We start from the raw sequence: 42,956 nt of genomic DNA, 5'->3' as shown, positions 1-42,956 counted from the left end.
ATGTTTCCAAAAGAAGTCTCGTTTGGTCACTTCGTTTCATTGAAACCTAATTTGAAACCCCTCTTTATTTAGAGAAATTTCTAATTGGATTATCATCAACGAGTGCCCACACAGATTGATAGGTTTATATTGTTAAAGAGCTTTGCTTTTTGAGAACACTTTCTCTCGAAGCGGAGGTGAATTCTAGCGAGATAATTTGAAGAGTCAAACACTTTTTCAAATTTATTTTGTTAGAAGCTTTTCACCTCGCTGACTATTGCTGAAGCCTTGCGGCGTCTGCCCTGTCAGTGGATGCGCATTATAGGCAGTTCCTTTTTTAAGGCAAGCAAAAAGATGCATTTTTTTCATAAAAAAGGGCCAAGTGGACATTAATCACTCAGATCAACATTTACACCCATTTTACCCTCAGGTTAGCCACGAGTTGTTCACAAATCACTGTGGATAACTAGTCATCTGAATCAAAAAAGTATGAAATCCGTGAGCGTGGATTTAGGTACTCCCTTACTTTATCCGGAAGTTTGTTAGGTAAGATTGCATTAACTATCTTTATTTCTCTTTCAGCTAAGTCAATGATTGGCGCTTGAGTTCTGGGTACAGAGGGGTCGTAGATAAGAACATTAGGAAAGAGAATGTTCTTAGAGTTAACAGAGATAACCAAACCGACCATATTATTCGATAGTTGTACGACAGTGCCTGGAGGATAGATCCCCATAAACTTAATCAATAAGCTCAGATTCTCGTTGTTATATAGATGCTTGCAGTTTTTGTAGAGGTATGAGAGCGCAACATAAGGAATTTTTTGGTCAGCGGCGACATTAGTATGACAAAGATTGTCATAGGCATTTGCCACAGCAACAATTTGGGTTAGCTCATCAATCTGATCTTCTTTCAATCCTTCAGGGTAACCGGAACCGTCATTAAGCTCATGATGCTGCGCTATGACTGTCCGAGCACTTTCAGGAAAACTCGCCATATTAGCCGCGATCTCTAACCCATATTTTGTATGCAGTTTTAGATAGTTTTTTTCAGGTTCAGTAAGATGAGTCGGTTTACGCAATATCGCTGTAGGGACTTTCACTTTCCCCATATCATGAAATAAAGAAGCGAAAGCGACTTCCTTTATTTGATCTGCACTCAGCATTTTTGCTTTGGCGATCATCATCGCGACCACGGAAACATTGAGTGAATGAAAGTAAATGTCTTCAAATTCACTCTTACCATTCATCAAGTGCAGCGTAACGTTGTCGTCACTTAGTAGCTTATCAACGATATCATTAACGAGTAGCGCCGCCTCATCAACGGCTTGTTCTGGTCGATTGCGGATCTTATTCATGACCGCTCTCATGCGCGACAACGAGCGCTCAAACTCTTTTTCACAGTTGATGACACGTCGTCGGTAGGCACTAAGTTTTTCAATCCGATCTTGTTTCTCTTTCCAGAGCTTTTGCGCTTCGAGATCGACTTCACTATCAACAGGTTCCTCTACTAAGCTAGATTGACTTGATGAGGGAAGTGGTTGCGTATCACTTTGATTTGGGTTTATGAAGACGTGCTTAATCCCTAAGTGACGAATCATACGAATTTGTTCTTCGTCTTTCACTTTGAAGCTATTGAATAAAAAGGGATGCTCGTTCCATTTAACCGGAAGACGAATATGCAACCCTGGCTGTAGCCTATCTACAGTAATTTTGATGCTCGCCACGATCTATATACAACTTTATTTACTTACTTATTAATGACTAATTTTAGAGTAATGGGAAAACGAAATCATTATCTATGCGCTGGAATGAGAGATATCTTACGTGAAATTCATAGCTTCAATGTATATCAAACTATACAAGGTTGCAGTGTAGCATCCAGCGGACACCAAACTGATCTTCTACTTTACCAAACCGAGCGCCCCAAAATGTGTCTACCAGAGGCATCATGTCGTGACCTCCTTCCGATAACTTGTCAAAGAGCCGACCTTGTTCATCAATGTCTGTCAGAACAACCGACAAAGCAATATTGTTGCCAGAGAGCTCTTTTGCAAATACACCATCAGATAACATCAATTTCATGCCTGATGCTTGAAACTCTGCGTGCATTATCCAATGTGGGTCTGCTCCTTCTATCTCTTGAGGCGCATCTTTAAACAGTTGCTTAGAAACAGTAACGCCTCCGAAGCAGTTCTGATAAAAATCAAGTGCTTCTTGGCAGCGTCCTGCAAAGAATAGATAGGGAGTGAGTTGGTACATTTTCAGCCTCCATCTTGATAATTTAAAGATAGACAACTTTTCCCTAAGCCACAGAAAATTTAAGTAAGCCACTCAAGGCATGCGCAACAGAGCGTAAAACACATCGATAGTACGTAAGGCCACTGATTCTGAATTACCATCCGTCTCTTCATTGGAATAAACCAGTACTGACGTTGTATTTGCCGAGCGTGCTTTAGGCGAGAGAAGGGGCAGAAGGCTCATGGAACGACAGTTACAATGTTCATCTCCCAAAAACGACGAAAGGCCGCTATAAAAGCGACCTTTCTATGTATGTTACTGGCGGGTGACTTGGCTGGGCAGGCACTCCTGACGCCACGCTGGGTTTGAACTCACAAACTCCACATACAACAAAGCCCCGACTTTCGTCGAGGCTTTATCGTTTAAATATGGTACCGGTGGGCGGACTTGAACCGCCACTCCCGAAGGAAACGGATTTTGAATCCGTCGTGTATACCAATTTCACCACACCGGCATCTCTGGGCTATTGCCCTTTGATGTTTGGCATTATACGTATGCCAATGAATCGTGCAAGTGCAAAAGACTGAAATAACTATCGTTTGACGATAAAATAGCCACAAATTGATAAGCTGTGCGCAAGCTCTCTTTTCAGATCAAAACTGAAGCTATATTCTTTCGCCTTATTTTGTTTGGGTAAGTAGGTTTTATGTCAACGATTGACACTTTGCCACCAGCAGGCTTGTTTCGCCGCTTAGGGGCTCTTTTTTACGATGGACTTATTATCATTGCCGTAGAAATGATGGCAGCGGGTATTGTTATCGCTATTTTGCATGCATTGATGGCGATGGGCATCTTTAACGTAGGTGGATTTGAAGACGTGAGTGACTTCCTCACTAACCACCCGATTTGGAGTCCGGTTTATACCGCGTATTTGGCCTTCGTATGGATCTATTTCTTTGTTTTCTTCTGGACCAGAGCCGGTCAAACGTTAGGTATGCGTGCATGGAAACTGCACTTGCGTAGCGTAGACGGAAAACCTGTTTCAGTCACACAGGCACTAATCCGTATTGGTACTTCGGGTTTTGGTCTCGCTAATTTTACGGTTCCATTAGATCCACAAAAACGAGGCTTTCATGATATCTGGGCAAAAACACAAGTTGTGGTGCTGCCGAAAGCAAATTAACGTTTTAAAGATAGTAAAAAGGAAGGCTGTTGCCTTCCTTTTTCATTTCAAACTGTTCAGTCTACTTTGAGCTCTTTAAGCATCGCTTCTGGTAACGCCAACTCATCGTTTTTGTTTACTGAGATACCAGCAGCTAGAATCGCTTCTGCAATCTGTTTCGCCTCATCCAGAGAATGCATCGCCGCAGTACCACACTGATACTCATTGAGTTCAGGGATCTTATTCTGACTTTCAACTTTTAGCACATCTTTCATCGCAGCTAACCACGCGTCGGCAACTTGCTGCTCTTGTGGAGAGCCGATTAGACTCATGTAGAAGCCGGTACGACAACCCATAGGTGAGATATCGATAATCTCGACACTTTCACCGTTAAGATGATTGCGCATAAATCCTGCGTAAAGGTGTTCGAGAGTGTGAATTCCTTTTTCAGATAAGATGTCTTTATTTGGTGCGGTAAAACGCAGGTCGAATACCGTAATGGTGTCACCCTTTGGGGTGGTCATTGTTTTCGCAACACGAACTGCTGGTGCATGCATTCGGGTGTGATCAACGGTAAAACTATCTAATAACGGCATTGTCCTTCTCCATTTCTACTTCTCTGGTACTAAAAGAACCAGCTTCTATTGTTTTCTAATTCCTGTCGGCACTGTTTAAGTTGCCAACCATAATCCTTTGCCTGCTGCTCGACTTTTCGAGCCACGCGAATTAGTGACGGTTTCGACTGATAACTTTTCCGTTTATAGCCGCCGCGACCTTCATGATAGGCTAAATATTGGTTGTAAGCATCCCACTTGGAGATGCCGAGTTGTTTCTGAGTTTCACTCGTGTACCAACCTATAAACATGAGTGAATCTGAGAAGTCTGTCCGAGAGCCGCCATGATCGGTCGACTTTTGGAAATCTTCCCAGGCAGGATCCTGCGCCTGAGCGTAACCATAAGCGCTACTGACTCGTCCCCACGGTATAAAACCAAGCAAATAGTCTTTAGGCGGGCGAGCATCATGACGAAAGCTACTCTCTTGTTTGACAATCGCCATTGAAACTTGAATCGGAGTTCCCCACTCCTTTTGCATATCAATAGCGTCGTCATACCAGCCTGGCTTTTCTCGAAAAATCTCGCAAAGGTTCGACTGATCTTTAGGCGGGGATGTCGCACACCCGCCAACTAAGGACACACTAAGGAGGAGTGAAAGCTTCCTTATCACGATGCGACCTTAAGACTTTAAATAAGAGAAGTACTCTTCAAGATACTGCTCGAAACTCAATTCATCAGATGCTTCAACGTCAAGTTGAGCCTGAACAGAACGAACCACTTCACTTTCCATATCCGCTTCACTGTACGTTCTGTAGCTGCGGTTTAAGTGGTCATTGCGATATTGCTTACCCAACTCACATCCAATTTTACCCAACCCGCCAAAGCGCTTAGTATCTTCGAGTAACTTGCCCGATATGGTGTTCTCAGGGTTATCTATCCACGAAAGTAGCTTGTAGCAAACCGCTTGGTATGCTTCACCACCCATCGCCTCATCCATTTTTTCTGCGATCTGGACTAATTCCACAAATACACGTTTTGCCCAGTCTTGTAATGTAAGGACTTCACCCCTACAGCCAATTTGCAGTTCGAGACCTGGCTTACGACCTTCGATGATGACTCGATTCCAGTTGTCACGCCAGCACGCTTGTTCACAGTAATCCATGGGCTCAGACTCAGTCAGTGCTGCCCACGTTAAGAACATATCTAAGAATCGTACTTGATCCTCATTGATACCGATTGAGCTGTAAGGATTCACATCTAACGATCTGACCTCAATATACTCTACGCCACCACGAGCCAGCGCTTCTGATGGTTTTTCGCCAGACTTAGCGACTCGTTTTGGTCGAATTGGCGCGTACAGCTCATTTTCAATTTGAAGTACATTGCTATTGAGCTGAAGGTACTCGCCATCCACTTTTACCCCGATCTCAGCAAACTCATTCGAAGGAGTGCGAATCGCGGTATTCAAACCATCTAAATACTCTTCGAGGCTATTAAAACCTATTTTTAGAGAGCTTTGAGCACTGTTGGTATAGCCCAAATCACTCATTCTCAGCGAGGTGGAATACGGCAGATAAAGTGACCCACCAATGCTTTCAAACGGTAATTTACTGTCTCTGCCCTGAACAAACGACGAACATAACGCTGGCGATGCACCAAAGAAGTAAGGAATTAACCAGCCAAAACGGTAATAATTGCGAATCAAACCAAAGTAAGCGTCTGACTTACTCGCCTGACGCTGCTCTTCGCTCTGCTCACCTAACAATTGCTGCCAAAAACTCTCAGGGAAAGAGAAGTTGAAATGCACACCTGAGATAATTTGCATCAAGCTGCCATAGCGACGCTTTAAACCTTCGCGGTAAAGCGTTTTCATTTTCCCAGAGTTAGAAACACCATATTGAGCTAGGTTGATATCATCTTCACTACCGACATAACACGGCATAGAAAGCGGCCACATTTTTTCTTCGCCCAGCTTAGTCTGAGTAAAGTGGTGGATGTCCTCTAACTGTGCAATCAGGGTTGATATGTCATTCGATACCGGCGTAATAAATTCCAGCAATGACTCGGAGAAATCGGTGGTGATCCAGCTATTCGCATAAGCGGAACCGAGTCCTTCAGGATGTGGCGTTGTTGCAAGATGACCATCTTGGTGATAGCGCAGCGTTTCACGCTCCACACCACGTCCAAAACTCTTAAATACTTCTGGGTTTTGTGCAACTCGCTCAAGTCGCGCAGCAAATTCAGTCAAAATGAGGTTCGCTTATATCTAAGGTTTGGTAGTTCTACCAAACTGGCTAAACAAATTCATAAAGGGTGACCCATGTCACACTCTAGCTATGCACTATGTTATGTGTACTCTAACGGATGATTTCAAGCTCTTCTATCGGAATCTGCAAACTTTCTAATTGTGGCTTCAGGGTTTTGGCATCACCGACGACAATGATTTGGTAATCATCTGGTGTAAACCACTTCTTCGCCAACTCGTCTAAAGTCTGCTTATCTACCGTTTCAACGATCTCATTGCGTTGCTTGAGGTAGTCTTCATCAAGACTGTACGCAAGAATACTACTAAGCAGTCCGGCTTTCTGTGAAGGCGTTTCATACTTTAGTGCATCTTGTTGACCGACCGCTAAGCGTAAAAATTTCATCTCATCATCAGTCATTCCATTCTGACTGTATGCCTTTAACTCTTTTTCAAGCTCAATGATCGATGGAACAGTTGCGTCAGCACGAACCTGTGTTGAGAACACAATCGCACCCACTTCTCGATTCGATGCAAGATAACCGCTAGCGCCATAGGTGTAACCTTTATCTTCACGGAGATTCTGATTGATTCTACTGTTGAAGTTCCCAGCTAAGTTAAAGTTAGCCAATTGGGTTAGGTACACTTCCCCCGTTGCATCAAACGGTAGACCTTGACGCACCACGCGTACCACACTTTGTGGTGCTCCTGGCTTATCCACTAAATAAAGCTTTTTCTGCTGATTTTCCTGAACAAATTGCGGTCTTAGCAGTGGGGCAACTTCTCCCTGCCAAGAATCAATAAAGGCTAACTGCTGTTTGATCTGTTTCCTATTGATGTCTCCAACAACAACTATTTGTGCTCCCTGCGGAGTGTAATGTTGTTTGTAGAACGCTTTGACGTCATCCAAGGTTAATGCTTCCAGTGACGCTTGCGTACCATCATTGGAGCGCTGATATACCGTCCCGTCAAAAAGTACCTGGCGGGTTGCTTGAGAGGCCAACCAACTTGTTTGTTGGTGCTGGTAGACGATACCTTCTAGCATTTGCTTTTTGATGCGCTCAAAATCTTGCTCACGGAATGCTGGCTTAAACAGTACCTCTTCGACAATTTTAAGTGTCTGAGGTAGGTTTTTCTCTAAACTAGAGACTGAAATACTGGTCGTGTAATTTCCCGCTTCTACGTTAAGCGTACTCCCTAGCTTATCCAACCGCGCCTGTAACTGTTCAAGAGTCGAGTCCAGTGTCGCCTCTTCCATCATAGCCGCAGTTAAGTTCGCCAACCCTTCTTTGCCTTTTTTGACATAACGCTCTCCAGCAGGAAAACTAATTTCTAGCTGTACAGTCGGCGTTTCAGCGCTCACCGTACCCAACAGTTCAGCACCATTGTCAAAATAGAGGCGGTAAAGTTTCGGCATTTGTGCCTTAACACTTTCAGCGACTTGAGGCATCACAGAACGATCAAAGTTGTCCTGTGCACGACGATACGCGAGTTGGTCGTCAGTGACCTTTTGGTATTCAGGCAACGTTCTTTGTGGCGTATTGAACGTTGCAGGCGCAGCAGCAAGTTCCGTCTTACCTTTAGGTACCACACTTAAAGCAACTTTAGGGTGACCGTTAACGTAATTTTTATAGGCGTCCATCACCGACTCTGGGGTGACCGCACGAATTTGCGCTAACTGAGTCTGAATTCGGTCTGGGGTATTGAAGAAAGTTTCATTAGAAGCAAGCTGCGATACTTTGCCTCGCACACTTTGCAATGCGAAAACCGACTGAGACTCAGCCATTCCGGTAATTTGATCTAATCGGTTGTTATCTATCCCTTTCGCTTCAAACTCACCTAGGGTTTGCATCAACTCCTGATACAAAGGTTTCAGAGCGCTGTTTTCCCCCGAAGGTGCCATTGCATAAACGTAAAAATTACAGGCTAACTCTGCGCAATCTTGGAAAGCCCCTGCATCAACGGCTTTCTGAGTTTTAACCAACTTTTGATACAGCAAACTATTCGCACCATTACCCAATACGTTAGCAAGGGCGTTTAAGGAAGCCTGCCCCTCAGCACCATTGTAAGTTGTCGGCCACCCAAGAATGAGCATCGGTTGCTGAATGCGGTCTTCTAACGTGACATAACGATCTTCAGTTAGCTTGGCTGGCTGTTTAGGTGCCTGCTCTACCGCTGGCCCTGATGGAATCGATCCAAAGTACTTACTTACCCACTCTAAGGTTTGATCAACATCGAGATCACCACCAATGGTTAGGACTGCATTGTTGGGGCCATACCATCTCAGGAAAAACGCTTTGAGATCATTAACATCAACACGGTCAAGATCTTCGACATAGCCTATCGTCTGCCAAGAATATGGATGTCCCTCTGGGTACATCGCTTCGCCCATTTTCTCCCACATCAAGCCATACGGACGGTTGTCATAGTTTTGCGCGCGCTCGTTCTTCACTGTATCACGCTGAATTTCAAACTTGTGTTGTGAGACTGCATCAAGCAAAAAACCCATACGGTCAGATTCAAGCCACAACATTTTCTCAAGTTGATTTGAAGGCACCGTTTCAAAATAATTCGTGCGATCCCGATTGGTCGTTCCATTCAGAGAACCGCCCGCCTCGGTGATGATCTTAAAATGTTCTTGATCGCCAACATTCTCACTGCCCTGAAACATCATATGTTCAAAGAAATGAGCAAAACCTGACTTGCCTACCTCCTCACGAGCTGAACCTACGTGGTAGGTAACATCAACATGGACAAGTGGATCTGAATGATCCGGAGACAATATCACTGTCAGCCCATTTTCTAACTGATACTTTGAATATGGGATCATTGCCTTACCTGGCTCAGCATCCACTTCTTCAATAAGAGTGACACCTTCAGGTAAGGAGGAAAAGAAAGGTACAGAAGAAAGGTTGCTAGAACTGCAACCATATAGTGCAACAAGAGAAATAGCACCAAGCCAAATCTTTCTCATGACATCCCCTTAGAAAAAACCGAAAAAAACTGCAGCAAGTAGAATGTAACGGAGTGCTTTACCAATCAATATCAACCAAAAGCAAGGCCAAAAACGCATCCGTAGCCAACCCGCAGCTAAGCACAACGGATCACCAATCACTGGCAACCAGCTAAAAAGAATCGACCAATAGCCGTATTTATTTAGCCATAATAAGGCTTTATGACCATGTTTTTCGTTCTGAGTTCGGTTTGGTAGCCATAATCCAAGCCAAAAATTCGTTAAACCACCAAGAGTATTACCTAACGTAGCAACGGCAATAATATAAAAGGTCGGGTATTGGTTTAAGCTCAAGGTAGCGATCAGCCCGGCCTCTGAACCTCCAGGCAATAAAGTGGCACTGAGGAAACCACTTAGAAAGAGTACCCACAGTGCCGAGTCTGAAAACCAAAGTGCGAAAGATTCGAATGCGCTGTTAAACGCTTCTAACATTGCATATCAAGCAAGACCTTGCCTCTTGTGTGACCGGTTTCAATCTGTTTATGTGCTTCAGCAACCTGTTCGAAGGGATACACCTGATGAATCTCAGTCTTGACTAAACCAACACTCACCATGTAGAGAAGCGCATCAAGTTGCTCTGGGTTTGGATCAACAAGCATTCCCGTTGCTTCAAAGCCTAGAAGTTTCGCTTTCTCACAAATCAACTCTGCAGAAAGAGTGGGAACCGTTACCACTTTCGCACCATCTTTTAAGCATTTAAGTGCATCAAGAGCGACATCACCACCAACCAAATCGATAAGCACATCCGCTTCTTCGACTCGCTCGGAAACAGGAGCAAACTGGTAGTTGATCGCATGAGCACCTAGAGTTGCCATATAATCCAAATTTGCTTCGCTACAAGTAGTAAAGACTTCTGCCTTAGCCGCAACGGCGACCTGAATCGCAATGTGACCCACGCCACCCGCACCAGCGAGAATCAGAACACGCTGGCCTTCTTTCACCCCAGCCTTATCCAAGGCCTGTACCGCTGTTTGGCCTGCCAGTGGAAGAGCAGCTGCCGCTTCAAGCGTGATAGAATTTGGCACAAGACTTAACGCGGTTTCAGGTACACAAACAAATTGGCTATAACCGCCCCCTGCGAGAGGGAAACCAATAAAGCCTGCAACATTGTCGCCAACAGCAAAACGCTCGACACCTTCTCCAAGCGTGATAATTTCACCGGAGATATCATAGCCGGGTACCCAAGGCAGGTTATCTTTATTCTGAGAAGCTGCCCAGCCTAAACCTGCCCGCGTTTTTACATCAATAGGATTAACACCAGAGAAATGGACCTTAACCAGTACTTCACCCGCTTTAGGTTCTGGAATTGGTGAAGTTTGAATAACGAGAACGTCTGGATCACCAAATTGTGAGATTGCGATTTGTTTGTTTTCCATTTCTTCATTTCCCTATCGACATAAAAAAGGGATGCGAAAGCATCCCTTTGAATATATACCATTTATTGCTAGCAAGTTAACCACTTACTCTCAATTTGACCAATTACTAACCGTAATTCACGCTTAGCCAACCAGGGCAAGCAAAATACCGGCAGCTACCGCCGAGCCAAGGACACCAGCTACGTTAGGTCCCATTGCGTGCATTAATAAGAAGTTTTGTGAGTTTGCCTCTAAACCGACCTTGTTTACAACACGCGCTGCCATTGGTACAGCAGAAACACCGGCAGCACCGATCAATGGGTTGATATTTTCTTTAGACAGCTTGTTGAGTAATTTCGCCATCAAGACACCACCCGCAGTACCGATACTAAAAGCCACAGCCCCTAACGCCAGAATGCCAAGCGTTTCAACATTAAGAAACTCTTCGGCTTGCAGCTTAGAACCGACGCCTAGACCCAAGAAGATAGTCACAATATTGATGAGTTCATTTTGTGCAGTCTTAGATAGACGGTCTACAACACCAGCTTCACGCATCAAGTTGCCAAGGCAGAACATACCGACCAGCGGTGTTGCTGATGGTAGGAACAAGATCGTCATTAGCAGAACAGCCAGTGGGAATAGAATCTTCTCACCTTTTCCAACATGGCGAAGTTGAGCCATTTGGATTTTACGCTCTTCCGGTGTCGTCAGCGCCTTCATAATAGGCGGTTGAATGATAGGAACCAATGCCATATAGCTATATGCTGCAACGGCAATCGCACCCAGCAGATCTGGAGAGAGCTGACTTGCTAAGAAAATAGCCGTCGGGCCATCTGCGCCACCAATGATCGCAATCGAAGCAGCATCAGGCATGCTAAATTCCATACCCGGCACATAGTTAAGTAGGATCGCACCAAATAGTGTTGCAAAGATACCAAACTGAGCTGCCGCACCTAACCATAACGTCTTAGGGTTTGCGATAAGAGCACCGAAATCGGTCATCGCGCCAACGCCCATGAAGATAAGTAGTGGGAAAATACCCGACTCTATACCTACATAGTAGACGTAGTAGAGCAGTCCGCCCTCTTCCGTAAACCCTGCGTTAGGGATGTTCGCTAAGATGGCACCAAAGCCTATTGGCAAAAGTAGTAGCGGCTCAAAGCCTTTGCGAATGGCCAAAAACAGCAGTACACACCCGACCAAGATCATGCAGATCTGGCCAAATTCAAAGTGAGCGATCCCTGTTTCTGACCAAAGAGTCATTAATCCTTCCATGAGACTCCCTTACGCCAGACTAAGTAGTGGAGCACCAACAGTCACAGAATCACCTTCTTTGACATGCAGATCTTGGACGATGCCACCACGGGCAGCACGGATTTCTGTCTCCATCTTCATTGCTTCAAGAATCAATAACACATCACCTTCTGCAACCTGAGCACCGCTCTGAACGTTAACCTTGAAGATGTTACCCGCTAGTGGAGCCGGTACTGTTTCTGAATTGCCCGCTGGTGCCGCAGGAGCCACAGCTTGAGTATTAGCACCCGATTGAGCAGGAGTTACTGATGTCAGCTGACCTTGTGGACCAACTTCAACATCATAAACCTGTCCATCAACCTTCACGCTGTAAGTTTCAATACCACCTTGAGCTGGTTGAGCCACAACTGGTGTTGGCTCTTCTTTACCCGGTGCTGGTTCAAACGCTTCTGGGTTGTGACGGTTTTTAAGGAACTTAAGTCCGACTTGTGGGAATAATGCATAAGTCAGAACATCATCGACCGTATCTTCTGCTAGCGAAATACCTTCCGCCTTAGCCTTGGCTAAGAGATCATCGGTCAAAGTTTCCATTTCAGCTTCAAGCAAATCAGCAGGACGACAAGTAATCGCTTCACCACCATCAAGCACTTTCGCCTGAAGCTCTGCATTAAGCTCAGCAGGTGCCGCGCCGTACTCACCTTTTAGGACTCCAGCCGTTTCCTTGGTGATACTCTTGTAACGCTCTCCGGTCAGAACGTTGATCACCGCTTGGGTACCAACGATCTGTGAAGTAGGAGTAACAAGAGGAATGTAGCCAAGATCTTGACGAACACGTGGGATCTCTTCTAACACTTCATCAATACGATCCGCTGCACCTTGCTCTTTGAGCTGGCTTTCCATATTGGTCAGCATGCCGCCTGGAACTTGAGCAATAAGGATACGAGAGTCGACGCCTTTCAGTTGACCTTCGAACTTGGCGTACTTTTTACGTACTTCGCGGAAATACGCCGCGATTGGTTCGATCTGATCAGGCTTAAGGTTAGTGTCACGTTCAGTGCCCTGAAGCATAGCCACAACTGTTTCAGTTGGCGTATGGCCATAAGTACAGCTCATTGACGAAATAGCCGTATCAAGAATATCGATACCAGCTTCGACAGCTTTCACTGCTGTGGCAGTCGAAAGACCCGTGGTCGCGTGGCAATGTAAAGCAAGCGGCACATCACACGATGCTTTGATACGTGTAATAAGATCTTCCGCTTCGTAGGGCTTCAGAAGTCCCGACATATCCTTGATACAAAGCGAATGGCAACCGAGATCTTCTAGACGCTTAGCAAGGTCTACCCAAGTCTCGGTATTGTGGACCGGACTGGTCGTGTAAGAGAGTGTACCCTGTGCATGAGCACCAACATCAACCGTCGCTTTAACGGCTTTTTCAAAGTTTCGCACGTCGTTCATCGCATCAAAAATGCGGAACACATCCATACCATTGGTATGGGCACGCTCAACAAACTTTTCTACTACATCATCAGCGTAGTGACGGTAACCCAATAAGTTTTGGCCACGCAGTAGCATTTGCATTGGTGTGTTAGGCATTGCTTTCTTTAATGCACGTAAACGCTCCCAAGGGTCTTCGCCCAGGAATCGAATGCACGCATCAAACGTAGCACCGCCCCATGTTTCTAGAGACCAATAACCGACCTTATCGAGCTCTTCCGCAATAGGTAACATATCCTCTAGGCGCATACGCGTCGCGAATAGCGACTGATGGGCGTCACGAAGGACCACATCTGTTAAAGCTAGTGGTTTAGACATGCTCATTAACTCCTTTTAATCCTATCAAATGCTATTTAGCCACCGAAGTACGGTACTGATGTACCGCTGCGGAAATTGCCGCAACAACCTTCGGACTCACAGCAGAAGATGGTAATTGAACTTTGTTATTTTGATTTGGTACAGCGATCGGCTCTGGAACTTCTTCTGGCAAAAGTTTAGACATCAACCGAACGAGATAGACAAGAATAGTGAGGAATATAAACACTACAACCATCCCTGTAAGCATTAGGGTTGCAGCGTCTACTAGCAGGCTTCCAATATTATCCATTTTTGCATCCTTTCTTTGTCATCCTGACAACAACATTAGGCCTCTCGAAAATCATCTTCATGACGATAGATAAACACTAACGTATACCGGCATGATGCCAGTGTTCTTGTTGCCAGAACATACAGTAAAATCCTGACAAGAGGCCTAGGATTATCTCGATTGGTTAAACTTTGTCAATTTTGTTTAAGAAGCTATTGACGATAAAGCACAGAACTAGGGAATTATTCGTCACACAAATCACATAAATCTGCAATATTTAGCCAAATGAGCATAAATAACTGTGTGTTTTATAACCTTATGACAAAACATCATATGTTACTGAGATGTGGGCAAAAGAAATGGAAAAATCTCTGTAGAAACAACTAGTTGAATTACTGGCGTTTAAAAAATGCTGCAGAGGTGTTAATAAAAAAGCCCTGCTATTTCTAGCAGGGCTTATAATGTGGCGCGTCCTGGAGGATTCGAACCTCCGACCGCCTGGTTCGTAGCCAGGTACTCTATCCAGCTGAGCTAAGGACGCGCAGTTTCGATATCGATATTTATCGATATCTGGATTTCTTCATTATGGAAGTAACCCTAAAGAGTGGCGCGTCCTGGAGGATTCGAACCTCCGACCGCCTGGTTCGTAGCCAGGTACTCTATCCAGCTGAGCTAAGGACGCGCAATGTTCTCGAAAACGAGAGTTGTGAAGTATATCACACTAGCTCTTTGAAACAACAGGGCTTTAAAACAAAAAATTGGCCATAAGCCAATTAATGGCGGTGAGGGAGGGATTCGAACCCTCGATACGGCTACAAACCGTATACTCCCTTAGCAGGGGAGCGCCTTCAGCCTCTCGGCCACCTCACCGTTTTATTCCCTGGTAAGGAAATTATGGCGCGTCCTGGAGGATTCGAACCTCCGACCGCCTGGTTCGTAGCCAGGTACTCTATCCAGCTGAGCTAAGGACGCGCTATGCTTTCTTGCTAAAGAAAGTTTGTTTTAAAGCTGTTCCGAAGAACAATTCTTCTTAGAAAGAAGAAGCAAGAATGGCGGTGAAGGAGGGATTCGAACCCTCGATACGGCTACAAACCGTATACTCCCTTAGCAGGGGAGCGCCTTCAGCCTCTCGGCCACCTCACCGTCTTGCGGAGGCACATATTACGATTTACCAAAAATATGTCAAACACTTTCTTGGCAAAATTAGCAAAAAAACATCCAACCGTTGGCTATTTAATCAAAGCGGTGCTAATTCGCTCTTTTTACTGTAAATAGGTGCCTTCACATTACAAAAAAGGCTGACAAATCGTCAGCCGATTTGTGTAATTAGTAGTTGCCAGATGCAACGTTACCATTACCTTTTTCTGCCTGAATGCGCATGTAGATTTCTTCACGGTGAACAGACACTTCTTTCGGTGCATTTACGCCGATACGTACTTGGTTACCTTTAACACCCAGTACAGTTACTGTGACTTCATCACCGATCATTAGAGTTTCGCCAACGCGGCGAGTTAAAATTAGCATTCTGTGCTCCTTGAGTAATCTCTGATTTATCTTGCTACAAAGCTATTATCCAACAAAAGTGATATTTTCGTAAACTCTATTGTGGTTCGCATCTAACCTAAAAAGGCATGTTTTTGTTGGCAATCGAGTGCCTGTGAAGACGTAATGTAAGCATCATGCAGTATGTTCGCCGCTTTGTCGACACATTCGGGTTGCAACACTAGCATCAGCGATTGTGGGTTTACCGCATAATGCTCAATATCGATCCCCTGTTCTGAGAGCAAAGCGTATGACCTTTCAACCAGTCCTTCGACATGAAGGCCTACTGCGGTCAATAAGCTTACCGATTCACTATTACGGATTTTGTCGTTGAAAACCAGTTCCAGTTTTGCATAAGCATCGTGTTTTATCACTACACCTACCCATTCTGCATGCTCGATCACATTCCAAATCGTCACACCTATCATCTGGCACTGTGCTTTTAAACCGCAAAGCGCATCTTTCTCAATCTTGATCAGACACATATCACGTTGAATAGCGACGCCACATACCGAGGCCAAACACTGCTCCCCTTTGACTAAGCTGCCGTTGTTAGTGTCAAACGTCGACAGCACTCGCAATGGTACACTGTTACGCCAAGCGTATTGAACCGATGGTAAATGAAGCACTTTTGCGCCTTTACGAGCCATCTCTTCCATCGAAGGAAAATCAATGACATCCAGTTTCTTCGCCGAAGAAACGACTCTAGGATCGCAAGTGTAAATACCATCAACATCGGTAAATATCTGGCACTCATCTGCACTCAACGCACCTGCGAGAGTAACAGCACTGGTATCAGAACCGCCCCTTCCCAGGGTGGTGATATCCCCATTTTCATTGATACCTTGAAAACCTGCCACTATGACAATTTGGTCTTGCGCTAACAGTTCATCTATCGCGCTAGTGTCAATATGTTTAATCGTCGCGTCATTGTGTTGATTGTCCGTCACAATGTTCGCTTGTGCTCCGGTAAGTGAACGAGCGGAATGACCTAATTTATTTAAAGTCATTGCCAGTAGTGCCATGGACACTTGTTCACCAGCAGAGAGCAAAACATCAAGTTCTCGAGCAGTAGGTACACTGTCTACTTGTTTAGCCAAATCCATTAGTCTGTTTGTTTCACCAGACATCGCAGAGACAACTACGACAACTTGATTACCATCATTTTTCGCCTTAATGATGTGTTTGGCTACTGTATGAATTCTTTCTACGGAACCTACAGATGTTCCACCAAACTTTTGCACGATAAGGGGCTTTTTCACCAGTCTTCACCTTCCCAAGACCAAAGTCTCATTCGGACCACATTCAATATGTTGAATATTGTTTGCAGTAGTTATAACAAAAACCAAGTGGCCTATTTAACCGTCTTTTAGACGACTAATTAAACCACTTGGTTAGCTCAAAAAAAATACGCTCAATCAAAGAACTGATTGAGCGTTATCATTTAATATTCGATGTCTATAGGCGTTCTTCTAGCCAAGGCTGAACACTTTCGATCGCTTTTGGTAGCGCAGATACGTCAGTACCGCCCGCTTGAGCCATATCTGGACGACCACCGCCTTTACCACCAACTTGTTCTGCAACCATCTTAACAAGGTCTCCGGCTTTCACTTTGCCGATCAGATCTTTAGTTACGCCCGCAATTAGACCAACCTTGCCATCACTGATGTTTGCAAGCATCACAACACCACTACCCATTTGGTTTTTGATGTCATCAACCATAGTACGTAGGTTCTTGCTATCAGCACCTTCCATTGCAGCAATAAGTACTTTAACGCCATTAATTTCCTGAGCTTTACCCATGATGTTTGCACTTTCTGCTGCAGCCATCTTGTCTTTCAGCTTCTGGATTTCCTTCTCTAGCGTTTTCGCTTTAGAAGCAGATTCAGCCAGTTTCTCTTCATACTTAGCTTGTTGTGCTTCAATTGCGTCAAGTGCTGCTTCACCGGTTACCGCTTCAATACGACGAATACCAGCTGCGATACCACCTTCTGAAATGATCTTGAATAGACCGATATCACCGGTGTTCGATGCGTGGATACCACCACAAAGCTCAGTAGAGAACTCGCCCATCGATAGCACGCGAACTTCATCATCGTACTTCTCGCCGAAGAGTGCCATCGCACCTTTCTGCTTCGCTGATTCGATGTCCATGACATTGGTTTCGATAACGTGGTTGCGACGAACTTGCGCATTGACTAGACGCTCAACTTCTTTAAGTTCAGCCCCCGTTACCCCTTCAAGATGAGAGAAGTCAAAACGTAGGTTTTCAGGCTTAACGAGAGAACCTTTCTGCGTTACGTGCTCGCCAAGAACTTGTCTTAGTGCTGCATGCAGTAAGTGCGTTGCCGAGTGGTTTAGTGAGATCGCTGCACGACGCTCTGCATCGACAACCGCTTCAACTTGGTCACCCTTAGCTAGGACGCCTTCAGCCATGACCCCATGATGAGCAATCGCATTACCGAGTTTTTGTGTGTCTTCAACTTTGAATAGACCCGATTCCGTCTTCACAAGACCAGCATCACCACATTGACCACCTGATTCAGCATAGAACGGAGTCTCACCAAGAACGATGATGGCTTTGTCACCCGCAGACAAAGTTTCAGCCGCTTCGCCTTCAACAAAAATTTCTACTACTGTGCTTTCACCTTGAGTACCAGCGTAGCCACAAAACTCTGTTTCTGCTTCCGTTTTGATGGTTGAGTTGTAGTCTGTACCGAACTGACCGGCTTCGCGAGCACGCTGACGCTGCTCTTCCATCGCTTTCTCGAAGCCTTCTTCATCGATAGCGAAATCACGCTCACGCGCAACGTCGTTTGTCAGGTCAGCAGGGAAACCGTAAGTATCGTAAAGTTTGAATACGGTTTCACCGTCTAGCACTTTGCCTTCTAGGTTATCTAACGCTTCATTCAGAATCGCCATACCACGCTCTAGCGTGCGACCGAAGTTCTCTTCTTCGATACGTAGAACTTTTTCCACAACCGCTTGTTGTTTCTTCAACTCTTCACCAGCACTGCCCATGACTTCAGCAAGAACACCTACCAGTTTGTGGAAGAATACGCCTTTCGCACCAAGTTTGTTACCGTGACGAACTGCACGACGGATGATACGACGCAAGACATAACCACGCCCTTCATTCGAAGGCATGACACCATCAACGATCAAGAATGAACAAGAACGGATATGGTCAGCAATCACGCGTAGAGACTGGTTAGACAAATCTTCATAACCGATGGTTTGAGCGGCTGCTTTGATTAGTTTTTGGAATACGTCGATTTCGTAGTTTGAGTGGACGCCTTGCATGATTGCAGAGATACGCTCGATACCCATGCCCGTGTCTACCGAAGGCTTTGGTAGCGGCTCCATCGTGCCGTCAGCATGACGGTTGAACTGCATAAATACGTTGTTCCAGATCTCGATGAAACGGTCACCATCTTCTTCAGGTGTACCTGGACGGCCACCCCAGATGTGCTCACCATGATCGTAGAAAATTTCAGTACATGGACCACAAGGACCTGTGTCACCCATAGTCCAGAAGTTATCAGACTCGTACTGCTTACCGCCTTCTTTATCGCCGATACGGATAATACGATCAGCGGGAACACCTACTTTCTTGTTCCAAATTTCGAATGCTTCGTCATCTGTTTCGTAAACCGTTACCAGTAGACGATCAGTAGGCAGTTTTAATGTCTCAGTGAGGAATTCCCATGCAAACGCAATCGCATCTTCTTTGAAGTAATCACCAAAGCTGAAGTTACCTAGCATTTCAAAGAAAGTATGGTGACGAGCTGTAAAACCCACATTTTCAAGGTCGTTGTGTTTACCACCCGCACGTACACAACGCTGAGCCGTAGTTGCTCGTGTGTAGGCACGCTTTTCTGCGCCTAAGAAGCAATCTTTGAATTGGTTCATACCTGCGTTTGTGAATAGCAGGGTTGGATCGTTATGTGGAACCAACGATGAACTGTCTACGATTTGGTGTCCTTTGCTTTCAAAGAACTTAAGGAACGCGTTACGAACCTCATCAGTGCTCATGTACATGCAGCTCTTCCTGAAAAATAGTCGAGTGAAATTTTTGCGCTATTGTAGATCATGGTTCACGCTACGACTAGTTTTCTCGCAGAAAAGAGCCTGTTGTTCCTGCAATTAACGACAAATCTCCAGATCAAGCTGCTTATTCTCGATTAATCGTCGCAATCCGAATTGAGTGCATAACTAATTTGTTCAAAACTATAACCACGATATTGCAGGAATCGGACTTGTTTGGCGTACTCTTTTGCGTCTTTGGCTTTAATCCCTTTAAATTTCTTCTCTGCTGCACCTTTTGCCAATTCAAACCAATCTTGAGGCTCTTGCTCCATCGCTTTTTCTATCGTAGCCTCGGCGACACGCTTTTGATTTAACTCTTGGCGAATCCTTCTTTCGCCATGTCCTTTATAAACATGCTGGCGTATCTGACTTTTGGCATAACGCAAATCATCAAGATAATTGTGATCGAGGCAAAAGTTGATGGCCTCTTGAATCGCTTCATCCTCATAGCCTTTTAAGCTCAGTTTTTGATAAAGCTCATACTCACCATGATCACGGCGGCTTAGCAACTGCATAGCCGCTTCTTTACTCGATAATGTGGGTGGTTTTCTTTGAAACATAACTTACTTATTTTCAAATTCTAGATATAACAAAGCCCCGCATTCGCAGGGCTTTGATTTCACTTAAACAGAATTAAAATTCTTCTTGCTCTGGCATCTGGCCTAATTCAGCTTCAACAGGCTGTTCTTCTGCCGGTAAAAGCAGCATTTCACGTAGCTTAGTATCAATTTCTTTCGCGGCTTGAGGGTTTTCACGTAGGAATTTACCTGCGTTTGCCTTACCTTGACCAATCTTGTCGCCATTGTAGCTGTACCAAGCACCCGCTTTTTCAATCAGCTTATGCTTCACACCTAGATCAATTAGCTCACCTTCACGGTTGAAGCCTTGACCGTATAGAATTTGCGTCTCAGCTTGTTTAAATGGTGCAGCAATCTTGTTCTTAACCACTTTAATGCGAGTTTCGTTACCGACAACTTCGTCACCTTCTTTGATTGAACCAGTACGGCGAATATCAAGACGTACAGAAGCGTAGAACTTAAGTGCGTTACCGCCAGTAGTCGTCTCAGGGTTACCAAACATCACACCAATCTTCATGCGGATTTGGTTGATGAAAACACACATACAGTTAGACTGCTTTAGGTTACCTGTTAGCTTACGCATTGCTTGAGAAAGCATACGTGCTTGAAGACCCATGTGGCTGTCACCCATTTCGCCTTCAATTTCAGCTTTAGGTGTTAGTGCTGCAACCGAGTCCACTACCATTACGTCGATAGCACCTGAACGCGCTAGCGCATCACAGATTTCCAGTGCTTGTTCGCCCGTATCAGGCTGAGAAACAAGTAGAGCATCGATATCTACGCCGAGTTTTTTCGCATATACAGGATCGAGCGCATGCTCCGCATCAATAAACGCACAAGTTTTACCTTCACGTTGTGCAGCAGCGATTAGCTCAAGAGTTAGTGTTGTTTTACCAGAAGATTCCGGACCGTAGATTTCTACGATACGACCCATAGGCAGACCACCAGCACCAAGAGCGATATCTAAAGAAAGTGAGCCGGTAGAAATTGTTTCTACGTCCATTGCACGGTTGTCACCAAGGCGCATAATCGAACCTTTACCGAATTGCTTTTCGATTTGACCTAGCGCAGCGGCGAGCGCCTTCTGTTTGTTCTCGTCCATCACTTTCTCCAAATGACTCATCTAATGCTGATGAATATCAATCAAATTCTTCCGCTCAGCTTTTTTGCTAAGCAATCAATGAAAGCCATTATACTGTTGATTCATACAGTGTCCATAGCTATGGGGATTTTTTTTGAAATTTGATGATATCCATCTGATTTTTAATCACTTAAAATTACTCGAGCAATCATTAGCTGTCACTTTTCAACTGTTCGTACAGTACTTTCAAAGCCACTTCGACAGCCTGTTGACGCACTTGAGAACGGTTGCCAGCAAAGTAATAGGTCGCCACTTTCAACCAGCCACTTTTGTCTGCCCAGCCAATACAGACTGTACCGACAGGCTTACCTTCTGTCGCCCCTCCTGGCCCAGCAATACCACTGATCGATACGCCAATGTTGGCATTCGAATTGGCCAACGCACCTTTTACCATTTCTTCAACCGTCTGCTCACTGACAGCGCCATGGGACTCAAGCGTTTGTTCCTTTACCCCAAGCATCTCCATTTTGGCTTCGTTACTATAGGTGATAAAAGCACGGTCAAACCAACCTGAACTTCCGGCTATGTCGGTAATCGCCGCGGAGACAGCTCCACCGGTACAAGATTCTGCTGTCGTGAGAACAAAACCACGTTGGTTAAGTTGCTCACCCAACTTTAGTGACAGAATTTGCTGTGATTCCATGTCTAAATCCCCCTATTGCATCTTTTCGCAGAATGGCTATTCACGTATCCTAAGCCGCAATAGAAATAAACGAAAGACGTTGCCCGTGAAAGCTGAACAAAAACACACACCTATGATGCAGCAATATCTCAAGCTTAAAGCTGAGAACCCAGATATTTTGCTGTTTTATCGAATGGGAGACTTCTATGAACTCTTCTACGATGATGCCAAGCGCGCATCTCAGCTATTAGACATATCGCTGACTAAGCGTGGAGCATCCGCTGGTGAGCCTATTCCTATGGCTGGTGTGCCCTTTCATGCTGTCGAAGGGTACTTAGCAAAACTCGTTCAGCTTGGTGAGTCCGTCGCTATTTGTGAACAGATTGGCGATCCCGCAACAAGCAAAGGTCCCGTCGAACGCGCCGTGGTACGTATTGTCACTCCGGGTACAGTGACTGACGAGGCTCTGCTTTCTGAGCGTTTAGATAATCTAATCGCTGCCATCTACCATCACAACGGTAAATTCGGATACGCAACACTTGACGTTACCTCTGGACGCTTCCAGTTAATGGAGCCAGAAACCGAAGAAGCCATGGCCGCAGAGCTGCAACGTACCGCACCCCGTGAGCTACTATTCCCCGAGAACTTTGAACCTGTTCAGTTGATGAACGGCCGTAATGGTAACCGCCGTCGCCCTGTGTGGGAGTTTGAGCTCGACACGGCAAAGCAACAGCTCAACCAACAGTTTGGTACCAAAGATCTGGTTGGCTTTGGTGTTGAACACGCCAAACTCGGCTTGTGTGCTGCGGGCTGTCTTATCCAGTACGTAAAAGATACCCAACGTACCGCACTGCCACATATCCGCTCTTTAACGTTTGATCGTCAAGATCACTCAGTCATCCTCGATGCAGCGACACGTCGCAATCTAGAGATCACCCATAACCTTGCCGGTGGTACAGACAATACATTGGCGGGAGTGCTCGACCATACCGCGACAGCCATGGGCAGTCGCATGCTCAAGCGCTGGTTACACCAGCCAATGCGAGACATCGAGACACTCAACCAACGTCTCAACGCTATCACGGAGCTCAAAGAGCAGGCTGTCTATTCTGAACTCCATCCTGTTCTCAAACAAATCGGGGATATTGAGCGTATCTTAGGACGACTTGCGTTACGCAGTGCACGACCTCGTGACATGGCTCGTCTCCGATTTGCCATGCAGCAGTTACCAGAGTTAGCAGAAAACATGGGCAGCCTAGCCAACCCTTATTTGGTTAAGCTGGCACAATTTGCCGCACCAATGGACGATGTTTGTGACTTGCTCGAACGTGCAATTAAAGAGAATCCACCCGTTGTTATTCGTGATGGTGGTGTTATTGCGACTGGCTACAACGAGGAACTCGACGAATGGCGAAAACTCGCTGATGGTGCAACCGAGTTTCTTGATCAACTCGAACAAGAGGAACGCGAACGCCACGGCATTGACAGCCTAAAGGTGGGTTACAACAATGTTCATGGTTTCTTCATCCAAGTCAGCCGCGGGCAAAGTCACCTTGTGCCACCCCATTATGTGCGCCGCCAAACGTTAAAGAATGCCGAGCGCTACATCATCCCTGAACTAAAAGAGCATGAAGACAAGGTTTTAAACTCGAAATCAAAAGCACTCGCGGTCGAGAAACAACTTTGGGAAGAGTTATTTGACCTATTGCTACCTCATCTAGAACAGATGCAGAATCTCGCCTCAGCAGTATCGCAAATTGACGTTCTTCAGAACCTTGCCGAACGAGCCGACAGCTTAGATTATTGCCGCCCTAACTTAACAAAAGAAGCGGGCATTCACATTCAGAATGGTCGTCACCCTGTCGTTGAACAAGTAATGGATGAACCTTTCATCGCCAACCCGATTGAGCTCAACTCAAAGCGCAAGATGCTGATTATTACAGGCCCTAACATGGGGGGGAAATCCACGTATATGCGCCAAACCGCTTTGATTGCGTTACTGGCTCATATCGGCTCTTACGTACCGGCTGAATCTGCACAAATTGGCTCAATCGACCGTATTTTTACCCGCATTGGTGCATCTGATGATTTGGCTTCAGGACGATCGACTTTTATGGTTGAAATGACAGAAACCGCCAATATTCTTCACAATGCAACCGCAAACAGCCTAGTGTTGATGGATGAAATTGGCCGAGGCACCAGTACATACGATGGTCTATCTCTGGCTTGGGCCAGTGCAGAGTGGCTGGCAAAACAACTAGGTTCAATGACCTTGTTTGCCACGCACTACTTTGAACTGACCGAGTTGCCGAATCAAATTCCACATCTGGCGAACGTCCACCTTGACGCCGTAGAACACGGTGACAGCATTGCATTTATGCATGCTGTACAAGAAGGGGCAGCAAGTAAGTCATATGGCCTTGCCGTTGCTGGACTTGCTGGCGTACCGAAGAGCGTAATTAAAAATGCTCGCACGAAACTCACTCAGCTCGAACAACTCAGCCTCAACGGTGAAAGACCAAGCCAATCTCCTGCCGTCGACACCGCCAATCAACTGAGCTTGATTCCAGAGCCAAGCGAAGTTGAGCAAGCGCTTGCGAACATCGATCCAGACGATCTCACCCCAAGACAAGCTCTTGAAGAGCTGTATCGATTAAAGAAACTTCTTTAGGTATGAAAAAGGCAGCCAGTTGGCTGCCTTTATTAATATGTTTCGCACTACAGTTTTCGACGCAATAACATCAATGCGATGGTCAGGAATACCACGCTTGGCATGACCGCACCAAATACTGGGGGAATGTTGTAAACCAAGCTAAGAGGACCAAAGAACTCACTCGAAATATAGAAAGTGAATCCGGCAATAACGCCCGAAAGAATCCGAGCCCCCATAGTCACACTACGCAAAGGACCAAAGATAAAAGAGAGCGCCATCAGCATCATCACTGCAATAGAAAACGGCTGAGTGACCTTGCGCCAAAACGCTAGCTCATAGCGTGAAGGGTCTTGCTCCGATGCCTTGAGATAACTGACATAATCATAAAGTCCGCCCAAAGAAAGCTCTTCTGGTTTTACCGTTACAACCGCTAACTTATCTGGGGCTAGCGAGGTCGTCCAACTGTACTCAGGCAGGCTTTGCTTCGAAATTTCTACTTCATCCACCATCTCAGTCAGCTCAACATCCTTCATGGTCCAAGTATTATCAGAAACATACTCTACCGTCGCAGCATGGACGACACTTTCGAGACGCTTGTTTGCATTAAAACGCCACATGTTCATGCCATAGATTTTGTCGTCTTCGACTTTACCAATAAAGATAAAATCGTTGGCATCACGCGCCCACACCCCCGTTCGCACCGATAAGATCGCACCACCAGATGTAGAAAAAGCTCGTAAATCACGTGCCATTTTTTGAGCCTGAGGGGCGCCCCACTGACCGAGCAATGTCACCAATACCATTAGAGGCACTGCCGTTTTAAGCACGGACATACCGATATTAAGTTTAGAAAAACCCGCGGCCTGCATCACCACAAGTTCTGAGCTTGAAGCCAGCATCCCTAACCCAATTAGAGCCCCTAACAGTGCCGCCATTGGGAAGAACATTTCAATATCACGAGGAATACTTAACAGCACAAAAAACAGTGCTTGAATAAGATCGTAAGAACCTTCGCCAACTTTACGCAGCTGTTCAACATATTTGATGATGGCAGACAGGCCAACAAACGTAGCCAGCACTAGAGAGGTCGTGGCAATGATGGTTTTGCCGATATAGAGATCGAGAATTTTAAACACGACTTACGCTGCCTTCTTTCTTTGTCTTAATTTATCTTTAAAGCGGCGAACAGGAATGCTGTCCATCGAGTTGATGCCGATTGCAGTTAACAGTAGTGCAGCATTGATTGGCCACATACCAATAAATGCTGGAATAGATCCATCTTCAAGCGCAGATTTGGTCGCACTAATCGAAAGGAAGTACGCTAAATAAATTAATATCGCTGGTCCCATTTTGGCAAAACGACCCTGACGAGGGTTAACCGCCGATAGAGGTACGACCAACATGGTCAGTAATGGGATACAAACCACGAGAGAAATACGCCACTGTAATTCTGCTTGCGCTCTCGGATCTGGATTTTGAATCAATTCTAGCGTTGGGATCGCTTCCCAATCTCGCCCTTTACGTTTGACATCTCGTTGACCAATCAGACCTTCGTATTGATCAAATTTCGTCACCATGTAATCCACTCGCGTTGGCACACCTTCATAGCGAGTACCATCATACATGCGAATAACCTGACGCCCATCGCTTAGCTCTTTCACTTCACCTGATTGCGAGAATGAAACACTCGGCAATATAGAGTCACGCGGTCTCATCTGCGCGACAAAAACATGCTTAAGTTGTTTGCCATCAATATCATCGATGAAAACCACCGATGAACCGTCAGGCGTGCCTTGGAAGTGACCTTTTTTAAGCAGATCGACGCTGTTTTCCGCTTCAACTTCTTCTTGAAGCTGAACCAATTTGTCTTGGCTGTAGGGTGAAAAGACAAATGAGTTAAAACCAGCAATAACTCCGGTAATGACAGCAAGGTACAGAGCCGCACGGATCAAGAATTTGTTACCAATGCCAGTAGCATTCATAACCGTAATTTCACTTTCCGCATATAAGCGACCGAAAGTCAGCAAAATACCTAAGAACAGGCTCAGAGGTAACATCAGTAGGCCCATCGACGGCATGCTCAAAGCAACATAATGCATGACCAAACTCGCGGGGATATCCCCATCCGAAGCATCAGCCAAAACCTTAATCAGTTTTTGGCTGAGGAACACTAAAAACAGGATGAAAAATATCGCTAATTGGCTTTTGAGTGTCTCGCGGATCAAATATCTAACAATAATCACGCTGAAATTACCTATACAAAACTTGTTTTTTTAATTGAATCACTATAATTTCCCGTTGAACCTTTTATTTTTAAATTTTTTGGCTAACTGTTAATGCGCTTATTTAAGGATAGTTCCGAGTAAGGAATCAACAAGTAAGACGGCATTATCTAACATTTAGTTCTATTTGTCTTCAGGATGTAGGAGTACGCATGGAGTTCAGTGTAAAAAGTGGCAGTCCAGAGAAGCAGCGCAGCGCGTGTATCGTTGTGGGCGTGTTCGAGCCACGTCGCCTTTCTCCAGTTGCTGAGCAGCTAGATAAAATCAGCGATGGCTATATCAGTTCACTACTTCGCCGTGGTGATCTGGAAGGAAAACCGGGGCAAATGCTCCTACTTCATCAAGTACCAGGCGTGCTATCAGAGCGCGTACTACTCGTTGGTTGTGGTAAAGAACGTGAGCTTGGCGAACGTCAATACAAAGAGATCATTCAAAAAACCATCAACACACTTAACGAGACGGGTTCAATGGAAGCCGTCTGCTTCCTGACGGAACTGCACGTTAAAGGCCGCGATACATACTGGAAAGTACGTCAAGCGGTAGAAGCAACGAAAGATGGTCTTTACACCTTCGATCAATTCAAGAGTGTCAAACCAGAAACACGTCGCCCTCTGCGTAAACTGGTATTCAACGTACCTACACGCCGCGAACTCAACCTCGGTGAAAAAGCGATCGCACATGGTCTAGCGATTGCCTCTGGTGTTAAAGCGTCGAAAGATCTTGGCAATATGCCACCAAATATCGCTAACCCTGCATACCTAGCTTCACAAGCACGTCGCCTAGCAGACGATTATGAAAGCGTTACGACTAAAATCATTGGCGAGCAAGAGATGGAAAAACTGGGTATGACTTCATACCTAGCAGTAGGCCGTGGCTCTAAAAATGAATCTATGATGTCTATCATGGAATACAAGGGCAACCCAGATCCAGAAGCAAAACCAATCGTTCTTGTTGGTAAAGGTCTAACTTTCGATTCTGGCGGTATCTCACTTAAGCCAGGCGAAGGCATGGACGAAATGAAGTACGACATGTGTGGTGCGGCTTCAGTATTCGGTACCATGAAGGCATTGGCGAAACTGAACCTGCCAATCAACGTTATCGGCGTTTTAGCTGGTTGTGAAAACATGCCAGGCAGCAATGCATACCGTCCAGGTGACATCCTAACAACGATGTCCGGTCAAACGGTTGAAGTGCTAAACACCGATGCGGAAGGTCGACTCGTTCTTTGTGATGCGCTGACTTACGTTGAACGTTTTGAGCCAGATTGTGTCGTTGACGTTGCAACGCTAACCGGTGCTTGTGTGATTGCGTTAGGTCACCATATCAGCGGTGTTATCTCAAACCATAACCCTCTTTCTCACGAGCTAGTCAACGCTTCTGAGCAAGCAAGTGACCGTGCATGGCGTCTACCAATGGCTGATGAATACCATGAGCAATTGAAGAGCCCATTTGCGGATATGGCAAACATCGGTGGTCGCCCTGGTGGCACGATTACTGCGGGTTGCTTCTTGTCTAAATTCGCGAAGAAGTACCACTGGGCGCACATTGATATCGCAGGTACTGCGTGGAAGTCAGGTGCGGCAAAAGGCTCAACGGGCCGTCCAGTCTCGATGCTTGTCCAATTCCTGCTTAATCGCAGTGGCCAAGAGACAGAGGAATAAACCTCAACATCTTTAAAAGGGCCGACAGGCCCTTTTTTATTTTCTGCCTTTGTGTGCAAAAGGATCAGAACATGGCGAACGCTACATTTTATCTCATTGCTGAACAATCTCATCAGGCTACCCCTGATGGATTCGAAGAGTACATTCTGTTTCTTACTCGTCACTTTGCTAAGCAAGGAGCAAAGGTCTACCTTAACTGCAATAATAAATCACATGCAGAACAGTTAGCAGAACGATTTTGGCAAGCCGATAGCAGCGAATTTATGGCTCATAATCTAGTCGGTGAAGGTCCGCGATATGCAACCAATATCGAGATTGGCTATCAGGGGGTCAAGCCTTCATGGAACAGACAATTAGTAATAAATTTGGCTGAAAATGAGACAACCTTTGCGAACAAGTTTGCTGAGGTGGTAGACTTCGTCCCTTGCGAGGAAAAAGCCAAGCAACTGGCGCGAGAAAGATATAAAATCTACCGCCAAGCTGGTTATCAGCTACAAACGATCGAAATCAAACACAACTAACGGTCAATCCTTATAGTTAAGCTCTCCACTCTAGAGAGTTCACTTATAATGATTGACTAAGATTTACCATCAACCAGATAAGATTTTCTCTAAATAGTTGGGCGAAAAGCAAGGCAACAGTGAGTAAGTCCCTATGAATATACATTAAGTATTTGATTAGGGTTTGCGAGTGCAGTTAACACAGCGATCAGCCCAAATATGACGAGAAAAAAGGCGATTATGGAAAAGACATACAACCCAACTTCAATTGAACAGGCTTTATATCAAGCTTGGGAAGAGAAAGGCTACTTCAAGCCACACGGTGACACGACTAAAGAAGCTTACAGCATCATGATCCCGCCACCGAACGTCACTGGTAGCCTACATATGGGCCACGCGTTCCAAGACACTATCATGGATACACTTATCCGTGCTGAACGTATGAAGGGTAAAAATACCCTTTGGCAGGTAGGTACTGACCATGCTGGTATCGCGACTCAAATGGTTGTGGAGCGTAAGATTGCTGCTGAAGAAGGCAAAACAAAACACGACTATGGCCGTGATGCTTTCATCGACAAAATCTGGGAATGGAAAGGTGAATCTGGCGGTACGATCACTAAACAGCTCCGTCGTCTTGGTGCATCTGTAGACTGGGATCGTGAACGTTTCACAATGGATGACGGTCTATCAAATGCCGTTCAAGAAGTTTTCGTTCGTCTATACGAAGAAGATCTTATCTACCGCGGTAAGCGTCTCGTTAACTGGGATCCAAAGCTACACACTGCGATCTCTGATCTAGAAGTAGAAAACAAAGACAAAAAAGGCCATATGTGGCACTTCCGCTACCCACTAGCGGACGGCGTCAAAACTGCCGAAGGCAAAGACTACATTGTTGTTGCGACAACTCGTCCTGAAACAATGCTTGGTGATACTGGTGTTGCAGTCAACCCAGAAGATCCTCGTTACAAAGATCTTATCGGTAAAGAGATCATCCTTCCAATCGTTGATCGTCGCATCCCTATCGTAGGCGATGAGCATGCGGATATGGAAAAAGGTACTGGCTGTGTGAAGATCACACCAGCTCACGACTTCAACGACTATGAAGTAGGTAAGCGTCACCAGCTACCAATGATCAACATCCTAACTTTCAACGCTGATATCCGTGATGCGGCTGAAGTCTTCACGACAAACGGTGAAGCAAGCGATGCTTACTCTACAGATATCCCAGCAAAATACCGTGGCATGGAGCGTTTCGCTGCGCGTAAGGCTATCGTTGCTGAGTTTGACGAACTGGGTCTGCTTGAGGAAGTGAAAGATCACGACCTAACGGTTCCTTACGGTGACCGTGGTGGTGTGGTTATCGAACCAATGCTGACAGACCAATGGTACGTTCGCACAGCACCTCTAGCTGAAACGGCAACAAAAGCGGTTGAAGATGGCGAAATCCAATTCGTTCCTAAGCAATACGAAAACATGTACTTCTCTTGGATGCGTGACATTCAAGACTGGTGTATCTCACGTCAGCTATGGTGGGGTCACCGCATTCCAGCATGGTACGACAATGACGGTAATGTATACGTAGGTCGCTCTGAAGAAGAAGTTCGTGCTAACAACAACTTAGCGCCAGTCGTGGTTCTACGCCAAGACGACGACGTACTGGATACTTGGTTCTCTTCTGCACTATGGACGTTTGGTACTCAAGGTTGGCCAGAAAACACTGACGACCTGAAGACATTCCACCCTTCAGATGTATTGGTTACGGGTTTTGACATCATCTTCTTCTGGGTTGCTCGTATGATCATGATGACGATGCACTTCTGTAAAGATGAGAATGGTAAACCACAAGTACCATTCAAAACAGTTTACGTTACTGGTCTAATCCGTGACGAAAACGGCGACAAGATGTCTAAGTCTAAAGGCAATGTTCTTGACCCTATCGATATGATCGACGGCATCGACCTTGAGTCTCTTGTTGAGAAGCGCACTGGCAACATGATGCAGCCTCAACTTGCAGCGAAGATCGAGAAGAACACACGTAAGACATTTGAGAACGGTATCGAACCATACGGTACTGACGCACTGCGTTTCACTCTCGCGGCAATGGCTTCTACTGGTCGTGACATCAACTGGGATATGAAACGTCTAGAAGGTTACCGTAACTTCTGTAACAAGCTATGGAACGCGAGCCGTTACGTACTCATGAACACAGAAGAGCAAGATTGTGGCTTTGGTGCTGGTGAAGTTGAATACTCTCTTGCAGACAAGTGGATCGAATCTCAGTTTGAGCTTGCAGCGCAAGAGTTCAACGCCCACCTAGATAACTACCGTCTAGATATGGCAGCGAACACAATTTATGAGTTCATCTGGAACCAATTCTGTGACTGGTACCTAGAGCTAACCAAACCTGTTCTATGGAAAGGAAATGAAGCTCAGCAACGTGGTACACGTCGCACGCTAATCACAGTTCTAGAGAAGACGCTTCGCCTAGCACACCCAGTGATTCCTTACATCACCGAGACTATTTGGCAGAGCATCAAGCCTCTTGTTGACGGCGTTGAAGGTGACACCATTATGCTTCAAGCGCTTCCTCAGTTTGATGAAGCAAACTTCAACCAAGAAGCTCTTGATGACATCGAGTGGGTTAAGTCATTCATCACCAGCATTCGTAACCTACGTGCTGAGTACGACATCAATCCAGGTAAACCACTTGAAGTTATGCTAAAAGCGGCAAACGAAAAAGATGCAGCTCGACTAGAAGCAAACAAACAAGTTCTAGTTTCTTTAGCGAAACTTGAGTCAGTGCGTGTTCTTGAGTCAGGCGAAGAAACTCCAGCGTGTGCAACAGCACTCGTTGCTAAATCTGAACTGATGATCCCAATGGCTGGTCTTATCGACAAAGATGCGGAACTTGCTCGTCTCGATGGTGAAATCAAGAAGACTCAAGGCGAAATCAAACGTCTTGACGGTAAGCTAGGTAACGAAGGCTTCGTTGCTAAAGCACCGGAAGCTGTTGTTGCGAAAGAGCGTGAGAAACTAGAAGGCTACAAAGAGACATTAAGTAAGCTAGAAGAGCAAAAAGCAACAATTGCAGCGCTATAAGTTTGTTCTCTTAGATTAAATAACATCAAGGCTGGTCTCAACGACCAGCCTTTTTATTTACATCTATATTATTGAATGGGCTTGGTTTGTTTCGATTATTATTCTAATTTTAAGAGACGAACAACTCGGATAGACCAGAACATGAAACACTACTTAGCTTTCGTTGGTGCTCTTTTGGCCTGTTTCTCATCCCAAGCATCGACGCCTGATGAGCCAAAAGTCATCAAAATTGCAGCCGGAAACTGGCCACCTTTTATCGGAGAACAGCTTGAAGATTATGGGTATGTTGGGAAAACAATTACTGACGTATTTGCCAAACAAGGTTATCTGGTCGAATTTCACTTTTTCCCTTGGAAACGCGCATACAAACAGGCCAGCGAAGGCGATTTTGTTGCAACGGCTGTGTGGATGTTTGCTCAGGAGCGTACCGAGTATTTTCTGTTTAGTGATCCCGTTGCTCAAGAGCAGTTTGTCTTCTTCCATCGTAAAGATTATCCATTCCAATGGCAGAGCTTAGCGGATATCAAAGGTAAACATTTGGGAGGGGGACTCGGTTATAGCTACGGTGTTAATCTCGACAAAATGTTAGCCGATGAAGAGATTACAATAAACCGAGTTGAAACCCCCAATAAGGCCTTCCAGTTACTCAAATATCGAAGGGTTGAGCTCGTTCCTGAAGAGAAAAATATTGGTCTATTCACATTAGGCAAAATGCCAATTGAGATCCAAGAGTTGATCACATACAACCCCAAACCGTTTCTCACTAATGACAGTTACTTATTGTTTTCCAAAGCACATCCAGAGGCCGAAGAGCTGATGAAACTCTTCAACCAAGGACTGAAACAAATGGTGTCAACCGGGCAGTGAATTGGGCGCTATACAACTCGATTTTGTTCACGCCCATCCATAAATGCACTGATGTTATCAATAAGAATATTGGCAAGATTTTGGATTGATGAATCACTCCCCCAAGCAACATGTGGCGTGAGTAATAAGTTTGGCAAGTGCATATTGGCAATAAGTGAGTTGGATTCATCCGCTGGCTCATCGGTAAAGACATCGACGCCCGCACCACGAATGACACCTTGTTTTAGGGCATCCACCAGCGCCTCTTCATCGACCAAACCACCTCGACCAGTGTTGATAACGATACTGGATGATTTCATCGCAGCCAGTTCATTGCGACCGATAAGATGACGTGTCTCTTCGCTTAACGGGCAATGTAGGGTTAACACATCGGCTTGTGCGAGTACTTGTTCGAACGGCAGATAACCTTCTCGACACGGAGAAATCCCTTTGCGCTCCGCAAAGACAACATGCATCCCCAACGCTTTAGCCACAGCTGCTGTCGCTTGCCCTAATGCTCCACTGCCAATCACCCCCATCGTTGAGCCAGCTGTATCGCTAATGGGATGAGTAAAGAAACAGAACTGCTTATTACGTTGCCACTCTCCTGCCGCTATATCATTGTGATAGCCTTTCAAATTGCGTTTAAGCGCAAACATCATCGCAATCACGTGCTCTGGTACAGACTGAGTGGCATACCCCTGCACATTGGTCACAGCGATACCATGTTGCTGACAATAGTCGATATCAACATTGTTAAATCCAGTAGCCGAGATAGCGACCAATTTAAGGTTAGTTAGTTGACTCAAGATATTGCTATCTAGCACTACTTTGTTCGTAATGATCACTTCTGCTTGGTGAGCACGTTCAACCACCAACGCTGGAGTGGTGAAATCGTACTCAATCCAGTGATGCGGAAATGGAAGAGATGGCAATTCAATTTGCGTAGGGATGGTTGCTCGATCAAGAAAAACAACAGTTGGCAGCGACATATAACCTCCTTGTTGCTGCCTTATATACAGTTATTGGTGTGGCAGCGTTTTGTAGTCTGGTAATTTTCGCACAGGATCAAAATAATCAAAGATCATCTCTTCTGCTTCAAGATAGAAGTCACATGGTACAAAAATACTACGCAGCCATTCACTGCGCGGATGATAAAAACTGAGCTCCGCCGCATGCAACTCTAGGCGATTTGAGTATTCATACGCCTCTTGCTCCGCATAAAATTCATCTCCGACAATTGGGTGTCCTAAAGCTTGCATGTGAACGCGCAACTGATGAGAGCGACCTGTCACAGGTAGCAATCTAACGATGGTGGTTTTCTCTTCTCGTTTCACCACCTGGAAAATGGTTTTCGATGGTTTACCATCTTGATAGCAAACCTTCTGTCGCGGTCTATTCGGCCAGTCACAAATCAATGGGAAATCGAGCACTCCTTCTTGTTGCTCGACATGCCCCCAGACTCGCGCATAATAGACTTTGTGCGTCAGTCGATACTGAAACTGCTTCTTTAACGCCCTTTCAGCATGTTTATGCTTTGCGAAAACCATCAGACCGGATGTGTCCATATCCAAGCGATGAACCACCTGAACATCAGGGTAGTTTTCCATCAAGCGAGACCACATACTGTCATAATGTTCTGCTGCTCGCCCCGGAACAGAAAGCAAACCAGACGGCTTATTCACCGCTAAGATGTGCTCGTCTTCAAACACGATTTCAACCCAAGGTTCACGTGGTGGGTTGTATTCTGTCATTGCCATAAATGATACCCGACAAAAACCCAGCTCAGAGCTGGGTTTATCAATTAAAGGACGCCAATTAGTTGTGAGAGACCACAATCATGCGTAACGAGTCTAGTTGGTACTGAGCTTGGCCAATATAGCCAGTGAGTAACTTAATCTGCTCTTCAATCGCTTCAAGTTCTTCATCACGAATATTTGGGTTCACCGCTTTCAATGCTTGTAAGCGCTCTAATTCTGCATTGAGGCTCGCTTGCATCTCTTGCTGAGCTTGGCTGCGAATGGCGTCGACTTTTTCTACCACTAGCTTATCGCCGGCTTCAATCATCTGATGTACTTGTGCCTGTACCGATGAAACCAGCTTAGTTGCGATATGACGACCCACTGGGCTTAGTTGACGGTTAAAACTCTCAAACTCAACTTGTGAAGAGAGGTCATTACCTTTTCCGTCCAGCATTAAGCGAATTGGCGTCGTTGGCAGAAAACGACTGATTCCGCTGCGCTTAGGCGCTTGAGCATCTACCTTATAAACCAGTTCTAGTAGCATTGTACCAACGGGCAATGCTTTATTTTTCAGTAGTGAAACCGCCGTCGTACCTACGCCTTCACTCATCAGTAAGTCAATGCCCCCCTGAATCATTGGGTGTTCCCAACTGATAAAGTTCATATCCTCACGAGACAGTGCAGTTTCACGGTCAAATGTGATGGTGGCACCTTCATAAGGCAGACCTGGATAACTCGGAACCAACATATGCTCTGATGGCGTCACGACTAAGGCATTTTCACCTTTGTCGTCCTGATCGAGACCAATCGTATCAAACAGGCTCAAAGCGAAAGTCACTAAGTTAGTATCGCCGTCGGTTGCTGCAATCTTATCGACGATTGCTTGCGCCTTTTCACCACCATTAGAGTGCATTTCTAATAGACGGTCACGACCTTGTTCTAACTGAGCTTTTAACTCTTTGTTCATTACCGCTGATTCAGCAATCACATCATCTAAATCACTCGTGTCGCCTGACGCAAGCATTTCAATGAGGCGATCTGCGAATTTGTCATAAACCGTGCGACCTGTCGGACAGGTTTCTGCAAAAGCGTTAAGGCCTTCATCAAACCAACGCGCCAAAATGGCCTGTGACGTACCCTGTAGGTATGGAACATGAATATCGATATCGCGGTTCTGACCAATACGGTCAAGACGGCCAACACGTTGCTCAAGCAAATCCGGATTAAACGGCAAGTCAAACATCACCAGTTGGTTAGCAAACTGGAAGTTACGACCTTCAGAGCCAATTTCGCTACAAATCAGTACCTGAGCACCGCCCTCTTCCTGGGCAAAATAAGCCGCCGCTTTGTCGCGCTCTAGAATCGACATACCTTCATGGAAAACCGTAGCTCGAATGCCTTCGCGCTCACGCAGAGCTTGTTCTAACTGAAGTGCAGTGCTCGCACGAGAAGCGATAACTAAAATTTTCTCACTGCGCTTTTCGGTAATTTTTTCAAGTAACCAGTTAACACGACTATCAAATTGCCACCAGCTTGAATCATCCCCCTCAAACTCTTGGAAGATCTCTTCTGGGTATAGGTTCTTTAACGCACGAGCTTCCGAACTCATCTTGCCACCAATCATGCCCGACACACGCATAGAGGTCGTGTACTGCTGTGGGATAAGCATCGGCAGAAGGTGAACGTTACGTGTTGGAAACCCTTTGATTGCAGCACGTGTATTACGGAAAAGTACGCGACCAGTACCGTGACGATCCATTAGGTTATCAATCAGTTCTTGGCGTGCAGCGGCTTTGGCTTCTTCGTCGCTATCACTTTCGATAATACGGAAAAGTGGCTCCACATCCTGCTCAGAGAGCAATTCAGTAATTTGGTTTTTCGCTTCGTATGCCAGCTTTTGACCAGAGAATAGCGCACTAACAGAATCAGCAACCGGCGCATATTGCTCTTCTTCTTTGATGAACTCTTGGTAGTCAAAGAAACGATCAGAATCCAGTAAGCGAAGACGAGCAAAGTGGCTTTCACGACCTAGCTGCTCAGGTGTCGCCGTCAACAATAGAACACCTGGCGTACGCTCCGCTAAACCTTCAACCACTTGGTATTCGCGACTTGGCTTCTCTGGGCTCCACTCTAGGTGGTGCGCCTCATCGACAACCAGCAGATCCCACTCACCTTCCAGTGCTTGTTCAAAACGTTTACGACTCTTGCGCAAGAAGTCGAGCGAACAGAGTACATATTGCTGAGTATCAAATGGGTTTTCTGAGTCGGCAAATGCTTCAATGCAGCGCTCTTCATCAAAGATGGAGAAGTGGAGGTTAAATCGACGCATCATCTCGACCAACCACTGATGTTGCAGCGTTTCTGGTACAACAATCAAAATACGCTCAGCGCGGCCAGCCAGTACTTGCTGGTGAATGATCATACCAGCTTCAATGGTTTTACCCAGGCCGACTTCATCCGCCAAAAGTACGCGTGGCGCATGACGACGACCCACTTCGTGTGCAATGTATAACTGATGAGGGATAAGGCCTGCACGCATACCACACAGACCTCGCATTGGGCTCTTGTGCTGTTCGTATTGGTTCACCAATGCACGATAACGGAGCACAAAATTATCCATACGATCGATTTGACCCGCGTACAACTTATCTTGTGGCTTGTTAAAACGAATCTGGTTGCTCAACATAATTTCACGCAGAACAATACCGTCTTCACCGCTGTCTTCACGTGAACCTATGTAGCTTAGTAGTCCTTGGTCTTCGACAACTTGCTCAACTTTAAGAGACCACCCTTCCTGACTTTCAACCACATCGCCAGCGTTAAAGGTCACTCGGGTTACAGGCGCATCATTTCGAGCGTAAACGCGGTTTTCTTCAGAAGCTGCAAACATTAATGTCACAGTACGAGCATCCAATGCTACAACGGTTCCTAAACCTAAATCGCTCTCCGTATCGCTGATCCAGCGCTGGCCCAAAGCAAATGTCATGAATCGACTACCTCATCTAAATTTGTTCGAAAATGGGTCTATTTATTTTAGTAACTCTTGCGCAACTTGAAAGGAAACTGACGAGGAAAAATAGGTCAGTCGTTACGCCGAAAAAGGTCGCTAATCTTACTTGAAGCTGTGACATTGGTCACGTACAAAGGCCTCAAAATCCAACAATTTTTTACTCAAGCTGAGTGTGACATCAAAGTGTAAGAAATCAGTGGCACTTCTAAAAGAGCGTGTTGAAAAAGCTGTTTATACTTATCTATGAGCAGCATCATTTCACGTCAAGTTTCTGACTGGTACAACTGATGCATTCAAATAGGATGACGTTCAACACGGGTTTGCAGTTTTTGTAGTCAAACCATCAGCGAACTCTGATTACCTGGCTACATCGCTGCAACCAACCGCAGAGATCCTCTTCATAGCAAAGCTTGAAGAGTAAGCAGGCCGCCAACTGGCAAGGAGACGCTTATGGGTGATACAGACCGGAAAATTTTTGTCCTAGACACCAACATTCTTCTTCATGAACCACTCGCCATCTACTCATTTAAGGAACACGATGTCGTTATCCCAATGACTGTTCTTGAAGAGCTTGACCGAATTAAGGACAGTAAACGCGATGTTGCTCGCGATGCGCGTGTCGCAATACGTGCACTAGAAGCGATGTTTAAAGATGCCACTCCAGATGAGATATCCGAAGGCATCCCCACCAACAAAGAGAAAGAGAATACCGGACATATTGCCATTCTGGCTGACTTTGAGCTGCAAGAGACCGTCAAAGCTTTTGCCGACAAAGCCGGAGACAACCGCATCTTAAATGGTGTGCTCTATTTGCAAAACAAACGTGCACCGCGCGAAGTCATCTTAGTCACCAAAGACATCAACATGCGCTTACGGGCAAAAGGGGCCGGAGTTAGGTTTGTTGAAGACTACCGCACAGATCAGCTCATTGATGACGTGCAATACCTGACAAAAGGATTCCAGCAAATTGAAGGAGAGTTCTGGAACAACGTCCAAGATGTCGAAAGTAAAACCCTTGCAGGCAGAACCTATCACACCATCGCACGCGAACCCTTTGAGCCTACTTATATCAATCAATACATGATCGATGAGGACAGCGACTTTGCAGGGCGCGTAGAGGAGATAGACCAAGATACGATCACGATTAAAGATCTCAGCCGTGAAAGAATGATGCATCGACGCGCTTGGGATATCACCCCAAAAAACATCTATCAAGGAATGGCGCTAGATGCCCTACTCGATCCAGACATTGATCTGGTGATCCTAACTGGGGCTGCTGGTAGTGGTAAAACCTTACTCGCTCTCGCCTCTGCACTAGAGCAAACCATAGAAAAAGGCATCTTTGACAAAATCATCGTCACTCGAAACACCCCAGACATAGGTGAAGCGATCGGCTTTTTACCGGGTAGTGAAGAAGAGAAAATGATGCCATGGCTTGCGGCCGTCACCGATACATTAGAAGCATTGCATAAAAACGATCACTGCACTGAAGGCTCATTGAAATACATCTGCGACAAAGCCAATATTCAGTTCAAATCGATCAACTTTATGCGCGGACGTTCGATCCAAAATGCCTTCGTCTTGCTCGATGAGTGTCAGAACCTGACCGCTTCTCAGATCAAAACCATCATAACCCGTTGTGGTGAAGGGACTAAGATCGTCTGCTCAGGTAACCTAGCACAAATCGATTCTCACTATCTAACCCCCGTCACTTCTGGCTTAACCTATATGGTCGAGCGATTTAAAAACTTTGAAGGAAGTGCCAACATTCACCTCAATGGTGTGGTTCGCAGCCGACTAGCTGAATACGCCGAAGAGAATTTATAATCACTTTTGCCGAGATATAATTCATATCTCGGCATTTATTTAAAATAATTATTCACAAATAGCCGTTAAATATGTTTAACTAAAGCCATTAAACCGAATCAACATTCAGGACTGGTGTATGGCCTTCAATCTACGTAACCGAAATTTCCTAAAGCTACTCGATTTCACCCCGAAAGAGATTCAGTTTCTGCTTGATCTCTCTGCGGATCTGAAGAAAGCCAAATATGCTGGCACCGAACAGAAGAAACTGGTCGGTAAGAACATTGCGCTAATCTTCGAAAAGGCCTCGACTCGCACACGTTGTGCTTTTGAAGTTGCCGCTTTTGATCAAGGAGCACAGGTTTCTTATATCGGTCCATCTGGATCTCAAATCGGACACAAGGAGTCGATGAAAGACACCGCACGAGTCCTTGGCCGAATGTACGATGGCATTGAATACCGTGGTTTTGGTCAATCCATTGTTGAAGAACTCGGTCAGTACGCAGGTGTGCCGGTTTGGAATGGCCTGACGGATGAGTTTCACCCGACACAAATTCTGGCGGACTTTTTGACTATGCTTGAGCATGGGCGTGGAAAACAGCTGCATGAGATTAAGTTTGCTTACCTTGGTGACGCACGCAACAACATGGGCAACTCCCTACTCGTAGGCGCGGCTAAAATGGGGATGGATATCCGCCTTGTCGCACCAAAAGCGTTCTGGCCAGAAGCAGAATTGGTCACCACTTGCCAGCAGATCGCAGATCAGACGGGCGCAAAAATCACCTTAACCGAAAACGTTGAAGAAGGCGTAAAAGGTTGTGACTACTTGTACACAGACGTGTGGGTATCCATGGGTGAAGCACCAGAAGCTTGGGATGAACGTGTCGCAATGATGACCCCCTATCAAGTCAACATGGATGTGATTACTAAAACCGGCAATGCACAAGTGAAGTTTATGCACTGTCTACCTGCGTTCCATAATGATGAAACCACTGTAGGGAAACAAGTCGCTGAGAAATACGGTATGAAAGGACTGGAAGTGACGGAAGATGTGTTTGAGTCCGAACACTCTATCGTTTTCGATGAAGCGGAAAACCGAATGCACACAATTAAAGCTGTGATGGTTGCCACACTCGGTAGTTAATCTTAGGTAAGATTCGACACTAAAACCGTCGATGTAATCGCTTGCGTTCACCATTCTTCAGCGTATAATGCTCGGCAATTTGTCTGGAGATAGTAAAACCATGCCACGTAATTCGTGCTCTACCAAGCGTATTACAGTGAGTAAGCCAACACGCTTACTGGGGCTTGTTTTTTCTATTTTCACCGATTTCTAAAGCCTCCCTTAATGGGGGGCTTTTTTGTGCCTAAAATTCATGACTGGGAAGATGATTATGACAAACACGCTTTATAACAAGCATATTATCTCAATTCCTGAGCTTTCACGTGAAGAGCTGGAATTGATTGTCAAAACGGCTGGAGAGCTGAAGGCTAAGCCGCAACCTGAGTTAATTAAAAACAAAGTGGTTGCAAGCTGCTTCTTCGAACCATCAACCCGTACACGTCTCTCTTTCGAAACCGCAATCCAACGCATTGGTGGTGATGTCATTGGTTTCGATAATGGCGGTAATACTTCACTGGCGAAGAAAGGTGAAACATTGGCGGATTCCGTTCAGGTTATCTCTTCGTATGTTGATGCCTTTGTTATGCGCCACCCTCAAGAAGGTGCAGCACGCCTAGCTGCTGAGTTTTCTAATGGTGTACCAGTTATTAACGGTGGCGACGGAGCAAATCAACATCCGACTCAAACCGTACTGGACCTCTTCTCTATTGCAGAAACGCAAGATCGACTGGATGAGCTTAACGTCGCTTTCGTGGGTGATCTTAAATATGGTCGTACTGTCCACTCACTTACCCAAGCGTTGGCAAAATTTAACAACATCCGCTTCTTCTTTATCGCTCCAGAGGCGCTTGCAATGCCAGATTACATTTGCGAAGAACTCGACGAAGCTGGCATCCAATACAGTTTGCACACCGATATGGAAAGTGTCATTCCAGACCTAGACGTTCTTTACATGACTCGTGTTCAAAAAGAGCGTTTCGACGAATCTGAATACGCACATATTAAATCCGCATACATTCTTACGGCAGCCATGCTAGAAGGTGCACGTGAAAATCTTAAAGTGCTTCATCCACTTCCACGTGTCGATGAAATCACAGTGGATGTTGATAAAACCCCACACGCTTATTACTTCGAACAAGCAGAAAATGGCGTATATGCACGTCAGGCTCTACTTGCACTTGTACTAAATGAAACACTGTAATCGAGGAGAAAAAACCATGAACAAAGAAACTCAATTGCAGGTTGAAGCGATTAAAAATGGCACCGTAATCGACCACATTCCAGCACAAATTGGCATTAAGGTGCTCAAGCTGTTTTCAATGCATAAATCACAACAGCGCGTAACCGTGGGCTTAAACCTGCCTTCATCTGCCCTAGGTCATAAAGACCTACTCAAGATCGAAAATGTGTTTATCACTGAAGAGCAGGCAAGCAAATTAGCGCTTTATGCACCGCATGCCACGGTCAACCAAATTGAAGACTATCAGGTTGTTAAGAAGCTGGCTCTCGAGTTACCAGAACAAGTGAATAATGTATTTGAGTGTCCGAACACCAACTGCATCACACACGGTGAGCCAGTAGAAAGTAGCTTTAAAGTATTCGAGAAAAACAACGATATTCGATTGAAGTGCAAGTACTGTGAGAAAGTTTTCTCTCGTGAAATCGTCACTGAGCGTTAATGAATATTTGAGAGTTAACTTAAGGTAAGAATTTGTCCCTGCTTAACTCAAGCAGGGATTTTTACCTTTACGAAGCACGAGATTCGCGGCAAACTGAGTTTTCTTCCAGTAACCCTAAACAGATGGAATATAACAATGACTAAAGTACTTCACACGGAATCAGCTCCTGCAGCTATCGGCCCATATGTGCAAGGTGTTGACCTTGGTAACATGGTACTGACTTCAGGCCAAATCCCAGTAAACCCAGCTACGGGTGAAGTATCATCTGGCATCGCAGAACAAGCTCGTCAGTCTCTAGAAAACGTAAAAGCAGTAGTTGAAGCCTCTGGCCTATCTGTATCAGACATCGTAAAACTAACGGTGTTTGTAAAAGATCTAAATGACTTCGGCACAGTAAACGAGGTTTACGGTAAGTTCTTTGATGAGCACAATGTTGCTCACTACCCAGCACGTTCTTGCGTAGAAGTTGCTCGTCTACCAAAAGATGTTGGTATCGAAATCGAAGCCATCGCTGTACGTAAGTAATCGAAGCCATCCCCAAAAAAGCGAGCTCTAATGCTTAACTCCGATCAGTTAAGTAAATGATCAGTTGAACGATCCTGTGGTTGGTTGAAAATACCCTCAAACATTTCATATTTGAGGGTATTTTTTATGTTGGCTCACTGGCTTATTGATGTTGATGACTTCGCTTCTCCTGATTCACTTA

At 45.4% G+C, this 42,956-nt stretch carries 33 protein-coding genes and 6 tRNA genes; 11 read left to right on the top strand and 28 right to left on the bottom strand.

Features of this window, described 5'->3' with window-relative positions; translation table 11 throughout:
• Positions 1 to 445: 445 nt before the first annotated feature.
• The 3 genes from QTN95_RS13105 to QTN95_RS13095 all read right to left on the bottom strand — a co-directional run bounded on the left by QTN95_RS13105 (position 446) and on the right by QTN95_RS13095 (position 2,730).
• A complete protein-coding gene (locus QTN95_RS13105; RefSeq protein WP_331417769.1) occupies positions 446 to 1,702 on the bottom strand; it encodes an HD-GYP domain-containing protein in 1,257 nt (418 codons plus the stop codon).
• 130 nt (positions 1,703 to 1,832) lie between these two features.
• Positions 1,833 to 2,237: a VOC family protein gene (locus QTN95_RS13100; protein ID WP_331417768.1), complete on the bottom strand. Its 405-nt coding sequence runs from the start codon at positions 2,235 to 2,237 to the stop codon at positions 1,833 to 1,835.
• Between the two features lie 408 nt (positions 2,238 to 2,645).
• Positions 2,646 to 2,730: transfer RNA gene (locus tag QTN95_RS13095), tRNA-Leu, on the bottom strand.
• A gap of 192 nt (positions 2,731 to 2,922) precedes the next feature.
• On the opposite strand from QTN95_RS13095, the gene QTN95_RS13090 reads away from it, so the two are divergent.
• Positions 2,923 to 3,399 carry an RDD family protein gene (locus tag QTN95_RS13090; RefSeq protein WP_331417767.1) on the top strand — a complete coding sequence of 159 codons (477 nt, stop codon included), beginning with the start codon at positions 2,923 to 2,925 and terminating at the stop codon, positions 3,397 to 3,399.
• Between the two features lie 56 nt (positions 3,400 to 3,455).
• On the opposite strand, the gene luxS is transcribed toward QTN95_RS13090, so the two are convergent.
• The 20 genes from luxS to QTN95_RS12990 all read right to left on the bottom strand — a co-directional run bounded on the left by luxS (position 3,456) and on the right by QTN95_RS12990 (position 21,870).
• Positions 3,456 to 3,974 (bottom strand): S-ribosylhomocysteine lyase, encoded by a 519-nt coding sequence (luxS, locus tag QTN95_RS13085; RefSeq protein ID WP_138971969.1) that lies wholly within the window; start codon positions 3,972 to 3,974, stop codon positions 3,456 to 3,458.
• A 29-nt stretch (positions 3,975 to 4,003) separates the two neighbouring features.
• A complete protein-coding gene (locus QTN95_RS13080) occupies positions 4,004 to 4,600 on the bottom strand; it encodes a transglycosylase SLT domain-containing protein (protein WP_138971975.1) in 597 nt (198 codons plus the stop codon).
• Positions 4,601 to 4,612: 12 nt separating this feature from the next.
• Positions 4,613 to 6,181 carry a glutamate--cysteine ligase gene (gene gshA, locus QTN95_RS13075; protein WP_331417766.1) on the bottom strand — a complete coding sequence of 523 codons (1,569 nt, stop codon included), beginning with the start codon at positions 6,179 to 6,181 and terminating at the stop codon, positions 4,613 to 4,615.
• A gap of 109 nt (positions 6,182 to 6,290) precedes the next feature.
• Positions 6,291 to 9,149 carry a M16 family metallopeptidase gene (locus tag QTN95_RS13070; RefSeq protein WP_331417765.1) on the bottom strand — a complete coding sequence of 953 codons (2,859 nt, stop codon included), beginning with the start codon at positions 9,147 to 9,149 and terminating at the stop codon, positions 6,291 to 6,293.
• A gap of 9 nt (positions 9,150 to 9,158) precedes the next feature.
• On the bottom strand, positions 9,159 to 9,620 hold the full coding sequence (locus tag QTN95_RS13065) for a YqaA family protein (RefSeq protein WP_331417764.1): 462 nt from the start codon (positions 9,618 to 9,620) through the stop codon (positions 9,159 to 9,161).
• On the bottom strand, positions 9,614 to 10,564 hold the full coding sequence (locus QTN95_RS13060) for an NADP-dependent oxidoreductase (RefSeq protein WP_331417763.1): 951 nt from the start codon (positions 10,562 to 10,564) through the stop codon (positions 9,614 to 9,616). The genes QTN95_RS13065 and QTN95_RS13060 overlap by 7 nt, the downstream gene beginning before the upstream one ends.
• A 123-nt stretch (positions 10,565 to 10,687) precedes the next feature.
• A complete protein-coding gene (locus QTN95_RS13055) occupies positions 10,688 to 11,818 on the bottom strand; it encodes a sodium ion-translocating decarboxylase subunit beta (protein ID WP_331417762.1) in 1,131 nt (376 codons plus the stop codon).
• 9 nt (positions 11,819 to 11,827) lie between these two features.
• The gene (gene oadA / locus QTN95_RS13050; protein WP_331417761.1) at positions 11,828 to 13,609 is read right to left on the bottom strand and encodes a sodium-extruding oxaloacetate decarboxylase subunit alpha; all 1,782 of its coding nucleotides are present in this window, start codon (positions 13,607 to 13,609) and stop codon (positions 11,828 to 11,830) included.
• Positions 13,610 to 13,640: 31 nt separating this feature from the next.
• On the bottom strand, positions 13,641 to 13,898 hold the full coding sequence (locus QTN95_RS13045) for an oxaloacetate decarboxylase subunit gamma (RefSeq protein ID WP_138971962.1): 258 nt from the start codon (positions 13,896 to 13,898) through the stop codon (positions 13,641 to 13,643).
• A 443-nt stretch (positions 13,899 to 14,341) separates the two neighbouring features.
• Positions 14,342 to 14,418, bottom strand: a tRNA-Arg gene (locus tag QTN95_RS13040).
• 64 nt (positions 14,419 to 14,482) lie between these two features.
• A tRNA-Arg gene (locus tag QTN95_RS13035) sits at positions 14,483 to 14,559 on the bottom strand.
• A 95-nt stretch (positions 14,560 to 14,654) separates the two neighbouring features.
• Positions 14,655 to 14,747 (bottom strand) — tRNA-Ser (locus QTN95_RS13030).
• Positions 14,748 to 14,772: 25 nt separating this feature from the next.
• A tRNA-Arg gene (locus QTN95_RS13025) sits at positions 14,773 to 14,849 on the bottom strand.
• Between the two features lie 78 nt (positions 14,850 to 14,927).
• Positions 14,928 to 15,020: transfer RNA gene (locus QTN95_RS13020), tRNA-Ser, on the bottom strand.
• Between the two features lie 183 nt (positions 15,021 to 15,203).
• Complete coding sequence (gene csrA, locus QTN95_RS13015) at positions 15,204 to 15,401, bottom strand: carbon storage regulator CsrA (RefSeq protein ID WP_004415691.1); 198 nt, start codon at positions 15,399 to 15,401, stop codon at positions 15,204 to 15,206.
• Positions 15,402 to 15,493: 92 nt separating this feature from the next.
• Positions 15,494 to 16,681, bottom strand: a complete 1,188-nt coding sequence (locus tag QTN95_RS13010; RefSeq protein ID WP_331417760.1) for an aspartate kinase — start codon at positions 16,679 to 16,681, stop codon at positions 15,494 to 15,496.
• A gap of 196 nt (positions 16,682 to 16,877) precedes the next feature.
• Positions 16,878 to 19,460, bottom strand: coding sequence for an alanine--tRNA ligase (gene alaS, locus QTN95_RS13005; protein ID WP_331417759.1), 2,583 nt, complete (start codon positions 19,458 to 19,460; stop codon positions 16,878 to 16,880).
• Positions 19,461 to 19,603: 143 nt separating this feature from the next.
• Positions 19,604 to 20,068, bottom strand: a complete 465-nt coding sequence (recX, locus tag QTN95_RS13000; RefSeq protein WP_138971959.1) for a recombination regulator RecX — start codon at positions 20,066 to 20,068, stop codon at positions 19,604 to 19,606.
• A gap of 73 nt (positions 20,069 to 20,141) precedes the next feature.
• Positions 20,142 to 21,188, bottom strand: a complete 1,047-nt coding sequence (recA, locus tag QTN95_RS12995) for a recombinase RecA (RefSeq protein ID WP_331417758.1) — start codon at positions 21,186 to 21,188, stop codon at positions 20,142 to 20,144.
• Positions 21,189 to 21,378: 190 nt separating this feature from the next.
• Complete coding sequence (locus QTN95_RS12990; RefSeq protein ID WP_331417757.1) at positions 21,379 to 21,870, bottom strand: CinA family protein; 492 nt, start codon at positions 21,868 to 21,870, stop codon at positions 21,379 to 21,381.
• Between the two features lie 85 nt (positions 21,871 to 21,955).
• Here QTN95_RS12990 and mutS point away from each other — a divergent pair, with 85 nt between their 5' ends.
• Positions 21,956 to 24,520, top strand: coding sequence for a DNA mismatch repair protein MutS (mutS, locus tag QTN95_RS12985; RefSeq protein ID WP_331417756.1), 2,565 nt, complete (start codon positions 21,956 to 21,958; stop codon positions 24,518 to 24,520).
• A 47-nt stretch (positions 24,521 to 24,567) separates the two neighbouring features.
• Here mutS and lptG read toward each other — a convergent pair whose 3' ends face one another.
• Both lptG and lptF read right to left on the bottom strand, forming a co-directional pair.
• Positions 24,568 to 25,638: an LPS export ABC transporter permease LptG gene (gene lptG, locus QTN95_RS12980; RefSeq protein ID WP_331417755.1), complete on the bottom strand. Its 1,071-nt coding sequence runs from the start codon at positions 25,636 to 25,638 to the stop codon at positions 24,568 to 24,570.
• A 3-nt stretch (positions 25,639 to 25,641) separates the two neighbouring features.
• Positions 25,642 to 26,745, bottom strand: a complete 1,104-nt coding sequence (gene lptF, locus QTN95_RS12975; protein ID WP_331417754.1) for an LPS export ABC transporter permease LptF — start codon at positions 26,743 to 26,745, stop codon at positions 25,642 to 25,644.
• A gap of 191 nt (positions 26,746 to 26,936) precedes the next feature.
• Here lptF and pepA point away from each other — a divergent pair, with 191 nt between their 5' ends.
• The 4 genes from pepA (at position 26,937) to QTN95_RS12955 (ending at position 32,911) form a co-directional block, all read left to right on the top strand.
• On the top strand, positions 26,937 to 28,445 hold the full coding sequence (gene pepA, locus QTN95_RS12970) for a leucyl aminopeptidase (RefSeq protein WP_138971941.1): 1,509 nt from the start codon (positions 26,937 to 26,939) through the stop codon (positions 28,443 to 28,445).
• Positions 28,446 to 28,516: 71 nt separating this feature from the next.
• Positions 28,517 to 28,966 carry a DNA polymerase III subunit chi gene (locus QTN95_RS12965; protein ID WP_331417753.1) on the top strand — a complete coding sequence of 150 codons (450 nt, stop codon included), beginning with the start codon at positions 28,517 to 28,519 and terminating at the stop codon, positions 28,964 to 28,966.
• A 219-nt stretch (positions 28,967 to 29,185) separates the two neighbouring features.
• On the top strand, positions 29,186 to 32,044 hold the full coding sequence (locus QTN95_RS12960) for a valine--tRNA ligase (protein ID WP_331417752.1): 2,859 nt from the start codon (positions 29,186 to 29,188) through the stop codon (positions 32,042 to 32,044).
• 141 nt (positions 32,045 to 32,185) lie between these two features.
• Entirely contained in the window at positions 32,186 to 32,911 is a 726-nt protein-coding gene (locus QTN95_RS12955) for a substrate-binding periplasmic protein (RefSeq protein ID WP_331417751.1), read from the top strand.
• A gap of 8 nt (positions 32,912 to 32,919) precedes the next feature.
• Here the strand turns inward: QTN95_RS12955 and QTN95_RS12950 are convergent, their stop codons facing one another.
• The 3 genes from QTN95_RS12950 to rapA are packed head-to-tail and all read right to left on the bottom strand — an operon-like array spanning position 32,920 to position 37,618.
• The gene (locus QTN95_RS12950) at positions 32,920 to 33,882 is read right to left on the bottom strand and encodes a D-2-hydroxyacid dehydrogenase (RefSeq protein ID WP_331417750.1); all 963 of its coding nucleotides are present in this window, start codon (positions 33,880 to 33,882) and stop codon (positions 32,920 to 32,922) included.
• Positions 33,883 to 33,912: 30 nt separating this feature from the next.
• Positions 33,913 to 34,650, bottom strand: a complete 738-nt coding sequence (rluA, locus tag QTN95_RS12945) for a bifunctional tRNA pseudouridine(32) synthase/23S rRNA pseudouridine(746) synthase RluA (protein ID WP_138971936.1) — start codon at positions 34,648 to 34,650, stop codon at positions 33,913 to 33,915.
• A 58-nt stretch (positions 34,651 to 34,708) separates the two neighbouring features.
• A complete protein-coding gene (gene rapA, locus QTN95_RS12940; protein WP_331417749.1) occupies positions 34,709 to 37,618 on the bottom strand; it encodes an RNA polymerase-associated protein RapA in 2,910 nt (969 codons plus the stop codon).
• Positions 37,619 to 38,092: 474 nt separating this feature from the next.
• Here rapA and QTN95_RS12935 point away from each other — a divergent pair, with 474 nt between their 5' ends.
• From QTN95_RS12935 to QTN95_RS12915, 5 genes are all read left to right on the top strand, one after another.
• Positions 38,093 to 39,469, top strand: coding sequence for a PhoH family protein (locus QTN95_RS12935; protein ID WP_331417748.1), 1,377 nt, complete (start codon positions 38,093 to 38,095; stop codon positions 39,467 to 39,469).
• Positions 39,470 to 39,587: 118 nt separating this feature from the next.
• Positions 39,588 to 40,592, top strand: coding sequence for an ornithine carbamoyltransferase (locus QTN95_RS12930; protein ID WP_331417747.1), 1,005 nt, complete (start codon positions 39,588 to 39,590; stop codon positions 40,590 to 40,592).
• Between the two features lie 250 nt (positions 40,593 to 40,842).
• Positions 40,843 to 41,772: an aspartate carbamoyltransferase gene (pyrB, locus tag QTN95_RS12925; RefSeq protein ID WP_331417746.1), complete on the top strand. Its 930-nt coding sequence runs from the start codon at positions 40,843 to 40,845 to the stop codon at positions 41,770 to 41,772.
• Between the two features lie 16 nt (positions 41,773 to 41,788).
• Complete coding sequence (gene pyrI, locus QTN95_RS12920; protein WP_138971931.1) at positions 41,789 to 42,250, top strand: aspartate carbamoyltransferase regulatory subunit; 462 nt, start codon at positions 41,789 to 41,791, stop codon at positions 42,248 to 42,250.
• 135 nt (positions 42,251 to 42,385) lie between these two features.
• Positions 42,386 to 42,775, top strand: coding sequence for a RidA family protein (locus tag QTN95_RS12915; RefSeq protein ID WP_331417745.1), 390 nt, complete (start codon positions 42,386 to 42,388; stop codon positions 42,773 to 42,775).
• Positions 42,776 to 42,956: the final 181 nt, after the last annotated feature.

The sequence above is a fragment of the Vibrio sp. M260112 genome (genome assembly GCF_036533775.1).
Classification (GTDB): domain Bacteria; phylum Pseudomonadota; class Gammaproteobacteria; order Enterobacterales; family Vibrionaceae; genus Vibrio.
This window is presented reverse-complemented; position numbering and strand designations above follow the sequence as displayed.

Coding starts and splice junctions, on each gene's coding strand:
- QTN95_RS13100 (WP_331417768.1), bottom strand. CDS start 2,237: ATGTACCAACTCACTCCCTATCTATTCTTTGCAGGACGCTGCCAAGAA.
- QTN95_RS13090 (WP_331417767.1), top strand. CDS start 2,923: ATGTCAACGATTGACACTTTGCCACCAGCAGGCTTGTTTCGCCGCTTA.
- luxS (WP_138971969.1), bottom strand. CDS start 3,974: ATGCCGTTATTAGATAGTTTTACCGTTGATCACACCCGAATGCATGCA.
- QTN95_RS13070 (WP_331417765.1), bottom strand. CDS start 9,149: ATGAGAAAGATTTGGCTTGGTGCTATTTCTCTTGTTGCACTATATGGT.
- QTN95_RS13065 (WP_331417764.1), bottom strand. CDS start 9,620: ATGTTAGAAGCGTTTAACAGCGCATTCGAATCTTTCGCACTTTGGTTT.
- QTN95_RS13060 (WP_331417763.1), bottom strand. CDS start 10,564: ATGGAAAACAAACAAATCGCAATCTCACAATTTGGTGATCCAGACGTT.
- QTN95_RS13055 (WP_331417762.1), bottom strand. CDS start 11,818: ATGGAAGGATTAATGACTCTTTGGTCAGAAACAGGGATCGCTCACTTT.
- oadA (WP_331417761.1), bottom strand. CDS start 13,609: ATGTCTAAACCACTAGCTTTAACAGATGTGGTCCTTCGTGACGCCCAT.
- QTN95_RS13045 (WP_138971962.1), bottom strand. CDS start 13,898: ATGGATAATATTGGAAGCCTGCTAGTAGACGCTGCAACCCTAATGCTT.
- csrA (WP_004415691.1), bottom strand. CDS start 15,401: ATGCTAATTTTAACTCGCCGCGTTGGCGAAACTCTAATGATCGGTGAT.
- alaS (WP_331417759.1), bottom strand. CDS start 19,460: ATGTACATGAGCACTGATGAGGTTCGTAACGCGTTCCTTAAGTTCTTT.
- recX (WP_138971959.1), bottom strand. CDS start 20,068: ATGTTTCAAAGAAAACCACCCACATTATCGAGTAAAGAAGCGGCTATG.
- recA (WP_331417758.1), bottom strand. CDS start 21,188: ATGGACGAGAACAAACAGAAGGCGCTCGCCGCTGCGCTAGGTCAAATC.
- QTN95_RS12990 (WP_331417757.1), bottom strand. CDS start 21,870: ATGGAATCACAGCAAATTCTGTCACTAAAGTTGGGTGAGCAACTTAAC.
- pepA (WP_138971941.1), top strand. CDS start 26,937: ATGGAGTTCAGTGTAAAAAGTGGCAGTCCAGAGAAGCAGCGCAGCGCG.
- QTN95_RS12965 (WP_331417753.1), top strand. CDS start 28,517: ATGGCGAACGCTACATTTTATCTCATTGCTGAACAATCTCATCAGGCT.
- QTN95_RS12960 (WP_331417752.1), top strand. CDS start 29,186: ATGGAAAAGACATACAACCCAACTTCAATTGAACAGGCTTTATATCAA.
- QTN95_RS12955 (WP_331417751.1), top strand. CDS start 32,186: ATGAAACACTACTTAGCTTTCGTTGGTGCTCTTTTGGCCTGTTTCTCA.
- QTN95_RS12950 (WP_331417750.1), bottom strand. CDS start 33,882: ATGTCGCTGCCAACTGTTGTTTTTCTTGATCGAGCAACCATCCCTACG.
- rluA (WP_138971936.1), bottom strand. CDS start 34,650: ATGGCAATGACAGAATACAACCCACCACGTGAACCTTGGGTTGAAATC.
- rapA (WP_331417749.1), bottom strand. CDS start 37,618: ATGACATTTGCTTTGGGCCAGCGCTGGATCAGCGATACGGAGAGCGAT.
- QTN95_RS12935 (WP_331417748.1), top strand. CDS start 38,093: ATGGGTGATACAGACCGGAAAATTTTTGTCCTAGACACCAACATTCTT.
- QTN95_RS12930 (WP_331417747.1), top strand. CDS start 39,588: ATGGCCTTCAATCTACGTAACCGAAATTTCCTAAAGCTACTCGATTTC.
- pyrB (WP_331417746.1), top strand. CDS start 40,843: ATGACAAACACGCTTTATAACAAGCATATTATCTCAATTCCTGAGCTT.
- pyrI (WP_138971931.1), top strand. CDS start 41,789: ATGAACAAAGAAACTCAATTGCAGGTTGAAGCGATTAAAAATGGCACC.
- QTN95_RS12915 (WP_331417745.1), top strand. CDS start 42,386: ATGACTAAAGTACTTCACACGGAATCAGCTCCTGCAGCTATCGGCCCA.